The sequence below is a fragment of the Sphingomonas sp. GW821-FHT10F11 genome, assembly GCF_058809095.1.
This window is the reverse complement of record NZ_JBXASH010000005.1, coordinates 1-57,671: the sequence shown is the minus strand read 5'-3', so window position 1 is coordinate 57,671 and position 57,671 is coordinate 1. Positions and strand designations below refer to the sequence as shown.

The 57,671-nt window shown below is 65.4% G+C and carries 45 protein-coding genes (1 of these 45 running past the window's edge); 27 read left to right on the top strand and 18 right to left on the bottom strand.

All coding sequences use genetic code 11. From position 1 onward, the window contains the following. Positions 1-2,138: the 5' portion of a TonB-dependent receptor gene (locus AC1RT8_RS15600; RefSeq protein WP_493076576.1), read on the bottom strand. 448 nt of this gene lie to the left of the window's left edge; 2,138 of the gene's 2,586 nt are visible here — the first part of the coding sequence; the start codon lies at positions 2,136-2,138; its stop codon lies beyond the left edge, outside the window. A gap of 83 nt (positions 2,139-2,221) precedes the next feature. Further along, positions 2,222-2,860, bottom strand: a complete 639-nt coding sequence (locus AC1RT8_RS15595; protein ID WP_493076575.1) for a TetR/AcrR family transcriptional regulator — start codon at positions 2,858-2,860, stop codon at positions 2,222-2,224. Between the two features lie 91 nt (positions 2,861-2,951). Here AC1RT8_RS15595 and AC1RT8_RS15590 point away from each other — a divergent pair, with 91 nt between their 5' ends. Continuing rightward, positions 2,952-3,617 carry an O-methyltransferase gene (locus tag AC1RT8_RS15590; protein WP_493076574.1) on the top strand — a complete coding sequence of 222 codons (666 nt, stop codon included), beginning with the start codon at positions 2,952-2,954 and terminating at the stop codon, positions 3,615-3,617. 273 nt (positions 3,618-3,890) lie between these two features. Here the strand turns inward: AC1RT8_RS15590 and betI are convergent, their stop codons facing one another. Then, positions 3,891-4,493, bottom strand: coding sequence for a transcriptional regulator BetI (betI, locus tag AC1RT8_RS15585; RefSeq protein WP_493076573.1), 603 nt, complete (start codon positions 4,491-4,493; stop codon positions 3,891-3,893). 101 nt (positions 4,494-4,594) lie between these two features. On the opposite strand from betI, the gene AC1RT8_RS15580 reads away from it, so the two are divergent. Next, a complete protein-coding gene (locus tag AC1RT8_RS15580) occupies positions 4,595-5,779 on the top strand; it encodes an aromatic ring-hydroxylating oxygenase subunit alpha (RefSeq protein WP_493076572.1) in 1,185 nt (394 codons plus the stop codon). 97 nt (positions 5,780-5,876) lie between these two features. Next, entirely contained in the window at positions 5,877-7,490 is a 1,614-nt protein-coding gene (locus AC1RT8_RS15575) for a phytoene desaturase family protein (protein WP_493076571.1), read from the top strand. Here the strand turns inward: AC1RT8_RS15575 and AC1RT8_RS15570 are convergent. After that, positions 7,462-8,775: an amino acid permease gene (locus tag AC1RT8_RS15570; RefSeq protein WP_493076570.1), complete on the bottom strand. Its 1,314-nt coding sequence runs from the start codon at positions 8,773-8,775 to the stop codon at positions 7,462-7,464. The two genes, AC1RT8_RS15575 and AC1RT8_RS15570, sit on opposite strands and share 29 nt — an antisense overlap. A 70-nt stretch (positions 8,776-8,845) precedes the next feature. On the opposite strand from AC1RT8_RS15570, the gene AC1RT8_RS15565 reads away from it, so the two are divergent. The 3 genes from AC1RT8_RS15565 to AC1RT8_RS15555 all read left to right on the top strand — a co-directional run bounded on the left by AC1RT8_RS15565 (position 8,846) and on the right by AC1RT8_RS15555 (position 17,366). Continuing rightward, positions 8,846-10,462 (top strand): tetratricopeptide repeat-containing sulfotransferase family protein, encoded by a 1,617-nt coding sequence (locus tag AC1RT8_RS15565; protein WP_493076569.1) that lies wholly within the window; start codon positions 8,846-8,848, stop codon positions 10,460-10,462. 116 nt (positions 10,463-10,578) lie between these two features. Continuing rightward, entirely contained in the window at positions 10,579-13,161 is a 2,583-nt protein-coding gene (locus tag AC1RT8_RS15560) for a TonB-dependent receptor (protein ID WP_493076568.1), read from the top strand. A 395-nt stretch (positions 13,162-13,556) separates the two neighbouring features. Next, on the top strand, positions 13,557-17,366 hold the full coding sequence (locus tag AC1RT8_RS15555; RefSeq protein WP_493076567.1) for a LamG-like jellyroll fold domain-containing protein: 3,810 nt from the start codon (positions 13,557-13,559) through the stop codon (positions 17,364-17,366). A gap of 6 nt (positions 17,367-17,372) precedes the next feature. On the opposite strand, the gene AC1RT8_RS15550 is transcribed toward AC1RT8_RS15555, so the two are convergent. After that, positions 17,373-18,269: a LysR family transcriptional regulator gene (locus tag AC1RT8_RS15550; RefSeq protein WP_493076566.1), complete on the bottom strand. Its 897-nt coding sequence runs from the start codon at positions 18,267-18,269 to the stop codon at positions 17,373-17,375. Positions 18,270-18,374: 105 nt separating this feature from the next. Here AC1RT8_RS15550 and AC1RT8_RS15545 point away from each other — a divergent pair, with 105 nt between their 5' ends. Continuing rightward, positions 18,375-19,991 (top strand): family 43 glycosylhydrolase, encoded by a 1,617-nt coding sequence (locus AC1RT8_RS15545; protein WP_493076565.1) that lies wholly within the window; start codon positions 18,375-18,377, stop codon positions 19,989-19,991. 6 nt (positions 19,992-19,997) lie between these two features. Here AC1RT8_RS15545 and AC1RT8_RS15540 read toward each other — a convergent pair whose 3' ends face one another. From AC1RT8_RS15540 to AC1RT8_RS15510, 7 genes are all read right to left on the bottom strand, one after another. Further along, positions 19,998-20,993 (bottom strand): alpha/beta hydrolase, encoded by a 996-nt coding sequence (locus AC1RT8_RS15540; RefSeq protein WP_493076564.1) that lies wholly within the window; start codon positions 20,991-20,993, stop codon positions 19,998-20,000. A 72-nt stretch (positions 20,994-21,065) separates the two neighbouring features. Then, a complete protein-coding gene (locus AC1RT8_RS15535; protein ID WP_493076563.1) occupies positions 21,066-24,005 on the bottom strand; it encodes a TonB-dependent receptor in 2,940 nt (979 codons plus the stop codon). A 268-nt stretch (positions 24,006-24,273) separates the two neighbouring features. Beyond that, entirely contained in the window at positions 24,274-25,833 is a 1,560-nt protein-coding gene (locus tag AC1RT8_RS15530) for a carboxylesterase/lipase family protein (protein WP_493076562.1), read from the bottom strand. After that, complete coding sequence (locus tag AC1RT8_RS15525; RefSeq protein ID WP_493076561.1) at positions 25,820-26,827, bottom strand: sugar kinase; 1,008 nt, start codon at positions 26,825-26,827, stop codon at positions 25,820-25,822. Before AC1RT8_RS15525 ends, AC1RT8_RS15530 begins: the two co-directional genes overlap by 14 nt. 67 nt (positions 26,828-26,894) lie before the next feature. Beyond that, positions 26,895-27,653 (bottom strand): 2-dehydro-3-deoxy-D-gluconate 5-dehydrogenase KduD, encoded by a 759-nt coding sequence (gene kduD / locus AC1RT8_RS15520; RefSeq protein WP_493076560.1) that lies wholly within the window; start codon positions 27,651-27,653, stop codon positions 26,895-26,897. 104 nt (positions 27,654-27,757) lie between these two features. Next, a complete protein-coding gene (gene kduI, locus AC1RT8_RS15515) occupies positions 27,758-28,597 on the bottom strand; it encodes a 5-dehydro-4-deoxy-D-glucuronate isomerase (protein ID WP_493076559.1) in 840 nt (279 codons plus the stop codon). A gap of 90 nt (positions 28,598-28,687) precedes the next feature. Beyond that, positions 28,688-29,707 carry a LacI family DNA-binding transcriptional regulator gene (locus tag AC1RT8_RS15510; RefSeq protein WP_493076827.1) on the bottom strand — a complete coding sequence of 340 codons (1,020 nt, stop codon included), beginning with the start codon at positions 29,705-29,707 and terminating at the stop codon, positions 28,688-28,690. A 177-nt stretch (positions 29,708-29,884) separates the two neighbouring features. On the opposite strand from AC1RT8_RS15510, the gene AC1RT8_RS15505 reads away from it, so the two are divergent. Next, positions 29,885-30,679 carry a 2-keto-4-pentenoate hydratase gene (locus tag AC1RT8_RS15505; RefSeq protein ID WP_493076558.1) on the top strand — a complete coding sequence of 265 codons (795 nt, stop codon included), beginning with the start codon at positions 29,885-29,887 and terminating at the stop codon, positions 30,677-30,679. A 22-nt stretch (positions 30,680-30,701) separates the two neighbouring features. Next, complete coding sequence (locus AC1RT8_RS15500; protein WP_493076557.1) at positions 30,702-31,994, top strand: MFS transporter; 1,293 nt, start codon at positions 30,702-30,704, stop codon at positions 31,992-31,994. A 3-nt stretch (positions 31,995-31,997) separates the two neighbouring features. Here AC1RT8_RS15500 and AC1RT8_RS15495 read toward each other — a convergent pair whose 3' ends face one another. Further along, a complete protein-coding gene (locus AC1RT8_RS15495) occupies positions 31,998-33,212 on the bottom strand; it encodes a nucleotidyltransferase domain-containing protein (protein WP_493076556.1) in 1,215 nt (404 codons plus the stop codon). A 132-nt stretch (positions 33,213-33,344) separates the two neighbouring features. On the opposite strand from AC1RT8_RS15495, the gene AC1RT8_RS15490 reads away from it, so the two are divergent. From AC1RT8_RS15490 to AC1RT8_RS15450, 9 genes are all read left to right on the top strand, one after another. Next, positions 33,345-33,680 (top strand): TrbC/VirB2 family protein, encoded by a 336-nt coding sequence (locus tag AC1RT8_RS15490; protein ID WP_493076555.1) that lies wholly within the window; start codon positions 33,345-33,347, stop codon positions 33,678-33,680. A 3-nt stretch (positions 33,681-33,683) separates the two neighbouring features. Then, on the top strand, positions 33,684-33,968 hold the full coding sequence (locus tag AC1RT8_RS15485; RefSeq protein WP_372855443.1) for a VirB3 family type IV secretion system protein: 285 nt from the start codon (positions 33,684-33,686) through the stop codon (positions 33,966-33,968). After that, on the top strand, positions 33,947-36,319 hold the full coding sequence (locus AC1RT8_RS15480) for a VirB4 family type IV secretion/conjugal transfer ATPase (RefSeq protein ID WP_493076554.1): 2,373 nt from the start codon (positions 33,947-33,949) through the stop codon (positions 36,317-36,319). Before AC1RT8_RS15485 ends, AC1RT8_RS15480 begins: the two co-directional genes overlap by 22 nt. Beyond that, positions 36,319-37,584 (top strand): type IV secretion system protein, encoded by a 1,266-nt coding sequence (locus tag AC1RT8_RS15475; protein ID WP_493076553.1) that lies wholly within the window; start codon positions 36,319-36,321, stop codon positions 37,582-37,584. The genes AC1RT8_RS15480 and AC1RT8_RS15475 overlap by 1 nt, the downstream gene beginning before the upstream one ends. Beyond that, a complete protein-coding gene (locus tag AC1RT8_RS15470; protein WP_493076552.1) occupies positions 37,581-38,432 on the top strand; it encodes a VirB8 family type IV secretion system protein in 852 nt (283 codons plus the stop codon). Before AC1RT8_RS15475 ends, AC1RT8_RS15470 begins: the two co-directional genes overlap by 4 nt. Next, complete coding sequence (locus tag AC1RT8_RS15465) at positions 38,429-39,124, top strand: TrbG/VirB9 family P-type conjugative transfer protein (RefSeq protein ID WP_493076551.1); 696 nt, start codon at positions 38,429-38,431, stop codon at positions 39,122-39,124. The genes AC1RT8_RS15470 and AC1RT8_RS15465 overlap by 4 nt, the downstream gene beginning before the upstream one ends. Beyond that, entirely contained in the window at positions 39,124-40,245 is a 1,122-nt protein-coding gene (locus AC1RT8_RS15460) for a TrbI/VirB10 family protein (protein WP_493076550.1), read from the top strand. Before AC1RT8_RS15465 ends, AC1RT8_RS15460 begins: the two co-directional genes overlap by 1 nt. Positions 40,246-40,307: 62 nt before the next feature. Next, positions 40,308-41,243, top strand: coding sequence for a P-type DNA transfer ATPase VirB11 (virB11, locus tag AC1RT8_RS15455; protein WP_493076826.1), 936 nt, complete (start codon positions 40,308-40,310; stop codon positions 41,241-41,243). Between the two features lie 58 nt (positions 41,244-41,301). Continuing rightward, positions 41,302-41,709 carry a hypothetical protein gene (locus AC1RT8_RS15450; RefSeq protein WP_493076549.1) on the top strand — a complete coding sequence of 136 codons (408 nt, stop codon included), beginning with the start codon at positions 41,302-41,304 and terminating at the stop codon, positions 41,707-41,709. Between the two features lie 438 nt (positions 41,710-42,147). Here the strand turns inward: AC1RT8_RS15450 and AC1RT8_RS15445 are convergent, their stop codons facing one another. From AC1RT8_RS15445 to AC1RT8_RS15435, 3 genes are all read right to left on the bottom strand, one after another. Continuing rightward, the gene (locus AC1RT8_RS15445) at positions 42,148-42,864 is read right to left on the bottom strand and encodes a cytochrome b/b6 domain-containing protein (RefSeq protein WP_493076548.1); all 717 of its coding nucleotides are present in this window, start codon (positions 42,862-42,864) and stop codon (positions 42,148-42,150) included. Further along, positions 42,861-43,325, bottom strand: a complete 465-nt coding sequence (locus tag AC1RT8_RS15440; protein WP_493076547.1) for a c-type cytochrome — start codon at positions 43,323-43,325, stop codon at positions 42,861-42,863. The genes AC1RT8_RS15445 and AC1RT8_RS15440 overlap by 4 nt, the downstream gene beginning before the upstream one ends. A gap of 120 nt (positions 43,326-43,445) precedes the next feature. Further along, on the bottom strand, positions 43,446-44,684 hold the full coding sequence (locus tag AC1RT8_RS15435; RefSeq protein ID WP_493076546.1) for a LysR family transcriptional regulator: 1,239 nt from the start codon (positions 44,682-44,684) through the stop codon (positions 43,446-43,448). A gap of 595 nt (positions 44,685-45,279) precedes the next feature. Here AC1RT8_RS15435 and AC1RT8_RS15430 point away from each other — a divergent pair. The 8 genes from AC1RT8_RS15430 (at position 45,280) to AC1RT8_RS15395 (ending at position 54,427) form a co-directional block, all read left to right on the top strand. Next, positions 45,280-46,254, top strand: a complete 975-nt coding sequence (locus tag AC1RT8_RS15430; RefSeq protein WP_493076545.1) for an ABC transporter substrate-binding protein — start codon at positions 45,280-45,282, stop codon at positions 46,252-46,254. A gap of 146 nt (positions 46,255-46,400) precedes the next feature. Continuing rightward, entirely contained in the window at positions 46,401-47,426 is a 1,026-nt protein-coding gene (locus AC1RT8_RS15425; RefSeq protein WP_493076825.1) for an amidohydrolase family protein, read from the top strand. A 147-nt stretch (positions 47,427-47,573) separates the two neighbouring features. Beyond that, positions 47,574-48,428 (top strand): amidohydrolase family protein, encoded by an 855-nt coding sequence (locus AC1RT8_RS15420; protein WP_493076544.1) that lies wholly within the window; start codon positions 47,574-47,576, stop codon positions 48,426-48,428. Between the two features lie 63 nt (positions 48,429-48,491). Further along, positions 48,492-49,796: an MFS transporter gene (locus AC1RT8_RS15415; protein ID WP_493076543.1), complete on the top strand. Its 1,305-nt coding sequence runs from the start codon at positions 48,492-48,494 to the stop codon at positions 49,794-49,796. 120 nt (positions 49,797-49,916) lie between these two features. After that, positions 49,917-50,897, top strand: a complete 981-nt coding sequence (locus AC1RT8_RS15410; RefSeq protein ID WP_493076542.1) for a DODA-type extradiol aromatic ring-opening family dioxygenase — start codon at positions 49,917-49,919, stop codon at positions 50,895-50,897. 44 nt (positions 50,898-50,941) lie between these two features. Next, positions 50,942-51,799, top strand: coding sequence for an HpcH/HpaI aldolase family protein (locus AC1RT8_RS15405; RefSeq protein WP_493076541.1), 858 nt, complete (start codon positions 50,942-50,944; stop codon positions 51,797-51,799). Between the two features lie 143 nt (positions 51,800-51,942). Then, positions 51,943-53,490, top strand: a complete 1,548-nt coding sequence (locus tag AC1RT8_RS15400) for an acetolactate synthase large subunit (protein ID WP_493076540.1) — start codon at positions 51,943-51,945, stop codon at positions 53,488-53,490. Between the two features lie 37 nt (positions 53,491-53,527). After that, positions 53,528-54,427 carry a substrate-binding domain-containing protein gene (locus AC1RT8_RS15395; protein ID WP_493076539.1) on the top strand — a complete coding sequence of 300 codons (900 nt, stop codon included), beginning with the start codon at positions 53,528-53,530 and terminating at the stop codon, positions 54,425-54,427. On the opposite strand, the gene AC1RT8_RS15390 is transcribed toward AC1RT8_RS15395, so the two are convergent. Next, positions 54,428-55,363: an amidohydrolase family protein gene (locus AC1RT8_RS15390; RefSeq protein WP_493076538.1), complete on the bottom strand. Its 936-nt coding sequence runs from the start codon at positions 55,361-55,363 to the stop codon at positions 54,428-54,430. Further along, positions 55,363-56,712 carry an alpha/beta hydrolase gene (locus AC1RT8_RS15385; protein ID WP_493076537.1) on the bottom strand — a complete coding sequence of 450 codons (1,350 nt, stop codon included), beginning with the start codon at positions 56,710-56,712 and terminating at the stop codon, positions 55,363-55,365. The genes AC1RT8_RS15390 and AC1RT8_RS15385 overlap by 1 nt, the downstream gene beginning before the upstream one ends. 234 nt (positions 56,713-56,946) lie before the next feature. On the opposite strand from AC1RT8_RS15385, the gene AC1RT8_RS15380 reads away from it, so the two are divergent. Further along, positions 56,947-57,561, top strand: a complete 615-nt coding sequence (locus AC1RT8_RS15380) for a hypothetical protein (RefSeq protein ID WP_493076536.1) — start codon at positions 56,947-56,949, stop codon at positions 57,559-57,561. The last annotated feature ends 110 nt before the right edge of the window (positions 57,562-57,671 follow it).

Genomic DNA, 57,671 nt, shown 5'->3' with positions numbered 1-57,671 from the left:
GACAAATTGTACGAGACTGCGTTGTAGAGCGAGAAGACGCGCCCGACGCGGAGCGTGAAGGCGGCATCGACACCGTCTGTCTTGACGTCGCCGACATTGACCAGGATCGAGGTGCCGCCGGTGATGTTGCCACCCGCGATGCCGCCCGGATTGGTCGAGATCGCCAGCAGGCGGTCGTTGAACACGACGTGGTAATAGTTGATCTGCGCGTCGAACCCGATGTCGCCGGAGAAATTGCGACGCGTGCGCAGGCCGCCTTCATAGGTCCAGCTGCTCTCGGGCTTGCCCTGGTCGGCGAAGGCGTCGAAGGCCGCCTGGCTTCCCGTGAACCATGGGCCGCCACCGCCCGCCAGATAGGCCTGATATTGCCGCAGGTTCTTCTGGACGTTGAAATAGACTTCTTCATGGCCGTTGAAGTCATAGGTCGCGCCGATCGCCGGCAGGAACCAGCGCAGCGTGTTGATCTTGCCCTGCGGCAAGCCGCCGGACAGGCCCGACAAGGACCCGGCCTTGGGCTGGACCGGGAAACGCCCGTCCGCCCATTGCGCGCTGGTCTTCACGCCGCCCTGGACGAGCAGTCGGTCGGTGACCTGCCAGGTGTCCTGGATGTGGAGCTGCAGCTGGTTGATCGACGCGTCGCCCTGATACTGCGTGAACAGCGGCGTCGCGACCGAGAGCGGGCGGATATAGGGCGTGCTCGATGCGGGGTTATTGACGTCGACGCCGTACCACCGGCGCCACTGCGTGGTGCTGTTGTGCTCGAACCAGCCGCCCAGCTCGATCTTGTGGCTGCCGAGTTCGAGGTTGAGCGCCGAGATCACGCCGCCACGATCGATCCGGTATTCCGTGGTGCGCGTGATCAGGCCCGAGCCACCCGTCGCCTGGACCAAAGCGGCACCCGCCGCGGCCGCCTGGGCATCGGTCAGCGCCGTGCAGGCCGTCGGCCGGATCCCGTTGGCGTTGGCGCCGAAGCGGCAATTGGCGGGGAGAGTCGCATAGTTCGGGTCGAGATAGGGCTGGGCGGTCGTGATCGACTGGCCGAGCGGACCGGCAACGACACCGGCGCCGTCATTGTGATGGAAATACGCCGTGGTCGACCAGGTGATATGATCGGAGAATTTCGCGTCGTAGCGAAGATAGCCGAGATAGTCGGTCCGCTGCGCATCCGAATAATAGTTGCGATAATTGCTGCCCACGGCGGCCGGGGAATTGCCCATCGCGCTCAGATAGGACGTACGGTACCCGCTGAAATCCGGGTAGTAGAACGGCTTGGTATAGGGCGTGTAGAGCTGGACCGGGGTCGCCGTGCCGCCGGCGGAAGGCTTGAAGAAGACGGTCGCGTCTTCGTTCGGCTGAGTCATGTCGTTATAGTCGAAATAGAAGGTCAGCTTGCCGATCGAGCTGTCGTGCACCAGCTTGGCGTTGGCCTGATAGCCGCCCTGCGTGCCGTTGAAGTCCCACGCACGGGCATGCTGGCGCGCAGCCGAGATATAGCCCGATGTCGTGCCGCCGGCGAAGGTGCCGGTGTCGATGCGGACGAAGCTGCGCGAGGTATCGTAACTGCCGAAGGTTTGCGCGGCCTGGACGCCGAACTTGTCCAGCGGGCTCGACGAAAAGGTCTCGACGGTGCCGCCGAGATTGCTGTTCGATGCGGTGGCGAGATCGCCGGCGCCCGTCGACACGACGACGCGGCCGACATTCTCGGAAATAACCGCGCGCTGCGGCGAGAGGCCGTTGTAATTGCCATAGCTCTGGTCGCCCAGCGGAATGCCGTCCATCGTGTAGCCGAGCTGGTTGGCAGCGAAGCCGTGGATGAAGATCTGGGCGTTCTGCTCGTTATAACCCCAGGGATCGGCGGTGATGTAGAGCACGCCGGGCAGCGTCTGGATCGCCTTCAGCGGCGAGACGCCGGGCAGGATCTTCTGGATTTCGCTTTGGGGGATCGCCGTCGACGAGCGGGTCGATTTGGCGGCGGTAACGACGATCGTCGATGCGTCGTCCGGCTGGCTATCGATCGCAGCGACTTCGGCCGTCTGCGCACAGGCCACGTTGGCGTAGAAAAGCGCGCCGGCGAGCGCGAGCAGGCTGGAAGTATATCGGATCACGGCAGGGTCCCCTTGGTGCGGTCGTTGCTGCATTGCAGCGACGCGCCCTGTGCGCCCGGACCATGCCAGTTTCGCGACGTTTCGGTTGCGACGGCGTGACAGTCGCTGATCTGTCCTTATCTGCCCGCCACGACCAGCCGCTCCAGATACGCGCACAACATATCGGCGAGCGCATCCGCATAGGCATGGATTTCCTCCGGCGTGCGGGGCGTGGCCGAAAAGCTGCTGCCCACTTCGCTCAATGTCGTCTCGACGAGATCGCCCGCCAGCGATCGCCTGCCCTCGGTGGCATCGGGGAGCAACTCAAGCAGGAATGACTGGAAGGCCTGTGCGCTCGACGCATGGACGTCGATCGCCTCGGGCGCGTCGCGATACAGCGGCGCTGCGTCGTTGAGCGCACCACGGATCTCCGCTTCTTCGCATTCCGAGCGGATGAACATATGCACCAGGGTGCGCACGCGTTCGAGCGGCGGTTTGGTGCGGTCCTCCAGAATGTCGCGCATCAGGTCGCTGGTGGCGCGCCACTCGTCGCTCTGCAGCCGGAACAGGATCGCGGCCTTGTTGGGAAAATATTGGTAGAGCGACCCAACGCTAACCCCGGCACGCTCGGCGACTCGGGCGGTGGTGAATCGCTGCGCGCCCTCGGTCCTCAAAACCTGAACAGCGGCATCGAGAACCGCCGCGACGAGGTCGTTCGAGCGGGCCTGTTTGGGCTGTTTGAGCAAGGAAACGCGGGCGCTTCGTCGGGTCGTCATCCGCGGCTCCAGCCAATGCGAATAGGAAAGCTGACGAACTAGTCGTATTTCTACCGGCGAGCAAACACCTGCTCGAAACTGGAGAAAATCGATGACTATCCTGACCAGCGCGCCGGTGGCGCCGCTGCTTGACCGGCTGTTTGCGGAGGCCGAGGCGGCAACCCCGATGGCGAACCCCGCCTTTGCGTCCGTCTCGCCCGAGGAACGCTACCGCCTCATGTCGAGCAAGACTGAGTATCGCGAGCTTTACGACCAGCTGAAGGAGTTCGCGCTCCCCGTCTCGCGCGAGACGGGCAAGCTCCTCTATCTGCTGGCGCGGGCGGGCAACGCACGATCCATTGTCGAGTTCGGCACCTCGTTCGGCCTCTCGACTCTGCACCTCGCGGCCGCGTTGCGGGAAAATGGGGGCGGGCGGCTCATCACCTGCGAATTCGAACCGTCCAAGCTGGCCAGGGCCAGGGAGAATCTCGCCGCGGGTGGCCTGTCGGACCTGGTCGAGTTCCGCGAAGGCGACGCGCTCGAGACGCTGGCGTCCGACCTGCCCGAGACGGTCGACCTGCTCCTGCTGGATGGCGCCAAGTCGCTATACCTGGACGTACTGGCGCTGGTCGAGAGCCGGTTGCGGCCCGGCGCAGTGATCATCGCCGACAACACCGATTATTGTCCCGACTATCTCGAACGCGTCGGCTCGGCCGCGAACGGCTATTGGTCGATGTCGTTCACGGACGATGTCGAACTGTCGATCCGGCTCGTTTGAGGCATCTCGATACGTTCGGAATGCCTCCGCTCATTCGAGGAGATGTCCCATGACGACTGACATTTTGTCAGCCCTCATGGGACCGGGGCTCATATTAAGTATCTGAAAATGCACAAAATATTGAGATTGGCTTGTCGTGTAGAAAGCCAGAATGTCAGCGACCCTACTGACATTTCCAACAGGCGCGCAGCGCGGGAGGCCTTGATTCAATCGCTGCGCCGCCTGGGCTATCGACGCGATTGCAGCGATGGGAGACCACTGCTCGCGTCTTTCTCATGATCGGGTTTCAAGCAGCGCATCGATATGGCGCTCGGCGATGGCGCTGGCTTCGGCCGGCGTGAACGCATCGGGCGCGAGGCACAGTTCCAGCCACAGGCCATCGACGATCGCGCTGATGCCGATCGCGGCGAGACGGCGGTCCTGTTCGGCCATCCCGCAGGCGGCAAGCAGGGTTTCGAGGTCGCGGCGATACGCCGCGTAGAGGTCGCGATGGAGGCGGGCTATGTCCTCATTGCTCTTCACCAGGCTCCAGAAGGCGATCCAGGTCGCGAGCAGGCCCGGATCGGCGATCGGCTTGGCGAAGCTGGCGGTGACATGGGCGAGCAGGCGGGCGCGAGGCTCTGGTCCGGCCGCGGCCATGGCGGCCTCGAACGCGGCGGAGACCTGCGCGTCGATATGGGCATAGGTCGCGGCGATCAACGCGTCGATGCCGTCGAAATAATGGCCGAGCAGCCCGGGCGAGACACCGGCCTCGGCTGAGATGGTGCGCACCGACACGCCCGCCGCGCCGTGGCTGGCGAGCACACGCGCGGTCGCCTCGATCAGGCTGAGGCGGCGGGCGTCCGGTTCGGCGCGGGTGAAGGCGGGTTTGTGCACATGCCCCTTCTCCCGTTCGTGTCGAGCGAAGTCGAGACACATTCGCGTTGCGCAATAGCCTGTCTTGTTATACGATCGTCCAACAAGCAACGGAGGCCAGCATGGCGCATCGCTACGCGGATATCGCTGAAGGCCACGACCCCGACGCCGACTTCAGCCTGCCGGGCTGGCTCTATACCGATCCCGAATATTTCGACGTCGAGGTGGCGCGGGTGATCCGCCCCTCGTGGCAGATCGTCTGCCATGTCAGCGATATCCCGAAGCCCGGCGACTATCACACGCTCGATTATATCGGCGAAAGCGTCATCGCCGTGCGCGGCGAGGACGGCGCGGTGCGCGCCTTCGCCAATGTCTGCCGCCACCGTGCAATGCGGCTGGTCGAAGGGCCGGCAGGCTGCGCGAAGAAGCTGGTCTGCCCGTACCACGCCTGGGCCTATGAGCTTGACGGGCGGCTGACCGGCGTGCCGATGAAGAACGACTATCCCGCGCTCGACATGGCGAAGAACGGCCTCGCAACCGTCGATGTCGAGATCTGGAACGGCTTCGTGTTCGTCAGGCTCGAGGACAATGGTGGGCCGTCGGTCGCCGAGATGATGACGCCCTATGAAGCGGAGATCGCGCCCTACCGGTTCGAGGAGATGCGGACGCTCAGCCCGGTCCGGCTGCGCGAGCGGGCAGTGAACTGGAAGAATGTCGGGGACAATTATTCAGACAATCTGCACATTCCGGTCGCGCATGCCGGGCTGACGCGGCTGTTCGGCAAGAGCTATGCGATCGAGGCGCAGCCCTGGGTCGACAAGATGTCGGGCTATCTCGCCGACAAGCCCTCGAACGACCGGTGGGAGCGGCTCTACCAGGCCCATCTGCCGCGCGCGGAGCACCTGCCCGAGGCGCAGCAGAAGCTGTGGCTCTATTACAAGCTCTGGCCGAACATGGCCTTCGACATCTATCCCGACCAGGTCGATTTCATGCAGTGGCTGCCGTTGTCGCCGACCGTCTCGGTGCTGCGCGAGATGGCGTTCGCGCTGCCCGACGAGCGGCGCGAGATGAAGCTGGTGCGCTACGCCAACTGGCGGATCAACCGCACGGTCAATGCCGAGGACACCTGGCTGATCACGCGCGTGCAGCAGGGCATGGCGTCGCAAAGCTATACCTGTGGGCCGATCGGAGCTAGCGAGGTGTGCCTGCGCAGCTTCGCGAAGAAGATCCGGCGGCTAATCCCCGAGGCGCGGCTGCACAAGGCTCCCGCGCCCGGGTGGAGCCGGCGGCCTCGCCCGGTGGACTGACGATCCCTCCACCGTTCGTGTCGAGCGAAGTCGAGACACGGCCACGGACGCGCCAGACGCGGTTTCTCGACTTCGCTCGAAACGAACGGGTGGCTGAATGACGAAGAAGTACGACGCAGTGATCATTGGCGGTGGCCATAACGGCCTGGTCTGCGCCTTTTACCTCGCGCGCGCCGGCCTCAAGGTCCGCGTGCTCGAACGCCGCGCGGTCGTCGGCGGGGCGGCCGTTACCGAGGAGTTCCATCCCGGTTTCCGCAACTCGACCGCGAGCTACACGGTCAGCCTGCTCCGCCCCAAGGTGATCAAGGACATGCGGCTGCACGAGCGCGGCTGGCGGATCATCGAGCGGACGATCTCCAACTTCTTCCCCAACGAGAAGGGGTATCTCAAGCTCGGCGGCGGCGAGGACCGCACCCGCGCGGAGTTCGCCCGCTATTCGCAAAAGGACGCCGACACCTTCCCGAAATACGAGGAAGCGCTGGAGCGCGTCGCCGAGGTGCTGCGCGACATGGCGCTCAAGACCCCGCCCAATGCCGGCGGCGGCATCCGCGCGCTGATCGCCGCGGCGGCGCAGGGCAAGCGCCTCGCCGGCATGTCGATCGAGGCGCAGCGCGACGTGATGGACCTGTTCGTCAAGTCTGCGTGCGACTTCCTCGATAGCTGGTACGAGGACGAATATGTGAAAGCCGCGTTCGGCTTCGACGCGGTCGTTGGCAATTATGCCAGCGTCGACACGCCGGGCAGCGCCTATGTCCTGCTCCACCATGTCTTCGGCGAAGTGAACGGCAAGAAGGGCGCCTGGGGGCACAGCGTCGGCGGCATGGGCGCGATCACGCAGTTCATGGCGGAAGCGTGCACCGACCTGGGCGTCGAGATCAGCCTCGAGGCCCCGGTCGCGAAGGTGCTGGTCGACGGCAACCGCGTGTCGGGCGTGAAGCTGGAGAATGGCGAGGAGATCGCGGCCGACATCGTCGCGGCCAATGTCGGCCCGGCTTTGCTCTATCGCCAACTGGTCGACCGCAGCGACATGACCCCGGAATTCGCCCGGCGCATGGACAATTTCAAGACGGGCTCGGGCACGTTTCGGATGAACGTCGCCCTGTCCGAACTGCCCGATTTCTCGGTGCTGCCGGGCAAGCAGGTCGCCGAGCATCACACCTGCGGCATCATCATCTCGCCGACGCTCGATTATATGGACAAGGCCTTCACCGATGCGAAGGCCAAGGGCTGGTCGGACGAGCCGATCGTCGAGATGAAGCTGCCGACTTCGATCGACGACAGCCTGGCGCCCCCGGGCATGCATATCGCCAGCCTGTTCTGCCAGCAGTTCGCGCCCGAGCTGCCGGACGGCCGTTCATGGGACGACGAGCGCGAAAAGGCGGCGGACCTGATCATTGATACGGTCACCAAGCACGCACCGAACTTCAAGGGCGCGGTCATCGCGCGGCAGATCCATTCGCCGCTCGACCTGGAGCGCAAGTTCGGCCTGATCGGAGGGGACATCATGCACGGGCACATGTCGCTCGACCAACTCTGGGCAGCGCGGCCGGTGCTGGGGCACGGCGACTACCGGTCGCCGATCAAGGGCCTCTATATGTGCGGCGCGGGCACCCATCCGGGCGGCGGCGTGACCGGTGCGCCGGGGCACAATGCGGCGCACGAGATCATCGCCGATCGCGGCATCATGGGGCGGTGGCGGCGCTGGAAGTGACGCGGCCGCGCCGGACGGACCAATAGACCGGCAGGCCGAGCAGCAGCAGCGCCAGGCCCCAGAGATCGGCCTTGAGGCCGAGGCCATAGACCATCCAGACGACGAAGACCGTGGCGATCGCGGCGGCGATCTTCAGGGGTACGTCGTCGGGCAGCAGCCGGATCGCCGCCAGCGCGCAGGCGAGATAGGCGAGCATGCCCGAGGCGAGCGAGATCGAGGCGATGTCCTGGAAGAGCTGCCCCATCGAGCTGGCATAGTTCATCAGCGTCACCACCGTGACGAGCAGTCCCGAGACGAGATGGGCGCGGGCCGGCGTGCCGAAGCGGCTTTCCTTGCCGAACCATGCCGGAAACACGCCCCCGCGCGCCATCGCCCAGGGCATCTCGCCCTGCAGCAGGATGAAGCCGTTGAGCGTTCCGAAGGCGCTGATCGCCGCGAACAGCGCCACGATCTCGGCGGTGCGCGGCCCGAAGCTGCGGCCGAGGAACTCGGCGATCGGGGCGGGGGAGGCGGCGGTGATCGCGGCGGGCATCATGAACATGACGGCGCCGGAGACCAGGACATAGACGACCCCTGTCAGCACTGTGCCGATCAGCGTGACGCGGGGCACGACCTTGGCCGCATTCTCCACCTTGTCGGCCGGGACGGTGGCGGATTCGACGCCGAGAAAGCCCCAGAAGGTGATCGCCGCCGCGCCGGCGATCGCGCCCGCGCCGAGCGGCACCGGCGTGCTGGCCGCGATCGCACCGCCGCCGTCGCGCAGCAACAGCCATGCCGCAAGGATGATCACGCCGGCGAGCGGCACCAGCTTGAGCAATGTCGTCACGAACTGGACCTGGCCGGCGAGCGCCACCCCGCGGATGTTGACCGCGATCAATATCCAGATGACCGCGAGCGCGGCCATGGCCGGCAGGCCCGGCGTCGAGCCGAGTGCCGGCACGATCAGGCTGAGCGCGCTCACCACGGCGACCGCGATCGCGGCGTTGCCGGCCCAGATCAGCACCCAATAGCTCCAGGCGACGGCGAAGCCGACGCCCGGGCCGAACGCTGCCTGAGTGAAGGCATAGGGCCCGCCGGCGAGGGGAAGCTTGGCGCCGAGCCGCGCGAAGACGAAGGCAAGGCACAAGGCACCGCCGATCGTGACGATCCAGCCGATCATGCCGTTCCAGCCGAGCGGCGCGAGCGTCGCCGGGAGCATGTACACGCCCGACCCGATCATGTTGCCGACCACCAGCGCCAGGCAGGTCCAGAAGCCCAAGGCGGCGCGTGATGGCGATGTGGACATAGGCGATCTCCCCGATACCGCACTCTACGGCTTGATCGGAAGCGCGCACCATGTTTCTTGGGAACACCTCATGGCAAGCATTCCCCCCTCGCAACCCACCTGGCAGCCCGAGAGCAGCCGCTGGCCGCCCCGGCTGATCGATGCCGCGCTCGCGCTGCACGACAATGCCCTGTCGGTCGCCGAACCGTTGCTGCGCGCGCATCTGAAGGAAGACCCGTTCGACGTCGCCGCGATCCGCATGCTCGCCGAGCTCGCCGGACGGATCGGGCGCTACAGGGATGCCGAGACGCTGCTGCGCCGCGCGCTCGAGCTGTCGCCCGCATTCACTGCAGCGCGCGCGAACCTGGCGATCGCGCTCTACCGGCAGAACCGCCCGATCGAGGCGATCGCGGAGCTCGATCTCGTGCTCGACGACGAGCCCGACAATCCCGGCCATGCCAATCTCAAGGCGGCGGCGCTCGGCCGGATCGGCGGCTTCGACGAGGCGATCGAGCTGTACGAAACGGTGCTGAAGAGCGCGGGGAAACAGCCCAAGGTCTGGATGAGCTACGGTCACATGCTCAAGACGGTCGGGCGCCAGGCGGACGGCATTGCCGCCTATCGCCAGGCGATTATGCTGACGCCCGAACTGGGCGAGGCGTGGTGGAGCCTCGCCAATTTGAAGACGGTGAAGTTCGACGAGGCGGATATCGCGGCAATGCAGACGGCGTTGGCGCGCGCCGACATTTCGGACGAGGACAGGTTCCATCTCGACTTCGCGCTCGGCAAGGCGTTCGAGGATCGCAAACAGGCACCGGAAGCCTTCGATCATTATGCCGCGGGCAATGCACTCCGGCGGACGAAGATCGACTATGACGCCGAGGAGACCGAGGCCTTTGTCGACCGCAGCATAAAGCTGTGCACGCCCGCCTTTTTCACCGCCCGGGCAGGGCAGGGAAACGACGCGCCCGACCCGATCTTCATCCTCGGCATGCCGCGCGCCGGATCGACTCTGGTCGAGCAGATCCTGTCGAGCCATCCGCTGGTCGAGGGTACATCCGAACTGCCCGACATCCCGGCACTGGCGCTGGCCGTGGCCAATTATCCGCAGCGGCTCGAGGCGTTGGCCCCGGAACGGCTAAAGGCATTGGGCGCTGAATATCTGCGCCGCGCCAGCGTGCAGCGGCGGACGAACCGTCCCTTCTTCATCGACAAGCTGCCCAACAACTGGGCGCATCTGCCGTTCATCCACCTGATCCTCCCCAACGCGACGATCATCGACGCGCGGCGGCATCCGCTCGGGTGCTGCTTCTCCAACTTCAAACAGCATTTCGCGCGAGGTCAGGCGTTCAGCTATTCGCTCGGGGATATGGGCCGTTATTACCGCGATTATGTGCGCCTGATGGCGCATGTCGATACGGTGCGGCCCGGCCTGGTCCACCGCGTGATCTATGAGCGCATGGTCGACGATACCGAAGCCGAGGTACGGGCGCTGCTCGCTGCGTGCGGGCTGGAGTTCGACCCGGCATGCCTCGATTTCCACAAGACCGAACGCGCGGTGCGCACCGCCAGCTCGGAACAGGTGCGCCAGCCGATCTTCCGCGAAGGCACGGAAAGCTGGAAGCCGTTCGAGCCGTGGCTCGACCCGCTCAAGGCTGCATTGGGCAATGTGCTCGACGCCTATCCGGCAGCCCCCGGCCTCGTCTGAACGTTGCAAAACTGTCACGATGCGGCCGCGAAATGATTTCGCATGCTGCACCCGATTGACGGATGTTGCGCGTGCGAACACCCTTCCGAACAGACATAATCATCGGGGGTATCACGATGCTCGTCACCAAGCGTAAACTCGTCGTCACCGCCCTGTTGGCGTCCGTCGCCAGCATCGCGACACCTGCCTTCGCGCAGTCGACCGACACCCAGGAAGCGGCGCCGGCCTCCGAGCAGGACGACATCATCGTCACCGCGCAGAAGCGCGAGGAGAATATCCAGAACGTGCCGATCAGCATCCAGGCGATCGGCACCAAGAAGCTCGACCAGCTCAACATCGCGAATTTCGCCGAATATTCGCAGCTGCTGCCGTCGGTGTCGTTCCAGGCGCTCGGCGGCACGCCCGGCACCAACGTCGTCTATATGCGCGGCGTCGCGTCGGGCGGTGACGGCAACCATTCGGGCTCGCTGCCGTCGGTCGGCGTCTATCTCGACGAGCAGCCCGTTACGACGATCGGCGGCAATCTCGACGTGCATGTCTATGACATCGCCCGCATCGAGAGCCTCGCCGGCCCGCAGGGCACGCTCTACGGCGCCTCGTCCGAGGCCGGCACGATCCGCATCATCACCAACAAGCCGGACACGAGCGGCTTTTATGGCCGCGTCGACGGCGAGGTGAACACCGTCAACAAGGGCGGCGTCGGCGGCAAGGTCGAGGGGATGATCAACATCCCGATCTCGCAGGATATCGCGTTCCGCGCGGTCGGCTTCTACCAGAAGGACGCGGGGTACATCGACAATGTGCCCGGTTGCCGCAGCTTCCTGCCCGAGACCAATCCGCTTGGCTGCACCGCGACCAATGGCGGCATCAGCGTCAACAATGCGAAGTTCGTGAAGAAGGACTATAACGATACCGAGCTGTGGGGCGGCCGCGCCGCGCTGAAGATCGATCTCGACGAGAATTGGACGGTCACGCCCACCGCGATCTATCAGGATACGCGCTCGCACGGCAGCTATGGTTACGACCCGCGTCTCGGCGACCTGAAGGTGCAGCATTTCTTCCCGGAATATCGCCGCGATCGCTTCATCCAGGCGGCGCTGACGATCGAGGGCAAGCTCGGCAATTGGGATCTGACCTATGCCGGCGCCTATCTCGACCGGAAGACCTTCTCGTCGAGCGATTACACCGACTATGCCGAGGCCTATGACAATCTCTATTCGTCCTATGGCGGCATCAGCAATTATTTCTATTTCCACGACGCGGCCGGCAACACGATCGACCCGCGCCAGAATGTGATCGGCAGCGATCACTTCAAGAAGCTGAGCCAGGAATTCCGCGTCGCCTCGCCGCAGGGCGAGCGGTTCCGCGTCGTGGCGGGCGCCTTCTACCAGCGCCAGAGCAACGAGATCCATCAGGACTATCAGGTCCCGGGTCTCGCGCCCGAACTGTCGGTCAATGGCTTCCCGGGCACGCTCTGGCTGACCCAGCAGCACCGCGTCGACAAGGATTACGCGATGTTCGGCGAGGCTGCCTTCGACATCCTGCCGAACCTGACCTTCACCGCGGGCGGCCGCGCTTATATCTACGACAACTCGCTGATCGGGTTCTTCGGCTTCGGGCGCAATCCCGGCAACGGCTTTTCCGATGGCCCGCCCAACGCCGCGGGCAGCAACCGTACCGGCGTCGCGCAGTGCTTCACGACCTCCGGCCAGCGGCTCTACGATCGGGATACCGACACCTATAGCAGTTCGCTCACCTTGCTGCCGGCGGCGGTGGCGGGCAGCCCCTGTACCAATCTGGCGGTCTATGCCGTCGGGCGCGGGCTGCAGCCGGTCAATACCCAGGGGCAGGGCTTCACGCACAAGCTGAACCTGACCTGGAAGCCCGTCGAGGACGTGCTGCTGTACGGCACCTGGTCGCGCGGTTTCCGGCCGGGCGGCATCAACCGCCGGGGCACCATCCCGCCTTATGCCGCCGACTTCCTGACCAATTACGAGATTGGCTGGAAGACGACGCTGGCCGGCGGCAAGCTGCGCTTCAACGGCGCGATCTATCAGCAGGAATGGAAGGCGTTCCAGTTCTCCTTCCTCGGCCAGAACAGCTTCACCGAAATCCACAACGGTCCGGATGCGCGCATTCGCGGCGTGGAAATGGATGCCAATCTCAACCTCGGCCCGCTCGTGCTGACGGCGGCGGGGTCGTACACCGACGCGAAGACCAAGAAGAATCTGTGCCTGTATGACGATCCGAGCTTTGCCTGCACCCTGCCGGGGCCGGGCGGGCAGGGGAATTTGATATCGGCGCCGGCGGGAACGCGGCTTCCGGTCACGCCGCGCTTCAAGGCCAACGCGACGGCGCGCTATACCTTCGACCTCGGCACGCTGAAGCCCTATCTCCAGGGCGTGGTCGCGCATCAGAGTTCGGCCTCGTCCGATATCCGCACCGCGGTCATCCAGACGGGGACGTTGTTGGTGGTCAATCCGGCCGAACTGCAGGGGCGCTTGCCTGCCTACACCACCGCCAATTTCGCGATCGGCGCCGAGTTCACCAACTATACGTTCGAGCTGTTCGTACAGAACGCCTTTGACGAACGCGGCCAGTTGTCGCGCTTCCAGGAATGCGGGAGTTGCTCGCAGCGGCCTTATATCGTGCCGATCAATCCGCGCACGATCGGGGTGAGGGCGGGCGCCAAGTTCTGATCCCGGGCGGCGGGCTCTGTCCCGCCGCCGCTTCACGGAAGTGACCTGGAGTATCGAGTAAGGTACTGAAATCAATCGGAAATGTTGGCGATCGTATCGGTTTGAAGCCCCCAGGAGATACGGGACACATGGTGTCCCATATCTCCCGTCGATCGTCCCCACACCCGCGTTGACAGGATTCGTGCTGTCAGGTCGCGCCTCGATTCAACTCATGTCGTTCCCGCGCTATGCCGCACTCATAATCGAGAACCGAATATCTGCCCCGGCATGGGAAAGGGAAGGACCAGCCATGATCGTCCTGGCCATCGACGCATCAGTCGCCAAATTCAGCTACGCAAGCGCGCCTTCCTGTCGAACTCACATTGATACCGGTGTCATTGACTGCCATAGTGGCGATGGAAGGCGGACGTAACCGTCTCCGCGGGAGAGCGTCTGTGACATTGGGCCTTCGCACATCCTGGATTGCCTTGGGAATCGCGCTGGCCGCGAGCAGCGCGCATGCCCGGGCAGCGCCTGACCCGAGTGGCCTGTTGTTCCGCGCTTCCGCCGACAAAGGTCTGATCGCCGAGCGCGCCGGGGGCGAGGCCGAACCCAATTTCCAGAGCAATGTGGCGATCGTGCCGACCGGCAAGTCGGGCGGGGCGATCCAGTGGGAAGATGACGGCTATGTCGCCTGGCGCGCGCCCGGCAACATCCAGGCCCAGCGCGGCACGCTCTCCTTCTTCTGGCGGCCGCGTACGCCGGTGGGCGAGGCGCCCTTTGCGATCTTCCGCGTCGGCTTCGCCGATCATTCGAGCTGGGACATGGCGTTCCTGCGCATCGACTGGAACGGGCATGGCTTCGATGCCTTTGTCACCGACGCGAATCTCGCGCGGAGCCGGGTTTCGTTCCGGACCGACCAGCCCCCTGCCGCCGACCAGTGGACGCATATCGCCTTCTCCTGGGATGAGGGCATCGGGGTGCGGCTGTTCGTCGACGGCAAGGAAGTTGCGCGCAAGGACGGCCAGGCCGATCTCGACGCCGCGCTCGATCAGTTCGGCCTGGCCGGGCGGGTCCTGTCACCGCATCAGGTGCAGAGCCGCTACAATTTCATGCGCGGCAGCGATGTCGATGAGATCCGCGTCTATGATCATATGCTGGCCAGCGCCGATGTGGCGGCGCTGGCCGACAATCGCGAGCCTGCGGCCGCGCCGGAGCCGTCCGAGGCGACGCGGCGCACCGCGTGGCTCCATCGCTTCGGCTGGGACACGGCATCGCCGCCCGCGCTGACCAGCGACACCACCAGCATCCGCAAGGTCGAGTTCGCCGACGCGAAGGACCTGAAGCAGTGGAACTGGAAGGGGGTGGACGGAATCCCCGAGACGACCTGGCCAGGCGTCTACAACCGGTCGCGGCTGGCGGCGCGCGACGACTATTTCATCCTGCCCGACTGGAACACCTATGTGGATGGCGGCAAGGCCTATGACCTGACCTTGCCCGCCGGGGCCTCGTTCAATCGCGTCGAGATCCGCGGTGCCGCTTATGGCGCGCTGAGCTGGTCGGCGGATGGCGCGTCCTGGACGACGCTCGGACGGCGGCCGCAGGGTGCGGTGCGCAGCATCGACAGTTTCGGTCGCAAGGCTGGTGGCAAGCTGCGCTTCGCCAATATGGCGCAGGAAACGCCGATCCAGGAAATCTGGGCCTATGACGTGGCCGATGCCGCCGAGCCCGAGGGCAGCTTCAAGCTGAACTACACGGTGCAGGCCAATGCTGCGCCGGCCTTTGCCACGCTCGCGTCGCTCAACGACTATATCGCCGGCCGCTATGCGCCTGACGAACGGACCACGGTGGTGGCGCTGCCGGCAGGCGCGCGTGCGGCCGCCGGTGCCGGCAACGCCGCTGCCACGACGGCGGCCGAGCACCGCGACGGTGCGGCGCCGATCGTCCATGTCCTGATCCCATCCGGTTTCGGCGAGGCCTTTCCGGGCAAGCCGTCCGCCCGTTCGTGGAACTATGGCTGGGAGAATGTGCATGATGGGCTGGACGGTATCGCGCTCGACATACCGGCGCTAAAGGCGACGCCGGGTGCCGACGGGCTGATCCCGCTCAACATCCGGGTGAAGGACCCGATCTGGCCTGGCCGTGACATGATCGACGTGTCGGTCTCGGTGCGGCCCGGGCAGAAAAGGACGGTCTGGCTCGACCTGCGCGATCGCATCCTGGCCGACGACAGCCTGTTCCTGAGCATTGCCTCCGCCGCGCCCGATTTCGGTGCGCAGTCGATCGACGGTATGCAGGTCAGGCTGGTGTTCAAGGATCGCGCGGCGGCATTGCCAGAGCATATCGCCGACCGGTTCAACCAGGTGAAGGACAATTGGGGCTTCCTGGTCGAGGAGCATACCTCGTCGAAGCGGGCTGGGCTCTATCGGCGCCTCTATGCCGATGTCTCCGATCTGCTCAGGGTCGATCCCGACAACATCGAGGGGCGGCGTTACTGGGCCGATATCAGCTATGGCGAGCAGAATCTGCCGGCCTTCACCCTGCCCCAGGCGCCGGCCGGCGTGCCGCTCTGGGCCTTCCTGCAACTCGAGGATCTGAAGCTGGTGCGCCAGTTCGTGACCTGGTGGATCGACAACCGCCAGGTGCCGTACGGCGATTTCGGCGGCGGCATTTCGGATGATACCGATCTGGTGCAGCAATGGCCGGGCCTTGCGTTGATGGGCATCGAACCGGACAAGATCAACGCATCGGTCCGGGCGCTGTCCGATGCTGCGCACCATAATGGCATGATCACCAACGGGCTCGGCACGATCACGACCGATGAGCTTCACGCCTATGAGGAGGGGCTGAACAGCGACGCAGAGCGGCTCTATCTCAACTGGGGCGAGCCAAAGGCGGTCGAGCGGCTGATGGCGACGACCCGGGCGCTCGGCGGCGTGATCCTGAAGAACCCTGCGGGGCACCTGCATTTCGCCAGCAACTGGTATGGCGGGCAGAAGATGTACCGCGAGGGGCCGTGGGAATGGCAGAAGCCCTATAGCTTCACCGTGATGCACGGTCCGATCCTGATGGGACTCTACAACGGCAATCCCACGGCGCGGGGGCTGGTGACCGGGGTCGTCGATGGCTGGATGGCCCATGGCAAGCAGGACAAGGACGGCAACTGGGCCTATCCCAACGAGATCAACTGGCGCACCGATGCCGAGCGCGTCGGCGATGGCGGCGGGGTGGCGACACCGCTGCAATCGGCCTGGGCGGCATGGCGCTTCACTGGCGACGCGACCTATCTCCGCCCGATCCTGGCGCGCGCCGCGAAGAGCGGTCCGGCGTCGCTCGCCGATATCAACGAGAATGCCGTCGACGCGCTCAGCCGCGAGCAGGATTGGGGCAAAACGCTGACCACCAAGGCGGCGGGCGGCGGCGCATTCGAGCGTTATGCGGCGTGGAACGCGAGCGGCGACACCAAATGGCTCGACGCGCTGCATGCCGATGCGATCGCCGACAAGGCGCAGCATCAGTACATGTACACCGAAGGGCATTGGTGGTCCGACCGCGTCGATCAGCCGAACGAAATCTTGCAGCGCGAGCGGCTGGGCGGAATCGCCCTTCGCCGCAACCAGAGCTGGCCGGGCAACAGCGTGAGCTGGCGTTTCGCCGAGGCCGGCGCTGCGGAGCAGGTGGCGATCCTGGTGCCGGGCGCGACCACGGGCAAGTTCAAGGTAATCGCCTGGAACACCAGCGGCCGGCCGCAAAACGTCGACATGACCACGTGGAACGTGACCGCCGGGCGCTGGAAGATGACCGGACCTGCCGGTGCGAGCGAGATCGCGCTGGAGCGTAGCGCGACGATCCCGTTGGTCTTCGCGCCGGGCGAGAATATGTTCGAGTTCGCGTTGGTCACGCCGGGCTTGCCGACCGAGCAACGCGCCGATCTCGGCATCGGCAGCGACGATGTCGTGGTGGCGAAACGGGCGGTCACGGTAACCGTGCATAGTCTCGGCGCGATCGATGCAGCGGGCGGGGCGGTGTCGCTCGAGGATGCGGCAGGCAGGGTGCTCGCCACCGCTGCGGTACCGCGGCTCGCCGCGCCGCTCGATCTTCAACCGAAGACGGCGAAGGTAAAGCTGGCGCTGCCAGCCGGTGCGGTGCGGGTTCGCATAGCGCTGGCGGGCAATGCGCCCGAGACGACCTTGCTCAACAATGTCGTCGCGCTTCCGGTCAGATAGGCCGTGTCAGGTCAGGCTGGCCCAGAAACGCTCCGCCGCGGCGTTCTGCGGTGCGACCGGGCGGAACAGGCCGATCTCGATCGGCACGTCCCAGTCCGGTCCGCCGGCGCGAACCAAGGAGCCGCTCGCCATGTCCTTTGCGGCGACCCCGGCGGGAAGCCAGGCGATGCCGCGCCCTTCGCGTGCCTTGCCGAGCAGGGTAGCGGCGAGCGTCGCGGAGAGGACGCTCTCAAATATGGGGATGCGATCGGCGACGCGGTGCGCTGCGAAGATTTGGCCGAGACCGGAGTCATCGGTGTAGGACAGCAATGGCAGCGTACCCGCCGTCTCATCGAGCGACCAGCGCGGGGAGCCCGCAGCGTCCGGCGCGACGAGCGGGACCAGCGAATCCATGCCGACTGGAATCGACGTGAACCGGCTTGGCTCGAACCGGCTCGCGGCCAGCGCGTGGCGGTGACAGAGCAGGAAGTGCGCCTGGCCCTGCAGCATCAGCTCCTCGCAGGCGGCCAGGGTATCGGAAAACAGGCGCATCGGCCCGATCGGTGCGCGCTGCTCGATCTGGCGGATCCAGCCCGGGAAGAAAGTGAAGGCAAGCGCATGAGTCGCGGCGAAATGGAGCGTGCTGGTATCGCCGTCGCGCGCCTCGCCGGCTTGACGCGAGTCCCGGCGCAACCGGTCGATCGTCTCGATCAGGCCGGCAACGCCGCGCTCGAACTCGAGGCCGGCCGCGGTCAGCGTCACCCCGCCGGGCGATCGGGTGAATAAGGCCGTGCCGACCCATTCCTCCAACGCACGGATCCGGCGGCCGAAAGCGGGTTGGGCGATGCGGCGCGTTTCGGCAGCGCGCGAGAAGCTGCCGCTTTCGGCAAGCGCCACGAAATCCTCGAGCCACGCCAGTTCCACTCTATGCCGACCCCGTCTTGCCTCCGATGCTCACCGAAATAGCAGGGCAGGGCGCCAGGGCCTAACGGCACCGCAGGCGCATATTCCCGATACAGGAGCCGGATGATGGCGGACGAGAACAGCGGCATGATCAACCGGCGCGACATGTTCGGCACCGCGCTTGTGGGCACGGCCGCGGCGCTGATCGGCAGTGGCGAGGCGCAGGCTGCGGCTCCTCGGAAACCGGCCGTGCCCGACTGGCGGCGCGGCTACGATCATCAACGCGTCGCTGATCTGGGCGACGGGCGCTTCCTCAATCCGCTGCTCGCGGGCGACCATCCGGATCCGGCGATCCTGAAGGATGGCAGCGATTACTACATGACCTTCTCCAGCTTCGATTCCTATCCGGGGCTGACGATCTGGCATTCGCGCGACCTGGTGAACTGGCAGCCGCGCACGGCCGCGCTGACCCGCAATATCGGCTCGGTCTGGGCAGTCTCGCTGGAAAAGCATGAGGGGCGCTATTTCCTCTATATCCCGGTCAAGGCGTCCACGAACTCGATCTGGGTCATCTGGGCCGACCATATCGACGGTCCGTGGAGCGATCCGGTCGATCTCGCGCTGCACCGGCATATCGATCCCTGCCATGCCGTGGGCGAGGACGGATCGCGCTGGCTGTTCCTGTCGGGGGGCGACCGCATCCGGCTGAGCGCCGACGGCCTGTCGACCATCGGCGAGGTCGAGCATGTCTACGATCCGTGGCACTATCCCGACGATTGGGACGTGGAAGGATTCTCGCCCGAAGGACCCAAGCTGGTCCGCCATGGCGGGTGGTTCTACATGATCACTGCGGTGGGTGGCACGGCCGGCCCGCCGACCGGGCATATGGTGATCGCGGCCCGATCCCGGTCGATCCATGGCCCCTGGGAGAATTGCCCGCACAACCCTTTGGTCCGCACCGTCGACAATGACGAAAAATGGTGGTGCCGCGGCCATGCCTCGCTGGTCGAGGCGCCCGACAAGAGCTGGTGGTCGATCTATCACGGTTATGAGAACGGCTTCTGGACGCTCGGTCGACAGGCACTGCTCGATCCGATCGAATGGACCGCTGATGGCTGGTTCCGGATGAAGGGCGGCGATCTTTCCGCACCGATCGCCAAGCCGAAAGGCGGGGAGGCGCTGCCGCATGGTCAGCCCTTGTCCGATGGCTTCAAGACACTCGCGCTTGGCGGCAAATGGAATTTCTTCAAGCCGGGGCCGAAGGAAAGCGCCCGCGCCCGGGTCGAGAACGGGGGGCTGACCCTCGCCGCCAGCGGGACGGCGCCAGTCGATTCATCACCCTTGCTGCTGATCGCGGGCGATCTCGGCTACCAGTTCGAATGCGATATCGAGATCGCATCGGGCGGCACGGCGGGGCTTGTGCTGTTCTACGACGAGAAGCTCTATTGCGGGCTCGGGTTCGACGAGAAGCGATTCGTCACCCACCAATATGGCATCGAGCGCGGCAGGCCGGCCAATCCGCATGGCCGCAAGATGCGGATGCGGATCGCCAACAAGCGCCACATCGTCGCGATCCATACCAGCGGGGATGGCGGCAGGACCTGGGCACGCTTCGATCGCGGGATGGAAGTGTCGGGGTACCATCACAATGTCCGTGGCGGCTTCCTGATGCTGCGGCCGGGGCTGTATTCGGCTGGTGCGGGAGAGGCGCGGTTCTCCAACTTCACCTATCGCGCGCTGTAGCCGCCGTCAGGCGAAGCCCTGAGTCCTGGCCCAGGTGATGAACAGCTCGGGCCATGCCTCGACCGGCTTGCCGATCGTCTTGCGCAGCCCGAAGCCATGGCCGCCATTGGTGAACAGGTGCGTTTCGACCGTGATACCCCGCGCCTTCAGCGCAGCGCGGAACAACAGGCTGTTCTCGACCCGCACCGTCGGATCGTCCTCGGCGTGAAGGAGGAAGCAGGGCGGGGTCTGCTTCGTGACATTCTCGGCCGGGGTGTGCGCCCGTTCGAGCGCAGGGCTGGCGTCCTTGCCGATCAGCTGCTCGCGGGAGGCGGCATGGGCCACCGGCCAGGTCATCGACTGCACCGCATAGATCGGCGCGGCGATGAAGGGGCGTGCGCTGAGGCGGTCGGCGGCATCGACCGGATCATAGGTCTTCGCGGCGAAGCGCGTGGCGAGATCGCAGCAGAGGTGGCCGCCGGCAGAAAATCCCATCGCCGCGACGCGTTCGGGGTCGATCGCGAAATCTCGCCCCCGGGACCGGATCAGCCGCATCGCGCGCTGGGCATCCGACAGGGCGACGTCCGGCCCGGCCTTCCATCCGTCGCCCGGCAGCCGGTAGAACAGCACGAACACCGTATAGCCGCGCGCACTGAGCCAACGGGCGATCTCATAACCCTCCTTGTCGATCACGATGCGGCTATAGGCGCCACCCGGCATCGCCAGCACGGCGGCACCGTTGGGGATACGCGGCCGGAACACGACGAGACGCGGGCGGGTGATGCCACGGACCGCGCGGTCGGGAAGGTCGGGGTCGGTGCTGCGTTGCTCGACCGTCTCGACCGGCGGGGCGGCGGGCATGCCCGGCGCACCCTTCGACCAGAGGTCGATCGTCTCCACCGGATCTGGCAGGCCGGGCACCGGGGCGTCGCCGGGTTTTGCGGGCGGCGGGGTTTGCGCCCGTGCGCCGGCCGCGATGCCGGCGGCGAGGGTTCCAAGGATCAGGCCACGACGATCGAGCATGGAACCTCCAAAAAGAGACGGACGCCGCCCGGGTGGGCGAGCGTCCGTCAGGATAGTCCAAGGGAGACGGACTTACATCTTCACGCGCGCACCAACCAGGATCGTGCGGCCGAAATGGTTGTTCTCGTAATTCCGGTTCGCGTCCAGATCGGTGTAGCGATAGCGATATTCGTCGGTCAGGTTGACGCCTTCGACCGAGAATTCGAGCCAGTCGGTGAAGCGATAACGCACCGAGGCGTCGATGTTGATCGTCGAGCCATAGCCTTCGAAAACGTTGCCGGTCGCGCTGTTGGCATCAACATAGGGGCCGCGATAGCTGATCGACCCACGAGCGCTGAATTTCTTGTCCTCGTAATAGAGCGTGCCGTTATACGCTCGCTTGGACAGGCCGAACAACGTCCCGGTACGCGTCGCTGAGACATTGGGGCCGATCGCGCCGGTGGATGTATTCGCCACCACGATCGGGCCAGAGACAGTATAGGTCGCGGTCGAACCTATGAACGTCGCATTCGCGATGGCACCGAAGTTGGACAGGAAGCCGGGGAGGAATTTGAACGGCGCCTGCACCGAAAGCTCGATACCCTTCAGGCTCGCGCCACTTCCGTTGACGTTCCGCGTGATCGTCCAAGGCTGCTTCTCGGGATCGCCAGCCGCGGGCGAGCCCGGCGGGATGATCGAAAGCGGCAATCCGGTCGACGCATAGGTTCCCGAAATCGTCTGCGACACCGGGAAGCTCTCAACGTCCTTCTTGAAGACGGCGACCGACGCGATCGATCCTGGCGCGAAATACCATTCGACCGCCAGATCATAGGCCGTTGCGCGGAACGGCGCGAGGAACGGATTGCCGAAAGTGACGCGGTAGTTGAACCCGTCGACCGTGCCGCCAGGCGTCAGATTGCCCAGTGTCGGGCGCGTGATCACCTTGGCGACGGCACCGCGCACAACAATGCTTTCCATCGGGAACAAGGCGATGTTCAGTGATGGTAGCCAGTCGTCATAGGACCGCTTCACCGTCGCCGGCGTGTTGATCACCACATTGTTCACAGTGGACTGCGAGATGCCGGTCGAACTCTGGTCGGTCTTGACGTAGCGCATGCCGGCATTGAGCGCATAGCGAAGCCCGAGCAGCTCGCCCTTCGCATCGACCTGCAAATAGCCGCCGGTGACCTTTTCGATGACGCTGCGGGTGTTGCTGACATCGATCGCCGGGGTGCGGCTGTACAGGCCGGTATATTTTGCAGCCGCGTCGATATTCGGGATCAGGAAGCTCGTGGTGGTACCAGCGGGCTGGCCTGCATTGCCCAGGTTGAAGATTTCGGAAAGGGCCGGGGTCGCCTGGAAGCCATAGACCGCGTTCGGGCCAAAGGCCGATGTCGGCGAGCAGGTTAGCGTTCCGAGCACGCGGTCAGCGCCGCCGTTGCCGCAAACGACGGTGTCGCGGGTGAAGCCGGCCGTATCGAAACTGAATCGCCGATACAGACCGCCTGCCTTGACCTGGAAACCTTCGGCAACATCCCATTCGGCGCGCAACTGCGCGGTCCTGAACTTGTTGACCGTGCTGGACGGCCGATCGCGGATTTCGGCAAGCTGAAAATTGGCCGGATCGGTCACGCTGGTGCCGAAGGTCAGTACCGGGCTTTCCATGTTCCGGTAATCATATTTGTAACCGGCAGCATCGCGATCGTCATAGACGAAAGTGGTCTCGACCGGGATGGTCGCGCTGGACTTGGAGAAGCCGCCAAGCAGCGTGAAACGCACCTTGTCACTGATGTCCTGATCCCAGCTACCGCCGAGCTGATAGAATTCGGTTTGCGACTTGCGTAGATAATGCTCCGTGCGGACCCAGGCATCGTTGAGCGTGCCCGCGATCATGTTGTTGTTGCTGTCATAGACCGGGTTGAGGACATCGATCGAGCGCTCGTTGCTGCGCAGCAACACCTCGCCCCATTTCTCTTCGCGCTCTTCCTTGAAGCGCGAATAAAGGCCATCGATCGAAACCTTGGTGGCGTCGGTCGGGGCGAACTGGACGCTCGCCGTAACGCCGAGCCGTTCGCGACGATGAGCGATCTCGCCGTAGCGCGGAATACGCGGATGGAAGGAAAGCGTCGCCTTGTCGCAAGCGGTGCCCGGCACATAGGTGCCGCCGCTGTTCTGGGTCGTGAAGCAGCGTACGCCATCGACGGAATCGAAGCGCGCCTGAGACCAGCGGACGCTGTTGTTGCCAAGCTCGAGCGTATCGAGCTTCGAATAGGCGGCAGAAATCGAGGCGCCGAAGGTGCCCGCGTCGTTCCGCCAGGACAGCAGGCCAGCGACGCGCGGTCCGACAGTCTTGCTGAGGTCGTTATACGAGGCCTGCCCAGATAATGCCGCGGTGAAGCCGGCCTTTCCGGCAAGCGGATTGCCCGTGTTCAGATCGACCACGGCACCGAGCGAGCCTTCGTCGAGCGATGCCTCGGCCGTCTTGTGGACGACCAGCGAGCTGAACAGCTCGGACGCGAAGACGTTGAAATCGAAGGCGCGGTCACGATTGGCGCTGGCGCCGTCGGTGGAGGTGGCGACCGTCTCCATGCCGTTGACTCGGACCCGGGTGAACTGCGCGCCCAGGCCGCGGACGGTGATCGCGCGACCTTCGCCGCCGTCGCGCTGAATGGTGATGCCCGGAATACGCTGCAGCGATTCGGCGAGGTTCTGGTCGGGGAATTTCGCGATATCCTCGGCGACGATCGCGTCGACGGCGGAAACCGAGTCGCGCTTCAGGGTGAGGGCCTGCTCGAGCGAACGGCGGAACCCGGTGACGACGATGTCCTGTTCTTCGGTCGCGGGCTCTTGCGCGGCCGCGTCCTGTGCAATGCCCGGCTGGGCAGGGGCTGGAACAGCCGTCGGCTCGGCCGGCTTGAGTTCGGCCGCGACCGCGGTGGCCGGCATCAACAGGCCGATCGCCAGGGCACCAAGCGACGCACCTGCAATATTGCGCGAAATCGTGCCTCTCGAGGCACCGACTGCATTCCCCATTTCCCACTCCCCATCTGCGTCGCTTTGCGACGTTGCTGACACCGGTAGACGGAATGAGCGATCGAACTGCTCATCCGGGTCGTCGGCACGTCGGGAGAGGGGAGGCCATGACGCGGCCAGCGATTCGCCCTCTCCTTCGGTGACCAATCTCGGTTGATCTTCCTCAGCTGTAACTTGTCGTCTTTGGTAACCGGTGTCAATGACCATGGACAATGATCTACACCCCTACTGGCGATGTGCCGCAGCGATGGGCCGGTCGTGAAGGGGCTCAGGTCCCGGGCTGGATATAGGGAATGCGCGCGAACAGCTCGCGTTGCCATTGGCGCGGATCATTCTCGACATGGCTGCGCGTGTCGAAGATCATCGTCGGGCGATGGACCAGATCATAGACGGGCCATTCCGGCAGCCCGGCATGGTTCGGATTGCCGGTTATGGTGAAGGCGACGAAGCTTTCCTGCATCGCGGCCGAGGCGGTGCGGGCGTCGGCCGCGATGCCGGTCTGCGACCCCTTGGCGCCAAGCGTGCCGAAGACCAGGGCGATATCGAGCGAATGATAGGCGCCACGCCGCGGATCGGTGCGTGAGGTGAAATCGAGCTGATAGACCCAGGCGTCGGTCTTTGCCTGGGCGCGTGCCTCGGCCTCGATCACCTGCCCGCGCCAGCTTCGGCCCGCCGTCGTCGATGCGTAGAAGATATCGGCTGGCGACCATTCTGGGAATTTCGCGCGATATTCGGCGACCACCCATTCGGGCAGCGCATCGATGCGGAGTTCGGGCGCGATCCGCTCGGCGAGATTGTCCCAGCTCAACGTCTGCACCCGGGGCGTATCGGGCGACACGAAGGCGCGCGTCTCGTCATGCGTGTTGCCGAGGATCATCGGGATCGCGTTCGACTGGGGGTTGGCGTCGGGCCAGAAGGGGTGGCGGACCAGCCATTTCATGTCGAGCACCGGCCCGAAATAAACCCCGCCGCCCAGGATCGGATCGGTCGCGTCGAGCGCATCGACCAGCGTTCCGGTCGGCATGGTCAGCAGGGCGGAAAGGTCCTTCTCGCCCAGGCCGAGCTTGGCCAGATAGGCTTGGGCGCGGCGCGTGGCGTTAAGCGGGCCGGAGGCGGTCACCTGCTGGCCGCTCATCGTCGCAGCGCGGTGGAACAGGCCTTTCGCGGCCGGCATGCCCATCATCGTCGCGATCTTCGCGCCGCCGCCCGACTGGCCGAACACCATTACGCGCGAGGGATCGCCGCCGAACGCAGCGATATTATCGCGCACCCATTGGAGCGCGAGGATCAGGTCGAGCTGACCATTATTTCCGCTGTCCGGGAAGCGCGGGTCGAGCCGCGCGAGATAGAGGTAACCAAAGGCGTTGAGCCGGTGGTTGACGGTGACGACCACCACGTCGCCGCGTGCGGCCAGCATTTGCCCGTCGTTCAGCGCATCGGTGCTGCTGCCGTTCGAATAGGCGCCGCCATGGATGTAGAGCATGACCGGTTTCTTCGCGGCCGGATTGGCCTCGGCGGTCCAGATGTTGAGGAACAGGCAATCTTCGCTCTGCGCGCCGTAACGATCGTCCCTTTGCGGCGCGACCGGGCCGAAGGTCTGGGCGGTGATCGTCCCGCCCGGGCGCGCTACTGGCCTGGGTGGCTGGAAGCGCTCGGCGGTGCCGTAGCGGATGCCGCGAAAGGCCAGCACGCCGCCTTCCGTCGATCCGGCGAAGATACCGGAGGGCGCCCGCACACTCTCCGACCGGGCCGCCCGCGCCGAGCCGGCGAGGATCAGCGCGGCGCCGGCGCCGATCACGCCGCGCCGGGAGATCTCAGCGGCGGACATCGAGCCCGCCCGCGAGATAGGCATCGATATCGGCCTGGCGGAACAGGCTGGCATCGCCAGGCAAGGAATGCTTCAGCGCGGTAAGAGCGAGACCAGTACGCGCCGCCTCGGTGATGTCGCCGCCCAAGCGGAGCGCATGGAGCACGCCGACCGCGAAGGCATCGCCAGCACCGATCCGGTCGACGATTCCGGCGAGCAGCACCTCATCGGTCTGGGCATGTTCGCCGCGCCCGTCGATCCGGGCGGAGAGGCGGTGCCGATCGACATCCTCGACATGCCGCGCGGTGGAGGCGATCATCTTGAGCTTGGGGAAGGCGGCGAAGGCGGCCTCGGCCGAGGCGAGCCGGCGATCCTCGCCGTTGCCGCCGAAATCCTTGCCGAGCAGCAGGGCGACGTCGCGGTGGTTGCCGAACATGATGTCGGCATGCCGCACCAGCCTGGTCAGCACACCGCGCGGATCGCTGTCCCAGCTTTCCCAGAGACGCGCGCGGTAATTGCCGTCGAACGAGATAGGTATATCGCGGGCGCTCGCTGCCTCGGCGGCGGCGATGGCGGCTTCGGCCGGCACCGGACCGAGCGCGGGGGTGATACCGGAAAGGTGGAGGCGGTCGGCGCCTGCGAGCAGCGTGTCCCAGTCCCAGGCGCTCGCAGGCGCTTCGGCGAAGCTGGAGCCGGCGCGGTCATAGACGACATCGGTCGCGCGCATGCCGGCACCACTGGTGACGAAATACAGGCCCATGCGATGGCCACTGAAGCGGATGCCGGAACAGTCGACGCCATTCGCACGCATACCGGAGATGGCGGCGCGGCCGAGATCGTTGTCGGGCACCGCGCTCGCCATCGCCACGTCATGGCCGAGGCGGGCGAGGCCGCTCGCGACATTGGCTTCGGCCCCGGCGATCCACACGTCGAACCTGGGTGTCTGGAGCAGCAATTCCCGCCCCGGGGGCGAGAGGCGCAGCATGATTTCACCGAAAGCGACGAACTTACCCATTATCCACCTGCTTCTCCGTTCGGGCCGAGCTTGTCTAAGCCCTTCTCTTTGGCGGAAGTGCAAGGGTTCATCGCGCCAACCAACCGCCGTCGACGGCAAGGATATGACCCTGGACATAGTCAGCGGCGGACGAGGCGAGGAACACCGCCGCACCGCCCAGATCGCTTGCATCGCCCCAGCGGCCGGCGGGGATACGATCGAGGATCGAGCGGTTGCGTGCCTCATCGGCCTGGAGCGCGGTGGTGTTGTTGGTTGCGATATAGCCGGGCGCGATCGCGTTGACGCTCACGCCTTTCGACGCCCATTCATTGGCGAGCAGCTTGGTCAGCCCGCCAATGCCGGATTTGGACGCGGTGTAGCTCGGCACGCGAATGCCGCCCTGGAAGGTGAGCATCGAGGCGATGTTGATGATCTTGCCTTTCCCTTGCGCGATCATGTGGCGGCCCGCCGCCTGGCACAGGAAGAAGACGGATTTCAGATTGGTGTCGATCACCGCATCCCAATCCGCCTCGGTGAAATCGACCGAATCGGCGCGGCGGATGATGCCGGCATTGTTGATCAGGATGTCGAGCCCACCGAGCTTTTCCAGCGTTTCGTCGACGACGCGCTGGACCGGCTCGATGGTGGAAAGGTCGGCCGAGACGATCTCGGCGCGGCGGCCAAGCGCGCTGACCTTGGCGACGGTGTCCTCGGCGGGCGTGCGGCCGACTGCGGCGATATCAGCGCCAGCGGCGGCAAGGGCGAGGGCGATCGCCTGGCCAATGCCGGTATTGGCGCCGGTGACGATGGCGACCTTGCCCGTGAGGTCAAAGAGGTTGGTTGGCATCCTAAGTCCGTTCATTTCGAGTGAAGTCGAGAAACATGCCTTGGCGCGCCGTCACGGTGTCTCGACTTCGCTCGACACGAACGGAGAAGGAGTTCCCTCCAGCGTTACGCCAGCTGGCAGATATCGAGCACGTTCATGTCGGTATAATCCTGGTTTTCGCCGGCCATGGCCCAGATAAAGGCATAGGCCCTGGTGCCGGAGCCCATATGGATCGACCAGGGTGGGCTGATGACGGATTCCTCATTGGCGACGACGATGTGGCGCATGGCCTCGCCCACGCCCATGAAGTGCATGACCCGGTCGCTGGGGCCGTCCAGCTCGAAGTAGAAATAGATCTCGCTGCGGCGCTCATGCACGTGCGGGGGCATGGTGTTCCACACGCTGCCGGGCTTGAGCACGGTCAGGCCCATGACGAGCTGCGCTGAATCGCACACGCCGGGGATGACGAGCTGGAAGATGGTGCGCTCGTTCGATTCCTCCAGGCTGCCGCGCTCCAGCGCGTTCGCGTCCGCGATCGAGAGTTTCCTTGTGGTGAAGCCTTTGTGCGCCGGGCAGGAGGCGAGATAGAAGCGCGCGCCTGTACCGGAGAACACCACGTCCCTGGCACCCATGGTGACGTAGAGGCAGTCCTTGTTGCCGAGCGCGAAGCTCTCGCCATCGACCAGGACAGTGCCCTCGGCCTTGCCGACATTGACGATCGCCAGCTCGCGGCGCTCGAGAAAGGGATGGCCGGCAGCGGACGCCGGTTCGGTCTGGTCGGGCAGCTTGACCGGCGCATCCGCCACCTCGACCCCGCCGATCACGAAACGGTCGGCATGGGTATAGTTCAGCACGCACTCCCCAGCGCGAAACAGGCCCTGGATCAAATAGCGGTCGCGCAGCTCCTCGTTCGAGACGCACTCCATCATATCCGGGTGCGTGGCGTAATAGGTACGATCGAACATCAGGGTCCCTCCAGCTGCGCCTATGTCGCGCTTGATTCTTCGACACGCGGGGTAACCGGTGTCAGGAGCTTTCGCAATATCAGTCGCCGATCAATCTCGGGGCGGCGCCACCGAACCGCGCCGGATCAGCGTCGACCGGAACATCGACGGCTCCTCCACCACTTCGTCACCATCGGCGGTGAGTTTCAGCGCGGCGGAGCGGGCCATCGAGATGATCGGCCAGCGCACGGTGGTCAGCGGCGGCCAGATATGCGCGGCGATCGGCGTATCGTCGAAGCCGACGATCGACAGGTCGCGCGGGACGTCGATGCCGCGCTGGCGCGCCGCGTGGAGCACGCCGGCCGCCATCTCGTCATTGCAGGCGAAGATCGCGGTCGGGCGCGGCATCAGGTCGAGCAGGCGGTCGGCCGCCATCACGCCGGATTCAAAGGTATAATTGCCTTCGGCGATCATCGATCGAGGCAAGGTGATCTTCGCGGCGGTCAGCGCCAGCTCGAAGCCCTGGCGCCGTTCGCGTGCCGAGCGGAAGCCGTGCGGGCCGAGCACCAGGCCGATGCGCTTGTGGCCCTGGTCGATCAGATAATCGACCGCCGCCGTCACTGCCTCGCAATCGTTGGAGGCGACCATATGGGCCGGATCATCGAGTTCGGCCGAGCCCATCCGGACATAGCGACAGCCGATATCGTTGCAGAGCTTGGCGAGCTGGTTGTTCTCGCTGACCGGGGGCAGCAGGACGACACCGAATAGGCGTTGGCGCTCCAGGAAATTGCGTACGTCGTCGAGCATCGTCGCCGAACCGCGGTCGATCGGGCGGACGACCAGCTCGAATTCGGTACCGTGCAGCGATTCGAGAATGCCCTGCTGGACGTTCATCACCATCTGCGCATTCGGGTTGTCGTGGATCAGCCCGATCAGGAAATTGCGCCGGAGCGCCAGCGCGCGCGCCTGGGGATTGGGGACATAACCGAGGCCGCTGATCACGCCCTCGACATGCTTGCGTGTATCGTCGCTGAGCAACGGAGAACGGTTGATCACCCGACTGACCGTCTTCTTGGAAACGCCCGCGATACGCGCGACGTCGTTGATCGTGGGAAGGCCGGTTTTACGCATCATGCCAAGGCATAGCGCCTATCCCGCCAAATCGCCAAATGCACATCGCGCCCGCAACAATCTACGCCGCGCGGACGGCGATATCGACGCCGCAACAACCGCTCCTTGTCATTGACACCGGTTTACCTTAGGGTCCTATATGAAAGCGCCGACAGCGCGTGCGGGAGGGTTACCAGGGTGGATTCCACCGATTTCGCCCATGAAGTGGGTCATATTGCACAGTCATTCGTCGATGCGCGCCGCGCCGGGCGGTCCTTGCCGGATTATCCGGGCACGGTGCCGGTCGCACTTGCCGATGCCTATGCGGTGCAGGATGCAGCGATCGCGCTGAACGAGGCCGAGATCGGTGGCTGGAAGGTCGGCCGGATCAATCCAACGATCGACGGGGTCGATCGGCTGGCCGGCCCGATCTTCACCAGCCAGATCGTGGAAGCGACCGCCGAGCCGGTGGCGATGCCCGTGTTCGTCGGCGGTTTTGCAGCGGCAGAGGCCGAGTTCCTGCTGCGGATCGGCTCCACGCCGCCCGCTGGCAAGACCCGTTTCACGCATGAGCAGGCGGCGGCTCTGATCGACGCCGTGCATGTCGGGATCGAGATCGCCAGCTCTCCGCTGGCGGCGATCAACGATCTGGGCGCGGCGGTGACGATTTCCGATTTCGGCAACAATAACGGTCTCGTCATCGGGGCGGCCATTCCCGACTGGCAGAGCGCCGATATCGACAGCTGGCCGCTCGTGGTCCTGATTGACGGAGACGCGATCGGCACCGGCAAGGCGGCGGACATGCTCGACGGGCCCATCGGCGCGGCGCGTTTCCTGTTCGAGCTGATGGCGGCGCGGGGCATCACGCTCAAGCCCGGCCAATGGATTTCCAGCGGCGCGGTAACCGGGGTACATCCGGTCGGGATCGGCGAACGGATCGAGGCGCGTTTCGGCGCGGATCTCACGGTGGAATGCACGATAAAGGCTTCGTGAAGGGGCTCTTCGGGAGAGAATGATGGCTGAATCGACGATGCCGGAGGTCGCCGACGCGGCAGCGAGCCGGATGGGCCGGTATCGCTGGGTGATCTGCGGACTGCTCTTCGCCGCCACCGCGATCAACTATGTCGATCGGCAGATGATCGGCGTGCTCAAGGCACCGATCTCGCACGATCTTGGCTGGGACGAAACCGATTTCGCCACCGTGATCATCTGGTTCCAGGCGGCCTATGCGATCGGCTATGTCAGCTTCGGCTGGTTCATCGACCGGCTTGGCGCGCGCATCGGCTATTCGGTCGCCTTCATCATCTGGACGCTCGGCCATACCCTGTGCGGTTTTGCCGGCAGCGCTGCGCAATTCTCCGCCGCGCGCTTTGTGCTCGGTATCGGCGAGTCGGGCAACTTCCCCGCCGGCATCAAGGCAGTCTCGGAATGGTTTCCGGCCAGGGAGCGCGCGCTCGCCACCGGCATCTTCAACGCCGGCGCCAATATCGGCGCGGTCGTGACGCCCGCGGTCGTGCCGTTCATCGTGGTGACGCTCGGCTTCGGTTGGCGCATGGCCTTCATCATCACCGGCGCGGCCAGCCTGGTGTGGCTGGTCGCCTGGATCGCGATCTATCGCCGTCCGCGCGAGCAGCCGCGCGTTTCCGCGGAGGAACTCGCCTATATCGAGAGCGATCCGGCCGACCCGCCGGAGAAGATCGGTTGGGGCCGCCTGCTCGGCTATCGCGAAACCTGGGCCTATGCGCTAGGCAAGTTCCTGATCGACCCGATCTGGTGGCTCTTCCTGTTCTGGACGCCCGACTTCCTGTCCAAGACCTATCATCTCGATCTGAAGAGCTTCGGCCCGCCGCTGATCGTGATCTATCTCATCTCGGATATCGGCAGCGTTGCCGGGGGCTGGGCGTCCTCGACGATGATGAAGCGCGGCTTCTCGGCCAATGCGGCGCGCAAGCTGACCATGCTCGCCTGCGCCTTTCTGGTGATGCCGATATTCTTCGCGCAATATGTCGACAATCTCTGGCTCGCGGTCGGCATCGTCGGCCTCGCGACGGCGGCACACCAGGCTTTTTCCGCGAACCTCTATACCATCCCCTCGGACATGTTCCCGCGCGGGGCAGTGGGGTCGGTAGTCGGCATCGGCGGCACGGTCGGTGCGATCGGCGGCATGGGGATGGCCTGGTTCACCGGCTATATCCTGCAGACCACCGGCAGCTACACGCTGATCTTTGCGGTCGCGGGCAGCGTCTATCTGATCGCCGTCGGTGTGGTGCATCTGCTGTCGCCGAGACTCGCCCGGGTCCAGCCATAAGGATCAGGCCGGCCGTTTGCGCGGCGACCAGGGCGAGCGTTTCCAGATCCAGAGCGGCAGGCGTAGCATCGGATATAGGATGCCCAGCCCTGAGGGCAGGCGCAGCAGTTCCACATCCTCGGCCGGGATCGCGACGCGCCGGATATGCGCCCAGGCGTCACGCCAGCGCGACAGGGTCAGCAAGGTCGCGCCAGGCTCGACCACCGAGTTCCACGGCGTATCGCTCAGTTCCCGCGCGCCGCCGCCCGCCGCCATCACCCGCAAGGCGAGCGCGTTGAGCAGCCTGAGCCGGAGCGATCTCGGCGGGGCGAAGCTGGGGGGCAAGGGCGTGCCGAACGCGGCGTTGGCCAGCATGATCGCCGAGGCGGCCGGGCGCATCGCACCGGCGGCTTGCGCTGCTGCCCAGAGGCTCGCACCGCCATCCTCGCTGGTGCCGAGCAGTGCGGCGATGTCCGCCAGCCATTTCAGTCGCGCCCAGGCATGGCCCGAGCCGTGCACGCATAGATAGGTGAACAGGGGAGGGTCGGTGAGGGTGCGCAGGGCGCCGGCGCCGGGGATCTGGACCATGTGGCGGTCGCGCGCCGGCGGCATGCCGGTATCGCTCGCGGCGTCCGAAAGCCGCCAGTGCAGTTCGAGCCTTACCTTGCGCCGGGGGTGGTGATGGGCGCTGTCCTTGGAGATCGTCTGATAGGTCCTGAGCGCACCGGGCGGGAGCGGCCGGGCGGGCGCGGTCATCACATAGCCGGCTTCGTCCAGGATATCCCAGGCGCGGGCGACGTCGCCGGGCGCCACGACCATGTCGATATCGACCGAATCGCGCACTGCGATCGAGCCATAGGCACGGACCGCCAGCGCTGAGCCCTTGAGGAACAGTGGCTCGATGCCCGCTTTTTCGAGCAGCGCCTGCAGGCGCAGGGCCTCGCCGGTGTTCCTCAGCGCGGATGTCATGGTCCGTTGCGCGCGTTCCGCGATGCCGGGCGGCACTTCGAGGCCGGCATGGGCCAGCCCTTCGCGGACCAGCCCGGCCACGCGGTGCCGCGCGGTGATCCGCTCGACGCATCCCCAATCGGCCCCGGCCACTAGGGAGACGATCCGGGCGGTGCGTTCGTCCGATAGCGGCCGAACGATCAAGGCGCAGACGAGCGCGAATTCGGGGGATGCCTTGGGGCGAATTTCGACGTTGCCTGATGCTGCGACTGGGTCGGTCGAGTTTAGCATCGCCGCGGAAAAAGGGCGATTGGCAATCATCAAAGGCCGTCCCGCCGCAGGAAAGCCGTCGCCGAAAGCTGTTGGCAAGTGCCGAGCCAGCGCGCAAAGTCGAGATCGGGCGAATCAGACTGTTACGCGGGGATGTACGGGTTGAACGGCAAGAAATTACGCGGTGGCGGCTGGTTGGCCGCTGCCTGGACGACGATCCAGTCAAGTGCAGCGCTGGCGCAGGATTCACTCGCCGACCCACAGGGCTCGGGTGCGATCGTCTCCGCGGTGCGCTGGCTTCAGGGCACCTTGCTCGGCACGGTCGCGACGGTGGTCGCGGTGATCGCGGTCGCCTCGGTCGGCTTCCTGATGCTGACCGGCCGGATCAACTGGCGCTATGGCGCGACGGTGATCCTGGGTTGCTTCATCCTGTTCGGGGCGGCCAGCATCGTGGCCGGCATCCAGTCCACCGCCAGCGCCGGATACTGACGCATGAACGGGCTGGAGCGGGACCCGCTGTTCGTCGCGCTCACCCGGCCGCAGATGTTCGCCGGGGTCACCTATAGCTATTTCGTGTTCAACGCGGTCATCGCGACCGAACTGTTCCTGATCTTCCACGCCTTCTGGGTGCTGGGCGTCGCGCTGATCGTTCATTTGATCGGCGTCGTGATGTGCGTGCGGGAGCCCCGCATCTTCGACTTGTGGCTGACGCGCCTCGGTCGCTGTCCGCGCGTGCGCAACCATAAGATCTGGCGATGCAACTCCTACCGCCCCTGACATCCGACCGGCGGGCGGTCGCCCGCGAGAAGTTCGCGGGGTCCCATCTTCCTTATGCGCGGCACGTCGACGATCACACGATCGAGACGCGCGACGGGCTGCTCATGCAGTTCATCCATCTGCGCGGGCTGCTTTTCGAGACCGCCGACACCGACGAGATCAATTATCGCAAGGTGCTGCGCGATGCGATGCTGCAGGCGATCGGATCGTCGCGCTTCGCGCTCTACCACCATGTCATCCGCCGTCAGGCTGAGGTGGAGCTGCCGGCCAAGTTCCCGGATGAATTCTCGGGGCAACTGGATGCGGCATGGCGGGCGCGGCTGGCGGGCAAGCAGCTTTACGTCAACGACCTGTTCCTGACCTTGATCCGCCGGCCGCTGCAGGGCCGTGTGGGGATCGCCGATCGGGTGCGCGGCGTGTTCGGGCGGGCGACGACGACGTCGGAGGCCGTGTCGGCCAACGAACTGCGCCAGCTCGACGGCGCGCGTGACGCATTGCTGGCGCAGCTCGGCAGCTATGCGCCGCGGCTGCTGGGCGTGTACGAGACGAAGCAGGGTGTGTGCTCGGAGCCGCTCGAATTCCTGTCGGCGCTCTACAATGGCGAGATGCGGCCGGTGCTGATGCCGATGCAGGATGCCGGCAGCTACATACCCTATCGCCGTGTCAGCTTTGGCGAGGAGACGGTCGAGCTTGGCCCGGCGGGCAATACCGCGCGGGGCTTTGTCGGCATGGTCTCGATCAAGGATTATCCGGCGCAGACTGCGCCGGGCATGCTCGACGAATTGCTGCGGCTGCCGTTCGAGCTGACCGTGTCGCAGTCCTTCGGCTTCGTCGATCGACAGGCGGCGCTCGGCAAGATGAACCTTGCACTGCGGCGGATGCGGTCGGCCGAGGACGAGGCAGTGAGCCTGCGCGGCGAGCTTTCCAGCGCGAAGGACGAGGTCGCGGCCGGACGTGCCGGCTTCGGCGAGCATCATATGACGATCGCGGTGCGCGGCGATACGCCTGCCGCGGTCGATGCCGGCGTGGCCGAGGTGCAGGCGTCGCTCGCCGATCTCGGCATCATCGCGGTGCGCGAGGAAATTGCGCTGGAGCCCGCCTTCTGGGCCCAGTTTCCGGGCAACTTCAAATATATCGCACGGCGCGGACTGATCTCGACCGGCAATTTCGCGGGTTTCGCCAGCAGCCATAATTTCCCACTCGGGCGGGCCGAGGGCAATCACTGGGGCGATGCGGTGACGCTGCTCGAGACGACGGCGGCCGGGCCCTATTATTTCAACTTCCACCAGGGCGACCTGGGCAATTTTACCGTGATCGGGCCGTCGGGCTCGGGCAAGACGGTGGTGCTCAACTTCCTGCTCGCCCAGGCACGCAAGTTCCATCCGCGAGTGATCTTCTTCGACAAGGATCGCGGGGCGGAGCTGTTCATCCGCGCGATCGGCGGGCGCTACGATCTGCTCAGGCCGGGCGAGGCATCGGGCCTCAACCCGCTTCAGATCGAGGACAATCCGGGGAACCGCCAGTTCCTGATCGACTGGGTTACGCAGCTCGCGGGCGGCGCCGACATCGACGAGGTGGCGAAGATCAAGGACGCGGTCGACGCGAACTTCGCCCAGCCGCGCGAGCATCGCCGGCTGCGCCATTTCGCCGAACTGTTTCGCGGCGGCCACCGTCCGCATGCCGCCGATCTCTGGGCGCGACTGCGGCCATGGTGGGGCGAGGGCGAGCGCGCCTGGCTGTTCGACAATGAGGAGGACCTGACGGACCTTTCCGCCGAAGCGGTCGGCTTCGACATGACCGCGATCCTCGACGATCCGGCGGTACGCACGCCCGCGATGATGTACCTGTTCCACCGTGTTGAGGAACGGCTCGACGGCACGGCGGCGATCATCGTCGTCGACGAGGGATGGAAGGCGCTGGACGACGAGGTGTTCGTGCGCCGCATCAAGGATTGGGAGAAGACGATCCGGAAACGCAATGGCATCGTCGGTTTCGCGACCCAGAGCGCGCAGGATGCGCTGGAGAGCAAGATCGCCAGTGCGATCATCGAGCAGGCCGCGACGCAGATCTTCATGACCAATCCGAAGGCGCGGGCGGCGGACTATGTCGACGGCTTCGGCCTGACGCCGCATGAATATGAGATCGTGCGGACCTTGCCCGACGATGCGCATTGCTTCCTGATCAAGCACGGCACCGACAGTGTGGTGGCGCGGCTCAACCTGTCGGGCGAGCGCGACATCCTGACGATCCTGTCGGGGCGCGAACGCACCGTGCGGCTGCTCGACGAGATCCGCGCCGAGAGCGGCGACGATCCCCAGAGCTGGATCCCGCGCCTGCTGGAGCGTGCCTGATGGCATGCCCGTCGATCTCACCCGGCGGCGCGTTTCTCAGCGGCGTGCTGGGTTATGTCGACTGCCAGGCCCAGGCGATCGGGCAGGGCGGCTATCAGGCGCTGACCGCGCCGGGATCGATCGTCGCGGTGTTGTTGACCGGGCTGCTGACGATCTTTGTCGCCCTGTTCGGCTATCGCATGATCCTGGGTCAAACACCGGGCACGCGCGAGGGCGTGATGGCTTTGGTCAAGATCGGTGTCGTGCTGGCGCTGGCGACGAGCTGGCCCGCCTTCCGCACGCTGGCCTATAATGTTGCGATGCACGGTCCGGCCGAGCTGGCGGCGAGCATTGGCGGTTCGGCGGGACTGCCCGGATCGGATGGCGGCCTGGTCGGGCGGTTGCAGGGTGTCGACAATGGCCTCGCCGAGCTGCAGCGGATCGGTACGGGCAAGCCGGTGGACGCCGAAGAGATCGTCGGACCGACCCAGCCGTTGACGCCGCAACAACAGCAGCAGCAATATCAAAAGCTGCAGCAGCTTCAGCAGAAGCCGCGCTGGGACCCGACGCGTGATGCGACGATGCTCAGCCAGTCGCGCACCCTGTATCTGACCGGGGCGATCGCGTCCTTCTCTTCGGTGCGTGTGGTTGCCGGGCTCTTGCTCGCGCTTGGGCCGTTGTTTGCGCTGTTCCTGCTGTTCGACACGACGCGGGGCCTGTTCGAGGGATGGGTGCGCGGGATCGCTGGGGCGGCGCTGGGAGCATTGTCGACCTCGATCGTGCTCGGCGTCCAATTGGCGCTGATGGAACCCTGGCTGATCCAGATCCTCGAATTGCGTCGCCAGAATATTCCTACGCCATCCGTGCCGACCGAGTTGCTGGCGCTGACCCTGGTGTTCGTGTTGACGTTGCTGGCCGCTTTGGTCGCCACCGCACGTGTGGCGCAAGGCTTCCGCATGCCGGAAGCGGTGCGCGTCGCGGCGTCGCGTCTGGCCGAAACCTTGCGCGATCGGGCGCCGCAGCCAGCACTTTCGGGGGCCGAACAGCATGAGATCGCCGATCCGCGCACGCGGGCGCATTCGGTCGCCGATGCGGTCGCGGCCAGCCAGCGGCGCGAGGCGGGGCTGTTGCCGCCGCCGCCGGCGCAACTGAGCTATCAGGGGACGACCCAGGCCGTGTCGCGTGATATTCCGGTGGCGGTACCGGTGCCGCTCGGCCAAAGCTATCGGCGCCGCACGCGCGGGCGCGTATCGGCCGGCGCGTCCCGGCGGGACAGGAACGCATGAAGAAGACCTCACGAGAATCGCTCGACGCCTATTATCGCGAGGCGGAAAGCTGGGCGAGCGACCGGCAGGATTTGCTGCGCGCTTCGCGCCGGACCGCCTGGATCGTCGCGGCGGCGGCGGGCACGATCGCGGTGTGCGAGGCGATCGCGCTGATCGTGCTGACGCCGCTCAAGACGGTCGAGCCCTATACCCTGCTGGTCGATCGCCACACCGGCTTCGTCGAGGCGCTGAAGCCGCTCGATGCCAACAAGATCGCGCCGGACAAGGCGCTGACCCAGTCCTTCCTCGTCCAATATGTCATCGCCCGCGAAAGCTTCGACATTGCGGCGCTCCAGTCCAATTACCGCAAGGCGACCCTATGGTCGGCCGATCCGGCCAAGGCCGACTATGTGTCGAGCGTTCAGGTGTCGAATCCGGCCAGCCCGCTCGCCCGCTATCCGCGCTCGACCGTGGTCAGCACACAGGTGAAGAGCGTGTCGCCGCTGGGCGGCAATTCGGCGTTGGTCCGCTTCGACACGCGGCGCCAGGATGCGGGTAGGCGGGCCTTGCCGGTCCAGTCTTGGGTCGCGGTGATCCGCTATCGCTTCTCGGGCGAGCCGATGACCCGCGAGGACCGGTTCGTGAACCCGCTCGGCTTCCAGGTGACCGGCTATCGCCGCGACGCCGAGGATGTGACGCCGGCCGAGCCTGCGGCGCCGGGCACTGCTGTGATCGATTCCTCGACCACCACGACCACGACCACCACCGAGGTTCCGCTGCAGAACGGTGTGCCCGCCGCCGCGCCGCCCGCTTTCCCGCCGCCGCAGCGGACGCCGAACCGGCCCTCGCGTCCCGAGGTGGAGCTTTGAGGCTCGCGCTGGTCCTGCTTGCCCTGCTGATGCCGGTGGCGACCACGGCACAGGTGCGCCCGGCGCCGGGGCCGGGCGATCCGCGTATCCAGACGGTGCTCTATGACACCAACCAGGTCGTGCAGCTCCAGGTCGCGACCGGATACCAGCTCACCGTCGAGTTCGCGCTCGACGAGCGCATCGAGAATGTCGCGGTGGGCGACAGCGGCGCGTGGCAGGTCACCTCCAACAAGCGCGGCGACCATCTGTTCATCAAGGCGGTGCAGCCCGGCGTCACCACCAACCTGACCGTGGTGACCGACGCGCGCAGCTATATGTTCGATCTGGCGCCGCTCTACGGGCCGCTGCCGGACATGGCCTATACGGTGCGCTTCACCTATCCGCCGACGGCGGTGGCGACCGTCGCCGATGCGACGCCTGCCGTTGAGCCGGGGCGCTACAGGCTTGGCGGAACACGTGCGATCCGCCCGTCCCAGATCGATGACGATGGCGAGAAGACCTATATCGTCTGGCCGGCCGACAAGCCGCTGCCGGCGATCTTCGCGATCGACGAGAAGGGGCGGGAGATGCTGGTCGACGGCCATATGCGCGACGGCCAATATGTGATCGACAGCGTCAAGCCGAAGCTGCTGTTCCGTCTCGACAAGGACGTGGCGAGCGCTGTGCGCGTGAAGCCCAAGGCCAAACGCTGATGGCGAGCGCACCCCCTGCCAATGGCGGCGATCCCCGGATCGGCCCCGATGGTGAAGCCAGCGTGCGGCCGGTCGTTGCGTTGCCGTCGGCGGGCATGCCGTGGTGGGTGTTCGCGATCGGGCTCGGTCTTGTTGCGATCATCCTGTTCAGCGTGCTCGACATGCGGCGGCGTGCGCTGACGGCGCCACCGACCAAACCGGGTTTCGCCGAAAATCTCGGTGGAGCCTCGCCACAGCCCGCGCCGCTGTTCATCCCGCCCGCGCCGGCACCGCCGCCGGTCGCGGTGGAGACCCCGCCGCCTCCGCTACCACCCCCGCCGCCGCAGCGGATTCAGCAGCCGCAGATCATCTATGTGCCGCAGCCCATGCCGCAGCAGCCCGTCGTGAACGAACCGCCGGCGCGTGCGCGGGCGACCGGCGATCCGGCGCTGATCATCGATACGACGACGGGCGATATCGCTGGATCGCCGGTTGCCGCCGACGGTGCGGCGGGCGCCGGTGCCGCAGCCGCTGACGGCGGGGGCGCCGCGGTAGCGACCCGCGCCCGGGCGAGCGTGATGCGCCACCGCCCCACCACGGTGCCCCAGGGGACGCTGATCCCGGCGGTGCTGGAGACGGCGCTCGATTCGACCCGGCCGGGCCTGGCGCGCGCGCTGGTGCAGCGTGACGTGCGCGGCTTCGACGGCAGCAAGGTGCTGATCCAGCGCGGCAGCCGGCTGATCGGCGAGTATCGCGCCGATCTCCAGCCCGGCCAGAACCGCGCGACGGTGATGTGGACCCGGCTCGTCCGTCCGGACGGCGTGACCATCGCGCTAGGTTCGCCCGCCGCCGACCCGCTCGGGCGCGTCGGCATCAAGGGCAGGGTCAACAGCCATTTCTTCGAACGCTTCGGCTCGGCGATCCTTCAGTCGACGCTCGATGTCGGGGTCAATCTCGCCTCGCGTATCGGCAATTCCAATTCGCCGGTGATCGTCGCACTGCCAAGCACTTTGCAGAATGCGACGGGCGGGCTGACCCAAGGGCAGCAGATCCAGCCGACGCTCAAGGTCAGGCAGGGCACGGCGATCAGCGTGTTCGTCGCGCGCGACCTGGATTTCACCGGCGTCGAGACGAAGCGGTGAGCGCGCCCGCGCGGGACGACCGCCCGGTCTATCTGCGCAGCTATCTGTCGCCGCTGGCGGGTATGCTCGAACGGCCCGATGTGACCGACATCTATGTCAACCGCCCGGGCGAGGTCTGGGTCGAGACGACCAGCGGCACGATCGAGCGGCACGAGGCGCCGGGGCTCGACGAGGCGACGCTGTCACGGCTCGCGCGCCAGATCGCCGCGCTGTCGCACCAGGGCATCAGCCGCGAGCATCCCTTGCTCTCCGCGACCTTGCCCGACGGCGCGCGCGTGCAGGTGGTCGGGCCACCGGCGACGCGCGGTCCGCTTGCGCTTGCGATCCGCAAGCATGTCTCGCCCGATCTCGCACTCAGTGATTATGTCGCGAGTGGCGCCTTTGCCGAAACGCGGCACGGCGAGGAAGATACCACGGACATCGACCGTGCGCTGGCGATGATGCTCGATGCCGGCGACATCGCCGGCATGCTCGCCAGGGCGGTGAAGGCGCGCAAGAACATCCTGGTTTCGGGCGGCACCTCGACCGGCAAGACCACTTTCCTCAACGCGCTGATCCGCGAGATTCCGGCGGACGAGCGGCTGATCCTGATCGAGGACACGCCCGAGCTTCATCTGCGTCACGACAATGCCGTCGGCCTGCTCGCGGCGCGCAGCGCGCTGGGCGAGGCGCGGGTGAGTGCCGACGACCTGCTGGGCGCCTCGCTGCGCATGCGGCCCGACCGGATCATCCTGGGTGAGCTGCGCGGCGAGGAGGCCTATGCGTTCCTGCGCGCGGTCAACACCGGCCATCCGGGTTCGATGACCACGGTGCATGCCGACAGCGCCGAACGTGCGGTCGAACAGATCGCGTTGCTGGTGCTGCAGACCGGCACTCGGCTCAACCGCGACGATGTGCTCCATTATGTCCGCAGCACGGTCGATGTGTTCGTCCAGCTTGCCCGGGCGGGCGGGCGGCGGCATGTGGCCGAGGTGGTGCTCCGCCAGCGGGGGCAATGATCCTCGCTGCCCGTTCCGTTCATGTTGTGGTCGGGTATCGCCGGTCTATAAGGCAAGCATGACCCGTTTGACCCCGCTGCGTTTTCGCGCCCTCCCGATCGCGCTTGCCCTTGTTGCGGGGGCCATCTGTTTGCCGATGGCATCCTTCGCGCAATCCGCACCGGCGCCCGCCGCGGTGCCTGTACCGACGCCGCAGCCCGCGCCTTCCTCGACCGCCGATACAATTCGCCTGACCGACGAGCAGCGGGACGCAATACTGAACAACAATACCGTCGAAAGCGCCGCCGCCGCGCGCGGTGAACTGACGGATTCCGGGATCACCAAGCCGGGTATCCATGGCGAGATCGGCGTCATGATCGGATCGCAGGGTGCGCGCGGCGTCTATGGCACCGCGGATATTCCCCTTGGCGAAAATGCAGGGGCCACCGTGTCGTTCGAAAGCAGCAGCTTCGGACATCGGCGCTAGTATCCAGCCCGGCGATAGCTGCTGGCTGTACATTCCAGGCCATGTGAAATCCTACTGGAGCGCAGGCTCGCTTGCCCACGAGCGGCGAAAAAATAGTGGCGATTCACGCCCTGTTCCGGGCCAGTATCAGGGCGGAACAGGGCGAAAATTTTTTCTTGCCCTGTTATTTCCAACTTTGTTGGAGATATTGTCTATATCTCTCAATATGTTGTGCAGTGTTTGCCCTGTTCCTGAATAACAGGGCGAAATTCGCACGGAACAGGGCAGGCGCGCGCCGTTAACAGGGCGGGTTCGGATCGTAACAGGGACGGACAAGCTCGACGCTTTGGCCGTCATGGGAAAGAGCGTGCACGCTTTCGCGACTCGTGCGACCGGCATAATGCGGGCATTCCGATCGTGGTTGAATCGATCGACCCGCCGTCAGGGCGAGCTCATCGTTCAGGAGGTCAGTCCGGGGATCGGGCAACCGAGCCAGGTCCACCAGGCGGCGGCGGCACCAAGCGCCGCGCCGACGACGGCACGCCCGGCCGACGCGAAGACGGGCGGGTTGGCGGACTGGGGCATGGTCTTCGAGCCGGTGACCATCGGCTGGACCAGATTGTCGCGCTTGACCACCAGATAGAAAACGATCGCCGCGAGATGCAGCGCGACGACGCCGAGCAGGATGTTGAAGATCAGGCCATGGAGGTACCGCGCTCCATCGGCGATCTCGTAGGAGACGAGGTGCGAGAGCGGGCCGGATTCGAGCCCGTCGACATCCTGGGCGAACAGGCCGATCGCCACCTGGGCGATCATCAGGCCGAGCAGGCCGATCACGCTCCAGCCGCCGAGCGGGTTGTGTCCGACCACTTGCTCTTCCGACGGGGAGAAGAGCGATTTGATATAAAAAGCGACGGCGCGGGGCCCTTTGACGAATGACCGGAACCGCGCGGTTGAGCTGCCGGCCAGCCCCCAATAGAGCCGGAACACGAGCAGCCCGAGCGTGACATGGCCGAGCAGCCGGTGCGTCGGCATCTCGCCATATTTCCACGTCCACCACAAGGCGGGGAGCAGTAGCGCGAAGCTCCAATGAGTCAGCCGGACCGGCCAGTCCCATAGCCTTACGCGCTGGATATCCTCGACGGCCGCTTCCTCAACCGTCGGCTTTCCCGTCATTTCTTGACCCGGAACTTGTCATGGCAGCCCTTGCAGGCAGGGCCGATATCGGCGGCGGCCGACTTGATCAACGCGAGATCGCCGCCGACCGCGGCGGCATTCAAGGCCTGGGTGGCGGTGACCAGGCGTGCCGCCGCCTTGTCGAAATCGGCCTTTTGCTGCCAGATCTCGGCCTTGGCCTCGGTATCGGCGCCTGTCTCCGGGCCGGAGCCCTGCGGGAACCAGGTAGGAATGCCCGGCACCAGTTCGGCCAGGGCCTTGGCATTGCCCTGGATCGCGGCGACGGATGGCGCGTCCTTCTTGAGCTCTTCCCCGATCGCCTTGTTCGCCTTGCTGATGCGCTTGAAGCTGGCCTGGCGCGCATTCACCGCCGCGTTCTGCGGCGCCGTGTTGCAGGCACATAGCGCACCGCAAAGCGCGACGGCCAGCACGCGGGCGGAAAGCTTGGTCTGGAATGTCACGGGCGGCCTCCGAAGGGCTGAACAGGAAGCAGGACGATAGCCCCGGCCCAGGCGTTGCGCCGCCAAGATCGAAGGCAGGGGCGATAAAATCCGCGATTGGCCCGCCGGCAGGCGGCTCCGCTAGCCGGCCTTTTTCAGGATCGGCAAGATCGCGGTGTCCGTCATATGCCGGCGCAGCAAATCGATGAAATCGAGGTGCAACTGGGTCGGCAGCCAGTTGGGCCGCATCGTGACCCCGATCGCGGGGGCGGGATCGATCGGCCCGAACGGCACCGGCGCGAGCGTGTCGTTCTCGTGCATCAGCTCATAGGAGGTCATCAGCGTGAGGCGATCGCTTCGCGCCAGCAGGTGCCGGATGACCGGCAATGCGCAGGTCGCGATCGAGGCCTTGGGGCCGCGGCCGCCCGCGAACAGCCGCTCGAAGCAGGCACGGCGGCTCGCGCCCGTCGTCCCGACGACCCAGTCATATTTGAGCAGGTCATCGATGGTCACCTTGCCCTGGCGCAGGATCGGATGCCCGCGGCGCGCGACGACGGTGTAGGGGGTCTTGGCCAGCGCTTCGTTGCGGAGATCGTCGGCGCTCGCCTCCTGGAGCAGCCCGATCACGAAATCGACATCGCCCGCGCGCAGGCTGGTGAGCATTTCCGACGCGCTTTCGTTGACGATCTTCACATCGGCGCTGGGATGGCCCGTCACGAAGGCATCGAGCACCGAGGCGAGCAGCACGCTGCCCCCGAACGGCATCGCGCCGATCGCGATCTGTGTGTTGAAGCTGCCGCGCGCGGCCTCGATCTCCTTGATGCCCCATTCGATCTCTTGCGTGGCGAGCTTGATCTTGCGGCCGAACTCGATCCCGGCGGGGGTGACCATCACGCCCGCCGCGGTGCGATAATAAAGCGACTTGCGCAGATTGCCCTCAAGGTCGCGCGCCGCGCGTTGCAGCGAGGCCTGGGACAGGCCGAGCGATTGCGCGGCCTGGGCAAAGGATCCGCTCTCGACGATCGCGATCAGGCTGCGGACCTGCGATTTGGAAATGCGTTTGGAAATGGTCGGGGCGGCTGAGGGGCCTCCGGGCACACCGAGGTCGATCAGTGCCTGTTCGATCTGAGTGAAGAGGCGCGCCGTGCGGCGATGGAAGATCAGCCCCAGCTCGTTCAGATAGCTGCCGCTCGCCCGGCGATCGAGCAGGCTCGCGCCGATCTGTTGCTCGAGCTTTGCCAGCGCCTGGGTGACGGCCGGTTGCGACAGATTGCACTCCTCCGACGCTCTCCTGACGCTCTTCAGGCGACCTACGCTTTCGAAGAGCTTGAGCTGTCGAAAGCTGATCGAAGCGGCACGGCTTTCCGGATCCTGGTTCATCATTTTTGTTCCTCTTCTGAGAGAGGCAATAGCAGAAAATTATCATTATCGGAATTGACTTTTTGAAGGGCCTGTATCGCATTGCCAATCACCATCGCGCTGCGCCTGGTTGAATGTGTTGCGTGCATCATGGCCTCAGCCCCTCTGCGGGAGGATATTCATCTAATACACTCAAATATCAAATAAATATATGAAACATTGGAACGATAGGGAGCCGAGGCAGAGCAGAAATCCGAGGTGGTGAGGTACCGTTTGCAGGGCGACATGCCGCATCGCGACGCTCGATAAATCAGCCCGTCGATAGACGATTCAATATCCCTCATATCGCCAAATCAATGGATAGGTTTAACGGAAAACTTATGACGCGATGCGGCAAAGTTATCGGCACCTCATGCGCGGCCGTTGCGCCTTCGGCATCGGCCCATGACGATCGCCTGGCGGGGCGCGATAGGAAATGAGTCGCACACGCCAACATTTGCTGCGCGCTTGTTGACGGTTGCCGGTCGGCGGACGCTTGTGGGGGCGACGGATGCAGGGGAAAACCGCGCTCATCGCGATTCTCCTGATCCACGATCTTTCGCGCAGGAGAGCGACATTGGCCGGTAAAGTACATCTCAAGATCGCGGTGGCGGAGCATCCGCATACCTCGGCGATCCGCGACGGATCGATCCCGATCGAGGGCGTCGAGGCGGAGATCGTCACCGTCCAGCCGCAGATCGGCGCATTCCGGCGGATGGTCCGCGACGTCGAGTTCGACGTCTGCGAACTGGCGCCGACGACCTATATCATCGCCCGCGCCTATGGCGCGCCTTTCGTCGCGCTGCCGATCTTCGTCGTACGCCGCTTCCACCATTCGGGGCTGCTCGTCCGCCCCGACGCGGGGATCAGCACGCCCAAGGATCTGGAGGGCAAGAAGGTCGGTGTGCGCGCCTATTCGGTGACCACCGGCGTTTGGACGCGCCAGGTGCTGATGGACGAATATGATCTCGACAGCTCGAAGGTGACCTGGGTGGTGGACGACGAGGAGCATGTCACGCAGCTCAAGCTGCCGTCGAACGTGATCCACGCGCCCGCGGGACGGTCCCTGGCCGAGATGATGGCCGATGGCGAGCTTGCTGCAGGTTTCGACGGCGCCGCGGGCGTCGGTCGTTCCGGCTCTCCCACGGGTGGGTGGAAGACGGTCGAGGCCGACTATCCCGATCTCTTTCCCAACGCGGCCGAAATCGAGGCCGATTATTTCGCGCGGACCGGCGTCTACCCGATGCACGGCACGATCGTGGTGAAGGATTCGGTGCTGGCCGAGCATCCCTGGGTCGCCAGGTCGCTCTACGACGCCTTTGCGCGCGCCAAGGACGAATGGCTGGCGCGGCTCGATGCCGGCGAAGCCACCACCGCGACGGACAAGAAATACCTCAAGCTGCGCGAGATCGTCGGGCACGATCCCTTGCCCTATGGCATCGAGGCCAATCGCAAGACGATCGAAGCGCTGGAGAATACCGCGTTCGAGCAGGGGCTGACGCCGCGGCGCATGTCGATGGACGAATTGTTCGTTGACCCCGAGAAGCTGTAGGCGGCGCGGCGCCGCGACCGCCAAACTCTTATACGCCGGGCGCCACTATCAATGCCCGGATCCCGCCCGGGGGTCATAGACCTGCCGGTCATGATATGGGGGTGTCCGTACGCGTACGGCAGACCCTGAGGATCGACGGAGACGACATGATCATCGATTGCCACGGGCATTTCACCACCGTGCCCAAGTCCTTTCGCGACTGGCGGGCAAAGCAGGTCGAGGCCGCCAACGACCCGGCCAATGCGCCCAGCCTGGCCGAGGCGCGGATCAGCGACGACGATATCCGTGAGGGCATCGAGAACGGGCAATTGAAGCTGCAGCGCGAACGTGGGAGCGACATCACCCTGTTCTCGCCGATCGCTGGCCTGATGAGCCATCATCTCGGCAATGAACGCACCAGCCTGGAATGGGCCGAGGTGTCGAACGACAATGTCCACCGCGTGGTCACGCTCTATCCGGACAATTTCGTCCCCGTCTGCCAGCTTCCGCAGTCGCCCGGCGCGCCGCCCGCGAACTCGATTCCCGAGCTGCGCCGCTGCGTCGAGCAACTCGGTTTCGTCGGCTGCAATCTCAACCCGGACCCGACCGGCGGCTACTGGACCGGCAAGCCGCTGACCGATCGCGAATGGTATCCGCTCTACGAGGCGCTGGTCGATCTCGACGTGCCGGCGATGATCCACGTCGCGGCGTCGTGCAACCCGAACTTCCACGGCACCGGCGCGCATTACATCAATGCCGACACGACCGCCTTCATGCAGATTCTCCAGTCGAACCTGTTCAAGGACTTCCCGACGCTGCGCCTCGTCATTCCGCATGGCGGCGGCGCGGTGCCCTATCACTGGGGGCGGTATCGCGGCATGTCGCTCGAGATCGCCGAACGGCCGCTCGAGGAGCTGCTCAACAACATCTTCTTCGACACCTGCGTCTATCACCATCCGGGGGTCGAGCTGCTGACCAAGGTCGTGCCGACCAGCAACGTGCTGTTCGGATCGGAGATGATCGGCGCGGTGCGGGGCAGGGACCCGAACACCAACGACTATTTCGACGATACCAGGAAATATGTCGATGCGTGCGCCGCCCTGTCGGACGACGATCGCTACAAGATCTATGAGGGCAATGCCCGTCGCGTCTATCCGCGGCTCGATGCGCTGCTCAAGCAGCGCGGCAAATAGGCCACCCGCTTCGGGCGCGCGGCGCGCCTCGAAAGTGATGGCTCGCAGCAGAACTTCGATTGTTCCGGCGCGCCGATTTCGGTGAAGCCAAGGGGCGTGACCAACAGCGAACCCGTGCGTTCGCGAAGACCCGGATAGGAGCAGGCTTTGTCGTCCTCGTTCATCGACATTCATCCGCATATCATCTCCGATGACGAAGAGCGCTATCCACCGGCGCCGTTGTTCGGGAAGCGGTCGGACTGGTCGAAGGAGCGCCCGACCACGGTCGAAACGCTGATCGCGGCGATGGACGAAGCGGGGGTCGCCAAGGCCGCCGTGGTCCATTCCTCGACCACCTATGGTTTCGATAACAGCTATGTCGTCGAATCCTGCGCGCGTTTCCCGGACCGGCTCATCGCGGTCGGGTCGGTCGACATCCTCCAGCCCGACGCGGTCGCGGTGATCCGCGACTGGGTGGGCCGCGGGCTTGCGGGCCTGCGCCTGTTCACCGGCGGCAGCACCAAGGATTTCGACCCGAGCGAACTCGACGATGTGCGCGCCTTTCCCGCCTGGGAGCTGTGCGGCGAATTGGGGCTGACGATGTGTATCCAGACCGGCCCGATCGGCCTGCCTCAGGTGGTCGCGCTCGCCAGGCGCTTCCCCGGCGTGCCGATTATCCTCGATCATCTCGGCCGGCCCGACGTGACCGACGGCCCGCCTTACGAAAAGGCGCAGAGCCTGTTCGATCTGGCGGCGATCCCGTCGATCTATCTCAAGCTGACGCCGCGGATCATGGGCGATGTCAAAAAGGGCGCGGCCACGCCCGAGACCTTCTTCCCCCGGCTGGTCGAGGCGTTCGGCGCCAGCCGCCTGGCATGGGGTTCCAACTATCCCACCTCGGAAGGGGCGCTTGCGGAAATCCTCGCCACGGCCAAGGATCGGCTGTCGTCGGTTTCGGAAGCCGATCGGGACTGGATCTTCGCCCGAACGGCCCAGGCGCTATATCCGAGCCTGGCCGGCTGACACATGCTTCGCCGGCCTGGGCTCGGACAGAGCGCGGGCTGGCCGACAGAACAGGAACGACGGATGGCGCGAGACCTCGACATCGCCGATGCGCCGCTGGCGGAAGCCGGGCCGGTGCCGCTGACCACGGCGATGCGCTGGGTGGTGCTTTTCCTGCTCGCGACCGGGGTGCTGATCGCGTTCGTCGACCGGACGAGCATTTCCTCGGCGCTGGCGGTCGAATCCTTCGTCCGGCATTTCGGGATGACCAATGTCGACCGCGGCCTGGTCAACTCGGCGTTCTTCTGGTCCTACGGTCTTGTCCAGATTCCGATGGGCTGGGTGGTCGACCGCTACGGTGTGAAGGCGCCGTACACGATCTGCTTCATACTCTGGTGCCTTGCCACGGCCCTTACCGGACTGGTGAACACGATGTTCGCGCTGGTGTTCATGCGCGTGCTCGTCGGCGCGGCCGAGGCGGTGGTGATGCCGGCCAGCTATCGCTGGATCCGCAACAATTTCAAGGAGCGCCAGAACGGCCTGGCCGTCGGCATCTTCGCGATGGGCAACAAGTTCGGCCCGGCACTCGGGGCGCCGATCGCGGCCTGGCTGATCGTCAATTACGACTGGCGGATGATGTTCATCCTCACCGGCGCGGCCGGCCTGGTCTGGCTCGTGCCATGGATGCTCACGGTCAGGAGCGACCTGCCCAAGGGCGCGGCGGCGAAGGCCGAGGTGCGGCGCAAGGCATCCTCCGTGACGTTCGCCAGCATCCTGGCCAGCCCGCTGGTCTGGGGGGCGATGATCGTCAATTTCTGTTACGGCTATTTCACCTTCTACTGCATGACCTGGATGCCGGCCTATCTCGTCGAGCAGCGCGGTCTCTCGCTCAAGCAATCGGGCCTCTACACCTTTTTCAGCTTCGCCGGCATCGCGATCGTCGCGGTAATCGCGGGTTGGGCGGCCGACCGGATCATCGCGCGCGGCGGCGATCCGGTGTTCGTGCGCAAGGCCTTCGTCATCGCCGGCTTTATCGGCGCCTGCACCGTGCTGCTCGGCGCCTATGCGGATTCACTGACCATGGCATTGTTCTGGAACGTGTTCTCGCTGTCGTTCCTTGGCCTGGCGACCGCCAACAACCTCGCGCTCTGCCGCCTGACGTTGATACCGGCGCCCGCCGTCGGGTTGGTGACCGGCGTGCAGCAGGTGGCGACCAGCCTTGCCGGCGGCGTCGCGGCAAGCCTGTCGGGCTGGTTGCTGCATGTGAGCGGCAGCTATGACCTGCCGATGCTGGTGATCTTCGTGTTCCTGATCATCGGTGCGCTGGCGACCTGGATATTGCTGCGGCCGAAATGGGCGCCGAAGGTCTCGGAGCCGGGCGCGGCCTGAGGCCTGGAAGGAGCCGGTTGCAATCGCTTCCGGCCCAGATTGGATTGGTTGGCGACGCGGCGCGATCCTAGAGAAGGACGAAATTCGGCGCAGGCCGAGCGTGCCAAGAGGAAAGAAGACATGGCCCAGATCGTATTCGGCATGGCGATCCCGCACAGCGGGATGCTCGGCCAGAAGCCGGAGGACTGGCTCACCAATGGCGAGCGCGATCGGAACAACCCGGCGCTGTGGTATCGCAACAGGACCTGGACCTATCCCGAACTCGAGGCCGAGCGCGGGGGCGAGGGTTTCGACCGGTTCCTGACCCTGGAGGAGCGCTCGACCCGGTCGGCGCGGTGTTTCGCGGCGATCGACACGATGCGCGAGGCCTATGAGGCGGCCAATGTCGATGTCGCGATCATCCTCGGCAAGGATCAGAAGGAGATCTTCATCGATCATATGCCGTCGCTGGCGATCTACACCGGCGAGGAGATTTATAACGGCCCGCCGGGGCGCTCGGTCTATGCTCCGGACCATGCGGTCACGCACAAGGCCTATCCGGCACTCGCGATCCATCTGATCAAATCTCTCGAGGCGGACGGTTTCGATCTGACCGATCTGTTCAAATGGCCCGACAATGCCTGGCTCAAGGCGGGGCCGATCGTCCCGCATGCCTATGGCTATGTCTATCATCAGGTGATGAGCGACGATCCGCCGCCCAATGTGCCGATCATCATCAACTGCTTCTATCCGCCGACCCAGCCGTCGATGCCGCGCTGCATCGATCTCGGCATGGCGCTCTGCCGCGCGATCCAGGCGTGGCCGGGCAAGGAGCGCGTCGCGATCATCGCCTCGGGCGGCCTCTCGCACTTCGTGTGCGACGAGACCTTCGACCGGCGCATCATGGGCTATCTCAAGGAGTATGACTTCGATGCGCTCGCCGCGGTCGACGACCGGTCCTATCAATCGGGGACGTCGGAGATAAAGCTCTATGCGACGACGATGGTCTCGATGAAGGAGATCGGCGCGACGATGACGCTGGTCGACTACATCCCCTGCTATCGCACCGAGGCGGGCACCGGCGAAGGCATGGGCTTCATGTACTGGTCCCCGGAGAACTGAGCTTCCCGGCCCCCGCCTAGACGAATGGAACGAAGGAACCTTGCATGACCTCGACCCGCCTGAACGGCATCATCCGCGCCTGGGAAGCGGGCAAGGTCGCCTATTCCGCCTTCGCCAAGCTCGATCGCCAGAGTGCGATCGATTTCAGCGATTCGCCCTATGACGGCATCGTCTTCGAGATGGAGCACAATCCGTACGACGTCTCGGCGCTGGGCGACGCGCTGCAATATCTGCTCAACCGCAAGCAGATCGCTGAGTCCGGCTCGGTCGCCCCCAAGGTGACGCCGATCGCGCGCATCCCGTCCAACGGAGTGGAGATGAACCAGGCCTTCGCCAAGCAGGTGCTCGATCGCGGCGTCTACGGCGTCGTCTGGCCGCATGTCGCGACGGTGGAGCAGGCTTGTAATGCCGTGTCGTCCTGCCGCTATGCCCGGCCCAAGGATGCGCCGCTGTACGAACCGAAGGGCGTGCGCGGCGACGGCCCGGCCAATGCGGCGCGCTATTGGGGGCTCACCCAGCCGGAATATTATGCGGCGGCCGATGTCTGGCCGCTGGCGCCGCAGGGCGAGATCCTGGTCGGGCTGATGTGCGAGAGCACCCAGGCGATCGAGAATCTCGACGAAATCCTGACGAATGTACCGGGCATCGGCCTGATCCTGATCGGCGAAGGCGACCTGAGCCAGGAGCTCGGTTTTGCGCGCCAGTACGAGCATCCGGTCGTGATTGATGCGATGCGCAAGATCGTCGAGATCTGCCACAAGCACGACGTTGCGGTCGGCAACCCGCACACGACCGCCAAGAACCATCAGCGGTTGCTCGACGAGGGGTATCGTTTCCTGATGTCGGCGCCGTCGCGCAGCTATGGCGTGGTCGGCGCGGCGAAGGAGATGGCGGGGTATTGATTCCCCGCCGAGCGAGGGGCCGCAAATCTATCGCCCTCCGGCTTTTTCCGATTGGAAGCGCGCCCGCTGAAATGGTCCCTGCGACCAGATGCCGTGCGCGGGAAGACGGCTTGCCGGTCGAGGCCAGCCAATGAGGAACGGAAATGAACGGAGCTGAAAGCCTGGTTACCACGCTGGTCGACCAGGGCGTCGATATCTGCTTCGCCAATCCCGGTACCTCGGAGATGCATTTCCTGCAGGCGCTCGAGAATCCGCGGATGCGCAGCGTCCTGTGCCTGTTCGAAGGTGTCGCGACCGGTGCCGCCGATGGCTGGTACCGGATGAAGGACCAGCCGGCCTCGACCCTGCTTCATCTCGGCCCCGGCCTCGCCAACGGCCTGGCCAACATCCACAATGCGAAGCGCGCAAGCTCGGGCATCGTCAACATCGTCGGCGAGCATGCCGATGCGCATCTCAAATATGATGCGCCGCTGACCTCCGACATCGAAGGGCTGGCGCGCCCGCTGAGCAACTGGGTGCGCCGTACCGATTCCTCGCGCTCGATCGCGGCCGACGCGGCCGCGGCGGTCGCCAGGGCACGTGAGCATCCCGGGCAGATCGCCACGCTGATCCTGCCGGGCAATACGAGTTGGGGCGAGGCCGGGGAACCGCCGCGGTTGCCACGGATCGGTACCGAGAAGCGTACCCCCGGCGCGACCCGGATCGACCATGTCGCCAAGGTGCTGCGCTCGGGCGAGCCGACCCTGATCATATTCGGCGGCAAGTCGATGCGCGGCAGGGCGCTCGAACTTGCGGGCAAGCTGGCCGCCGCGACCGGATGCCGGATCGCGACCCAGTTCTTCAGCGCGCGGATCGAGCGCGGTGCCGGCCGCGTGTCGTTGGAGCGAATTCCCTATGCGGTGCCGCAGGCGCTGAAGTTCCTCAGCGCCTTCAAGCATATCGTGACGGTCGAGACCGGCGAGCCGATCGCCTTTTTCAGCTATCCCGATTCGCCGAGCCTGTTGAAGCCCGAGGATTGCCAGGTCCATGGCCTCGTCGAGAAGGACGAGGACAGCGTCGCCGGCCTGGAGATGCTAGTCGAGGCGCTCGGCGCGGGCGGTATCGCACCCGTGCTGCAGCCGCGTTCCGAACAGGGCGTGCCGACCGGGGCGCTCAATCCCGTCAGCATTGCGCACGCACTGTCGGCGGCGATGCCGGAGCATTGCATCCTGGTCGACGAATCGCTGACCACCGGGCGCGAATCCATGGGGCTGACGGCCGGCGCCCTGCCGCACGACACGATCCAGAATATGGGTGGCTCGATCGGTTACGGCACGCCGGTCGCGACCGGCGCGGCGCTTGCCTGCCCCGATCGCCGGGTGTTCTGCATGGTCGGTGACGGCAGCGCGATGTACACGATCCAGTCGCTATGGACCCAGGCGCGCGAGAGCCTGAACGTCACCACGATCATCTTCGCCAACCACTCCTACCAGATCCTCAAGACCGAGTTTGCGAACATGGGCTTCGGCGCGCCGGGGCCGCAGGCGCTGGCGATGATCGATATCGACAAGCCGCGGATCGACTGGGTCGCGATGGGCACGAGCATGGGCGTGCCCTCGGTTCGGGTCACGACCGCGGAGGATTTCCACAAGACGATGGTCAATTCGGTCCGGGAGCCCGGCCCGATGCTGATCGAGGTCCTGCTCGCATGAGCCGGCAAATTTCTTTCGACGAACATGGGGTAGGGCAATGACGGACAGTGCGACCGCGGTGATGACTCTGCGAACGAACCTCGCCGACTATCCGGTGACGATGGCCATGAAGGATGGCCGCGTGACATCGGACATCGTGACGCTCGATTATTGCGGGCCGGAGGCGGCGCATAACGGCTTCAAGGCGATGATCCGGGAGAATGCGTTCGACGCCGGCGAGCTGGCGATCGTCACCTGCCTTCAGGCCAAGGCCTATGGCAAGCCGTTCGTGCTGCTGCCGATCCCGGTCTCGGGCCGCTTCCAGCATCATTGCGCCGGCTTCAACAGGGAGCTGGGGCATCTCGACCCGAAGGATATCGAGGGCAAGCGAGTCGGCGTGCGCACCTATGCGCAGACCACGGGCCTGTGGATCCGCGGGATCCTGCGGCACGAATATGGCGTCGACCTCGACAAGGTGACCTGGTGCACCCTGGGCGAAGGGCATCTCGCCGAATATAGCGATCCGTCGAACTGCGAGCGCCTGCCCAAGGGATCGTCGATCCCCGACATGATGCTCGACGGGGAACTCGCGGCGGCGCTGCTCGGCGTCGACATGCCCAAGGATCCCCGAGTCCAGCGCCTCGTCCCCAACCCGCACGAGGCGGCCAGGGACTGGTATGCGCGCGAGGGCGTGGTTCCGATCAACCACATGTTCGTGGTGCATGAGGATATCTCGAGGAACCGGCCGGACGTGGTGCGGGAGATCTTCCGCATGCTGGTCGAGAGTCGCGGACTGACCGAGGGCGGCGTGCCCGATCCCTTTCCCCCGATCGGCCTCGAGGCCAATCGCAAGGGACTGCAGTTGGCGATCGACTGGTCGTTCGACCAGAAGATCATTCCGCACAAGATGTCGGTCGACGAACTGTTCGACGAGGCCACGGCGGCGCTGGTCGCCTGATCAGGGTTTCGCGCCGGCCTTGCAGCCGCGCACGATGCGCTCGAAATTGCCATGGGCGATCGCTTCTTCGGTCGAGCGGGGAAGCGCGCCGAACGCCTTGCGCGCGCCGGCGAGCAGCGTGCCGATATATTTCGGGCGTTGGTCGCCGGTGATGTCCATCGCGAACAGGAAGCGATCGGGGAAGCCTTCGATCGCGCGCCGCCATGCCGGCTGGATCGACCCGTCCGGCCGGAGGATCGAGATCACGGAAACGGCCCCGGGCGGCAGGCTTCCGGGCGCGACCAGATCGGGCGGCAGCCCTTCCGCCGGATCGAGCCTGACCGACAGATCGCCATAAACATTGGCATGGGCCGTCATCAGGCGCCCGATCACCTCGGGCGCGGCGCTCCAGCCACTATGGGCGAGGATGATCGTCGCCTGGGGGAAGGCGCGCGCGATGCGATCGATCGAGGCCTCGACCGCGGGGCTCGCGATATCGACATGCATCGAGACGGGCAGGCCGCGCGCGTTCGCCGCGGCATAGATATTCATCCGGTCCGGGTTGAGCAACGACAGGTCGTCGGTCGGTTCGCTGCGCGGCACGATCCGAGTCGGGATTTCCCCGAAGCCGCACACCGCGCCGCCATCCGCCAGCGCCGCCATCGTGTCGGCCGTGCCCGCCGATGGGCGAAGCCCGGGCATTTCCGGGAGCCGCGCCAGGCTGACGAACGGCATGACATAGCCGGGATTGGCCCGGGCCACCGCCTCCAGTGTCGGGATATCGGGGTGCATGATCGCGACCCCGGCAAGGCCCTGTTCGCGGAACAGGGCGATCTCCGCGTCGGGTTTCATGCCGTCGAGCAGATGCGAATGCGCGTCGATATAGCGGACGTTCCTGCCGGGCGCGCTTCCGCCCAGAACGATGGCCAGGGCGATGAGCGGGAGATGCGGGCGCATCAGAAACGGCCGGGTTTCGACAGCCAGCCATCGACGAAGTCGAAGGTGCGCTTCACTGTGTCGCCATATTCCGGGCGGCAGGGGGTGAAGAGGTGGGTGGCGCCCTCTACCGCCGCAAAACTCTTGTCGTGCGAGCCGAAACGATCGAAGATGATCTCGTCGGGCACGATCAGATAATGGCAGCTCATCGACAGCACCAGCGCCGGGACGGTGATCCCTGGGGCATTGCCGGGCGTCGATGTGAAGGCGGATACCCAGTCCACGCCGGTGATGTCGTCGGCGGTGATCGCGAAATCGGATGTGGTGCGGATCGCGGTGGAGGCGAGGAATTTCCGCACCGTGGTCACGCGGCCCATCACCTCGAGCGAGCGGAGCGCGCCGGGTGCCTGCTGGCCGGTCACCGGGCGGACGGAGGGAATGATCGTCTCCGCGTCGGTGCCGTCGGCGCGCAGCAAAAGATGCGGTTTCCGCGTCCGCGCGAGCAGGCTGGTGTCCGGCTGGTAGAGCCGGGCGCCGCTCGACGTCACGCCGATGCCCGGAATGACGAGCGGCTCGTCGTCGGAAAACTGACCCTTGCCCTGCTCGACGGCGTGAAGCCGGTCGAGCGCGGCCGTGACAAGACCGGCGCTTCGGGCGGCCTGTGCCGCGTGGAACCTCTTCTGGAAGGCGATCGAATAATGCGCGCTCTTTGCGACCGGATCATAGCCGTTGGCGGGCGCGAACATGTCGAGCGCCGAGTCTCGACCGGTGGCGGTCACCGCAGGGTCGATCGAGGTCATCTGGTGCGCGGCACCCAGGGTCGGGTCGAGCAATATGATGCCGTCGGCTCGGGCCAGGCCGGTGACCATCGCGCGGCGGCACGGATAGATCTTGTCGGCGCCCAGGCAGGCGTCGGGCCCGCGCTCGGCGATGCTCTGGTAGAAGGCGGCGAGATGCCCGCCGCCGCTGTGCCCGACGATCACGACCCGATCGACGCCTGGCAGGCCGTGCAGATACCGGATCGCCTGGGAGATGCCGGGCGCATAGGCGTCGTCGCTGTCGTCGCCGCTGCCATGGTAATTGACCATCAGCACCCGGTACCCGCGGCTCGACATCTGCTGCCCCAGCGGTTCGGTGAAGCTGTTGCCGTTGGGATGTGAATAGATCAGCGCGATGCGGCTCTTCGGCCCGGGATTGGCGGGTTCGTAGAGCAGCCCCTCGCTGTCGCGGGAGGGAAGGCTGACATAGCGGGTTCGGAAGCCTTCGCTCCGCCCGGCATCCTGCGGCTTGCCGGGCGCGGCCTGGTTCGCCGCCAGCGGTGCCGCGCAGGCGGAGAGCGCCAGCAGAAAAGCTGCAATGCGAAGCTTCATCATCTCGAACCCTTCGTCGGAGAATGCCGGGTTTTGGACCATCGGGCGCCGGGCGGCGCCATAAATTGCAAGGTGCGCCCTATCGGAACTTGCCGCCCCTGGTTTCTCGTTGGGTCATCGGCGGAAGCCGCGATTTCCCACCAGTGAAATTCCGCAAGACCGGACGGGCCGGAATGTGCAACGGTTCCCAATCATGCTCTTGTTCGTTTTATCGAACGGGCTTGCCGGTATCGGGTGGAGGTTCAGGTGTTTGCAATCGTTGTGGCTTTTGCCGGTCTTGCCATGGCGTCCTCGTCACCCCAGGCCGAGGGGCGAGCCAAAACCTGGCGTGACAATCCCGAAAAGGTGGTCTGCCGCAAGTCGATCGAGACCGGCTCCATGCTTAGATATCGCACCCTTTGCAAAACCCAAGCCTCCTGGAGCGGATCGAGCTTCGAGCGGCGCGTCCAGGACGATTATTCGTCCGAGACGGCGCTACAGTTCGACAAGCCGGCTTCCGATCAGGTCATCTCGACAGGCACGGCGAATTGGGAGAAGCTGCCCACCCTCAATCTGCGCGGCCGCCTCCCTTATGTGCAGCTCGTTCTCTCGGTGGAGGAACTGCTGAAGAAAGGCCAATGCAGGCTTGCGGGCCAGACCGACAAGTCGTTCGATATCGAGGTCCGGTTCGCCGTACGGGTGGCCCCGGGCGGGCGCGCCACGCAGGTGGTGGTGTCCGATACCGGATGCGCCGCGCTCGACACGATGGTGGGGCTGACCGTGTTCGCCCGCGCCAAGCGCGGCGATATAGAACCGGAAGCGGCGGGCCCGCGCTGGTTCGGCGGCACGATGAATTTCACCTTGAAATGAGCCAGGGAAATAAGCCGGCCGCGCGTCCCTAGGTGTGGAGCCTCAACAGGTTGTTCTCGGTTAGGCCGAGGCGGCTGATGGGTGTGTGGTGTTTTAGACTGCGATGTGGT

Excerpts from the sequence above, each read along its gene's own strand:
- AC1RT8_RS15485 (WP_372855443.1), top strand. The coding sequence starts at position 33,684 with ATGAACGGGCTGGAGCGGGACCCGCTGTTCGTCGCGCTCACCCGGCCG.
- AC1RT8_RS15525 (WP_493076561.1), bottom strand. The coding sequence starts at position 26,827 with ATGGGTAAGTTCGTCGCTTTCGGTGAAATCATGCTGCGCCTCTCGCCC.
- AC1RT8_RS15405 (WP_493076541.1), top strand. The coding sequence starts at position 50,942 with ATGACCTCGACCCGCCTGAACGGCATCATCCGCGCCTGGGAAGCGGGC.
- AC1RT8_RS15475 (WP_493076553.1), top strand. The coding sequence starts at position 36,319 with ATGGCATGCCCGTCGATCTCACCCGGCGGCGCGTTTCTCAGCGGCGTG.
- AC1RT8_RS15595 (WP_493076575.1), bottom strand. The coding sequence starts at position 2,860 with ATGACGACCCGACGAAGCGCCCGCGTTTCCTTGCTCAAACAGCCCAAA.
- AC1RT8_RS15535 (WP_493076563.1), bottom strand. The coding sequence starts at position 24,005 with ATGGGGAATGCAGTCGGTGCCTCGAGAGGCACGATTTCGCGCAATATT.
- AC1RT8_RS15445 (WP_493076548.1), bottom strand. The coding sequence starts at position 42,864 with ATGACGGGAAAGCCGACGGTTGAGGAAGCGGCCGTCGAGGATATCCAG.
- AC1RT8_RS15590 (WP_493076574.1), top strand. The coding sequence starts at position 2,952 with ATGACTATCCTGACCAGCGCGCCGGTGGCGCCGCTGCTTGACCGGCTG.
- AC1RT8_RS15555 (WP_493076567.1), top strand. The coding sequence starts at position 13,557 with ATGGAAGGCGGACGTAACCGTCTCCGCGGGAGAGCGTCTGTGACATTG.
- kduI (WP_493076559.1), bottom strand. The coding sequence starts at position 28,597 with ATGTTCGATCGTACCTATTACGCCACGCACCCGGATATGATGGAGTGC.
- AC1RT8_RS15395 (WP_493076539.1), top strand. The coding sequence starts at position 53,528 with ATGACGGACAGTGCGACCGCGGTGATGACTCTGCGAACGAACCTCGCC.
- AC1RT8_RS15410 (WP_493076542.1), top strand. The coding sequence starts at position 49,917 with ATGGCCCAGATCGTATTCGGCATGGCGATCCCGCACAGCGGGATGCTC.
- AC1RT8_RS15460 (WP_493076550.1), top strand. The coding sequence starts at position 39,124 with ATGGCGAGCGCACCCCCTGCCAATGGCGGCGATCCCCGGATCGGCCCC.
- AC1RT8_RS15435 (WP_493076546.1), bottom strand. The coding sequence starts at position 44,684 with ATGAACCAGGATCCGGAAAGCCGTGCCGCTTCGATCAGCTTTCGACAG.
- AC1RT8_RS15425 (WP_493076825.1), top strand. The coding sequence starts at position 46,401 with ATGATCATCGATTGCCACGGGCATTTCACCACCGTGCCCAAGTCCTTT.
- AC1RT8_RS15565 (WP_493076569.1), top strand. The coding sequence starts at position 8,846 with ATGGCAAGCATTCCCCCCTCGCAACCCACCTGGCAGCCCGAGAGCAGC.
- AC1RT8_RS15390 (WP_493076538.1), bottom strand. The coding sequence starts at position 55,363 with ATGCGCCCGCATCTCCCGCTCATCGCCCTGGCCATCGTTCTGGGCGGA.
- AC1RT8_RS15580 (WP_493076572.1), top strand. The coding sequence starts at position 4,595 with ATGGCGCATCGCTACGCGGATATCGCTGAAGGCCACGACCCCGACGCC.
- AC1RT8_RS15510 (WP_493076827.1), bottom strand. The coding sequence starts at position 29,707 with ATGCGTAAAACCGGCCTTCCCACGATCAACGACGTCGCGCGTATCGCG.
- AC1RT8_RS15495 (WP_493076556.1), bottom strand. The coding sequence starts at position 33,212 with ATGCTAAACTCGACCGACCCAGTCGCAGCATCAGGCAACGTCGAAATT.
- kduD (WP_493076560.1), bottom strand. The coding sequence starts at position 27,653 with ATGCCAACCAACCTCTTTGACCTCACGGGCAAGGTCGCCATCGTCACC.
- AC1RT8_RS15500 (WP_493076557.1), top strand. The coding sequence starts at position 30,702 with ATGGCTGAATCGACGATGCCGGAGGTCGCCGACGCGGCAGCGAGCCGG.
- AC1RT8_RS15385 (WP_493076537.1), bottom strand. The coding sequence starts at position 56,712 with ATGAAGCTTCGCATTGCAGCTTTTCTGCTGGCGCTCTCCGCCTGCGCG.
- AC1RT8_RS15490 (WP_493076555.1), top strand. The coding sequence starts at position 33,345 with ATGTACGGGTTGAACGGCAAGAAATTACGCGGTGGCGGCTGGTTGGCC.
- AC1RT8_RS15400 (WP_493076540.1), top strand. The coding sequence starts at position 51,943 with ATGAACGGAGCTGAAAGCCTGGTTACCACGCTGGTCGACCAGGGCGTC.
- AC1RT8_RS15450 (WP_493076549.1), top strand. The coding sequence starts at position 41,302 with ATGACCCGTTTGACCCCGCTGCGTTTTCGCGCCCTCCCGATCGCGCTT.
- AC1RT8_RS15540 (WP_493076564.1), bottom strand. The coding sequence starts at position 20,993 with ATGCTCGATCGTCGTGGCCTGATCCTTGGAACCCTCGCCGCCGGCATC.
- AC1RT8_RS15415 (WP_493076543.1), top strand. The coding sequence starts at position 48,492 with ATGGCGCGAGACCTCGACATCGCCGATGCGCCGCTGGCGGAAGCCGGG.
- AC1RT8_RS15545 (WP_493076565.1), top strand. The coding sequence starts at position 18,375 with ATGGCGGACGAGAACAGCGGCATGATCAACCGGCGCGACATGTTCGGC.
- AC1RT8_RS15470 (WP_493076552.1), top strand. The coding sequence starts at position 37,581 with ATGAAGAAGACCTCACGAGAATCGCTCGACGCCTATTATCGCGAGGCG.
- AC1RT8_RS15575 (WP_493076571.1), top strand. The coding sequence starts at position 5,877 with ATGACGAAGAAGTACGACGCAGTGATCATTGGCGGTGGCCATAACGGC.
- virB11 (WP_493076826.1), top strand. The coding sequence starts at position 40,308 with ATGCTCGAACGGCCCGATGTGACCGACATCTATGTCAACCGCCCGGGC.
- AC1RT8_RS15530 (WP_493076562.1), bottom strand. The coding sequence starts at position 25,833 with ATGTCCGCCGCTGAGATCTCCCGGCGCGGCGTGATCGGCGCCGGCGCC.
- AC1RT8_RS15570 (WP_493076570.1), bottom strand. The coding sequence starts at position 8,775 with ATGTCCACATCGCCATCACGCGCCGCCTTGGGCTTCTGGACCTGCCTG.
- AC1RT8_RS15560 (WP_493076568.1), top strand. The coding sequence starts at position 10,579 with ATGCTCGTCACCAAGCGTAAACTCGTCGTCACCGCCCTGTTGGCGTCC.
- AC1RT8_RS15480 (WP_493076554.1), top strand. The coding sequence starts at position 33,947 with ATGCAACTCCTACCGCCCCTGACATCCGACCGGCGGGCGGTCGCCCGC.